36 protein-coding genes and 1 riboswitch (1 of these 37 running past the window's edge) are annotated in these 41338 nt (G+C 71.3%); of the genes, 10 read left to right on the top strand and 26 right to left on the bottom strand.

The genetic code is table 11. The annotated features are described in order from the left end of the window. The 9 genes from IEZ04_RS17710 to IEZ04_RS17670 form a co-directional block, all read right to left on the bottom strand. Window positions 1-1525: complex I subunit 4 family protein (locus tag IEZ04_RS17710; protein WP_229821097.1), on the bottom strand; the 1525-nt coding region annotated here is incomplete at its 3' end. Between the two features lie 6 nt (window positions 1526-1531). Continuing rightward, window positions 1532-3523: an NADH-quinone oxidoreductase subunit 5 family protein gene (locus IEZ04_RS17705; RefSeq protein ID WP_189217859.1), complete on the bottom strand. Its 1992-nt coding sequence runs from the start codon at window positions 3521-3523 to the stop codon at window positions 1532-1534. Then, window positions 3520-3960 (bottom strand): NADH-quinone oxidoreductase subunit NuoK, encoded by a 441-nt coding sequence (gene nuoK, locus IEZ04_RS17700; RefSeq protein ID WP_189217858.1) that lies wholly within the window; start codon window positions 3958-3960, stop codon window positions 3520-3522. The genes IEZ04_RS17705 and nuoK (IEZ04_RS17700) overlap by 4 nt, the downstream gene beginning before the upstream one ends. Further along, window positions 3960-4640 carry an NADH-quinone oxidoreductase subunit J family protein gene (locus IEZ04_RS17695; protein ID WP_189217857.1) on the bottom strand — a complete coding sequence of 227 codons (681 nt, stop codon included), beginning with the start codon at window positions 4638-4640 and terminating at the stop codon, window positions 3960-3962. The genes nuoK (IEZ04_RS17700) and IEZ04_RS17695 overlap by 1 nt, the downstream gene beginning before the upstream one ends. Then, window positions 4637-5323 (bottom strand): NuoI/complex I 23 kDa subunit family protein, encoded by a 687-nt coding sequence (locus IEZ04_RS17690; RefSeq protein WP_189217856.1) that lies wholly within the window; start codon window positions 5321-5323, stop codon window positions 4637-4639. Before IEZ04_RS17690 ends, IEZ04_RS17695 begins: the two co-directional genes overlap by 4 nt. Window positions 5324-5325: 2 nt before the next feature. Continuing rightward, window positions 5326-6294, bottom strand: a complete 969-nt coding sequence (locus tag IEZ04_RS17685) for a complex I subunit 1/NuoH family protein (RefSeq protein ID WP_189217855.1) — start codon at window positions 6292-6294, stop codon at window positions 5326-5328. Further along, window positions 6291-7661: an NADH-quinone oxidoreductase subunit C gene (locus tag IEZ04_RS17680; protein WP_189217854.1), complete on the bottom strand. Its 1371-nt coding sequence runs from the start codon at window positions 7659-7661 to the stop codon at window positions 6291-6293. Before IEZ04_RS17680 ends, IEZ04_RS17685 begins: the two co-directional genes overlap by 4 nt. Continuing rightward, window positions 7658-8338, bottom strand: a complete 681-nt coding sequence (locus tag IEZ04_RS17675; RefSeq protein ID WP_189217853.1) for an NADH-quinone oxidoreductase subunit B — start codon at window positions 8336-8338, stop codon at window positions 7658-7660. The genes IEZ04_RS17680 and IEZ04_RS17675 overlap by 4 nt, the downstream gene beginning before the upstream one ends. Continuing rightward, window positions 8329-8754, bottom strand: a complete 426-nt coding sequence (locus IEZ04_RS17670; RefSeq protein WP_189217852.1) for an NADH-quinone oxidoreductase subunit A — start codon at window positions 8752-8754, stop codon at window positions 8329-8331. Before IEZ04_RS17670 ends, IEZ04_RS17675 begins: the two co-directional genes overlap by 10 nt. Window positions 8755-9047: 293 nt before the next feature. On the opposite strand from IEZ04_RS17670, the gene IEZ04_RS17665 reads away from it, so the two are divergent. The 5 genes from IEZ04_RS17665 (at window position 9048) to IEZ04_RS17645 (ending at window position 16219) form a co-directional block, all read left to right on the top strand. Beyond that, window positions 9048-10310 (top strand): sensor histidine kinase, encoded by a 1263-nt coding sequence (locus IEZ04_RS17665; RefSeq protein WP_189217851.1) that lies wholly within the window; start codon window positions 9048-9050, stop codon window positions 10308-10310. A gap of 133 nt (window positions 10311-10443) precedes the next feature. Beyond that, entirely contained in the window at window positions 10444-11790 is a 1347-nt protein-coding gene (locus IEZ04_RS17660; RefSeq protein WP_189217850.1) for a sensor histidine kinase, read from the top strand. 365 nt (window positions 11791-12155) lie between these two features. After that, window positions 12156-12815 (top strand): response regulator transcription factor, encoded by a 660-nt coding sequence (locus tag IEZ04_RS17655; RefSeq protein ID WP_506004863.1) that lies wholly within the window; start codon window positions 12156-12158, stop codon window positions 12813-12815. Window positions 12816-13203: 388 nt separating this feature from the next. Next, window positions 13204-15147: a 2-oxoacid:acceptor oxidoreductase subunit alpha gene (locus tag IEZ04_RS17650; protein WP_189217848.1), complete on the top strand. Its 1944-nt coding sequence runs from the start codon at window positions 13204-13206 to the stop codon at window positions 15145-15147. Next, on the top strand, window positions 15140-16219 hold the full coding sequence (locus tag IEZ04_RS17645) for a 2-oxoacid:ferredoxin oxidoreductase subunit beta (protein ID WP_189217847.1): 1080 nt from the start codon (window positions 15140-15142) through the stop codon (window positions 16217-16219). Before IEZ04_RS17650 ends, IEZ04_RS17645 begins: the two co-directional genes overlap by 8 nt. 128 nt (window positions 16220-16347) lie before the next feature. On the opposite strand, the gene IEZ04_RS17640 is transcribed toward IEZ04_RS17645, so the two are convergent. Continuing rightward, window positions 16348-16752: a winged helix-turn-helix transcriptional regulator gene (locus IEZ04_RS17640; RefSeq protein WP_189217846.1), complete on the bottom strand. Its 405-nt coding sequence runs from the start codon at window positions 16750-16752 to the stop codon at window positions 16348-16350. 92 nt (window positions 16753-16844) lie between these two features. On the opposite strand from IEZ04_RS17640, the gene IEZ04_RS17635 reads away from it, so the two are divergent. Together IEZ04_RS17635 and rarD are read left to right on the top strand one after the other, a co-directional pair. After that, window positions 16845-17699, top strand: a complete 855-nt coding sequence (locus IEZ04_RS17635; RefSeq protein WP_189217845.1) for an SDR family oxidoreductase — start codon at window positions 16845-16847, stop codon at window positions 17697-17699. Between the two features lie 204 nt (window positions 17700-17903). Next, window positions 17904-19019, top strand: coding sequence for an EamA family transporter RarD (gene rarD / locus IEZ04_RS17630; RefSeq protein ID WP_189217844.1), 1116 nt, complete (start codon window positions 17904-17906; stop codon window positions 19017-19019). On the opposite strand, the gene IEZ04_RS17625 is transcribed toward rarD, so the two are convergent. From IEZ04_RS17625 to IEZ04_RS17605, 5 genes are all read right to left on the bottom strand, one after another. Next, window positions 19007-19750: a hypothetical protein gene (locus IEZ04_RS17625; protein ID WP_189217843.1), complete on the bottom strand. Its 744-nt coding sequence runs from the start codon at window positions 19748-19750 to the stop codon at window positions 19007-19009. The two genes, rarD and IEZ04_RS17625, sit on opposite strands and share 13 nt — an antisense overlap. Window positions 19751-19949: 199 nt before the next feature. After that, window positions 19950-20894, bottom strand: a complete 945-nt coding sequence (locus IEZ04_RS17620) for an ABC transporter permease (RefSeq protein ID WP_189217842.1) — start codon at window positions 20892-20894, stop codon at window positions 19950-19952. Next, window positions 20881-21867 (bottom strand): ABC transporter ATP-binding protein, encoded by a 987-nt coding sequence (locus tag IEZ04_RS17615; protein ID WP_189217990.1) that lies wholly within the window; start codon window positions 21865-21867, stop codon window positions 20881-20883. Before IEZ04_RS17615 ends, IEZ04_RS17620 begins: the two co-directional genes overlap by 14 nt. Window positions 21868-21955: 88 nt before the next feature. Beyond that, complete coding sequence (locus IEZ04_RS17610; RefSeq protein WP_189217841.1) at window positions 21956-23272, bottom strand: LolA family protein; 1317 nt, start codon at window positions 23270-23272, stop codon at window positions 21956-21958. Window positions 23273-23514: 242 nt separating this feature from the next. After that, a complete protein-coding gene (locus tag IEZ04_RS17605) occupies window positions 23515-24525 on the bottom strand; it encodes a polyprenyl synthetase family protein (protein WP_189217840.1) in 1011 nt (336 codons plus the stop codon). A 602-nt stretch (window positions 24526-25127) separates the two neighbouring features. Continuing rightward, a riboswitch (cyclic di-AMP (ydaO/yuaA leader) is annotated at window positions 25128-25317 on the top strand. 3 nt (window positions 25318-25320) lie between these two features. Here IEZ04_RS17605 and IEZ04_RS17600 point away from each other — a divergent pair. Continuing rightward, a complete protein-coding gene (locus IEZ04_RS17600; RefSeq protein ID WP_189217839.1) occupies window positions 25321-26034 on the top strand; it encodes a transglycosylase SLT domain-containing protein in 714 nt (237 codons plus the stop codon). A gap of 28 nt (window positions 26035-26062) precedes the next feature. Here IEZ04_RS17600 and IEZ04_RS17595 read toward each other — a convergent pair whose 3' ends face one another. From IEZ04_RS17595 to IEZ04_RS17585, 3 genes are all read right to left on the bottom strand, one after another. Further along, window positions 26063-26872, bottom strand: a complete 810-nt coding sequence (locus tag IEZ04_RS17595) for an HAD family hydrolase (protein ID WP_189217838.1) — start codon at window positions 26870-26872, stop codon at window positions 26063-26065. A gap of 128 nt (window positions 26873-27000) precedes the next feature. After that, window positions 27001-28236: an FAD-dependent oxidoreductase gene (locus IEZ04_RS17590; protein WP_189217837.1), complete on the bottom strand. Its 1236-nt coding sequence runs from the start codon at window positions 28234-28236 to the stop codon at window positions 27001-27003. 103 nt (window positions 28237-28339) lie between these two features. Further along, a complete protein-coding gene (locus IEZ04_RS17585; protein ID WP_189217836.1) occupies window positions 28340-29584 on the bottom strand; it encodes a carboxylate--amine ligase in 1245 nt (414 codons plus the stop codon). A gap of 256 nt (window positions 29585-29840) precedes the next feature. On the opposite strand from IEZ04_RS17585, the gene fahA reads away from it, so the two are divergent. Beyond that, on the top strand, window positions 29841-31061 hold the full coding sequence (fahA, locus tag IEZ04_RS17580; protein WP_189217835.1) for a fumarylacetoacetase: 1221 nt from the start codon (window positions 29841-29843) through the stop codon (window positions 31059-31061). Window positions 31062-31145: 84 nt separating this feature from the next. On the opposite strand, the gene recQ is transcribed toward fahA, so the two are convergent. Beyond that, window positions 31146-33212: a DNA helicase RecQ gene (gene recQ / locus IEZ04_RS17575; protein ID WP_189217834.1), complete on the bottom strand. Its 2067-nt coding sequence runs from the start codon at window positions 33210-33212 to the stop codon at window positions 31146-31148. Between the two features lie 222 nt (window positions 33213-33434). Here recQ and IEZ04_RS17570 point away from each other — a divergent pair, with 222 nt between their 5' ends. Further along, a complete protein-coding gene (locus tag IEZ04_RS17570) occupies window positions 33435-34037 on the top strand; it encodes a Uma2 family endonuclease (protein ID WP_189217833.1) in 603 nt (200 codons plus the stop codon). Window positions 34038-34111: 74 nt separating this feature from the next. Here IEZ04_RS17570 and nuoN read toward each other — a convergent pair whose 3' ends face one another. The 7 genes in view from nuoN to nuoH are tightly spaced (at most 15 nt apart) and all read right to left on the bottom strand, a layout consistent with a single transcriptional unit that may run on beyond the window. Then, the gene (gene nuoN / locus IEZ04_RS17565; RefSeq protein ID WP_189217832.1) at window positions 34112-35761 is read right to left on the bottom strand and encodes an NADH-quinone oxidoreductase subunit NuoN; all 1650 of its coding nucleotides are present in this window, start codon (window positions 35759-35761) and stop codon (window positions 34112-34114) included. Beyond that, on the bottom strand, window positions 35758-37329 hold the full coding sequence (locus IEZ04_RS17560) for an NADH-quinone oxidoreductase subunit M (protein ID WP_189217831.1): 1572 nt from the start codon (window positions 37327-37329) through the stop codon (window positions 35758-35760). The genes nuoN and IEZ04_RS17560 overlap by 4 nt, the downstream gene beginning before the upstream one ends. Before the next feature lie 5 nt (window positions 37330-37334). Then, the gene (nuoL, locus tag IEZ04_RS17555) at window positions 37335-39281 is read right to left on the bottom strand and encodes an NADH-quinone oxidoreductase subunit L (RefSeq protein ID WP_189217830.1); all 1947 of its coding nucleotides are present in this window, start codon (window positions 39279-39281) and stop codon (window positions 37335-37337) included. A 15-nt stretch (window positions 39282-39296) separates the two neighbouring features. Then, entirely contained in the window at window positions 39297-39596 is a 300-nt protein-coding gene (gene nuoK / locus IEZ04_RS17550; protein WP_033319573.1) for an NADH-quinone oxidoreductase subunit NuoK, read from the bottom strand. Next, complete coding sequence (locus tag IEZ04_RS17545) at window positions 39593-40408, bottom strand: NADH-quinone oxidoreductase subunit J (protein WP_189217829.1); 816 nt, start codon at window positions 40406-40408, stop codon at window positions 39593-39595. Before IEZ04_RS17545 ends, nuoK (IEZ04_RS17550) begins: the two co-directional genes overlap by 4 nt. Then, entirely contained in the window at window positions 40405-41046 is a 642-nt protein-coding gene (gene nuoI / locus IEZ04_RS17540; protein WP_189217828.1) for an NADH-quinone oxidoreductase subunit NuoI, read from the bottom strand. The genes IEZ04_RS17545 and nuoI overlap by 4 nt, the downstream gene beginning before the upstream one ends. Further along, on the bottom strand, window positions 41039-41338 hold the 3' portion of the coding sequence (nuoH, locus tag IEZ04_RS17535; protein ID WP_189217827.1) for an NADH-quinone oxidoreductase subunit NuoH. The gene runs 1053 nt beyond the window's last position; the window shows 300 of its 1353 coding nt (coding positions 1054-1353); its start codon lies off the right edge, out of view — the gene reads right to left on this strand; it ends in the stop codon at window positions 41039-41041. The genes nuoI and nuoH overlap by 8 nt, the downstream gene beginning before the upstream one ends.

Genomic DNA, 41338 nt, shown 5'->3' with positions numbered 1-41338 from the left:
CTTCCTGCGCTTCCTGCGCTTCCTGCGCTTCCTGCGCTTCCTGCGCTTCCTGCGCTTCCTGCGCTTCCTGCGCTTCCTGCGCTTCCTGCGCTTCCTGCGCTTCCTGCGGCGAGGCTCCCATGCAGACGCGCCGTACGACAATCAGCATGTACGCGGCGGTCAGCAAGGTGCCGAACGCGGCGATCACCATGAAGGTGAGGAAGGCGGGGCGGCTGAGGCCCTCCGCGGGCCGGAGGGCACCGAACAGCGCCAGCATCTCGCCCCAGAACCCGGCGAGTCCCGGCAGTCCGAGCGAGGCCACGGCCGCGAAGGCGAGGAGGCCGCCGAGGCGCGGCGCCCGGCCGTAGAGGGCGGCGCCGGTCCCCTGGGCGAGGGCGTCGAGGTCGGTCGTGCCCGTACGGTCCTTCACCGCGCCGACCAGGAAGAACAGCAGGCCGGTGATGAGGCCGTGGGCGATGTTCGCGAAGAGCGCGCCGTTCACGCCGGTCGGGGTCATGGTGGCGATGCCGAGCAGGACGAAGCCCATGTGGCCGACGGAGGAGTACGCGATGAGGCGCTTGAGGTCGCCCTTGGCGCCCTGCCGGGCGAGGGCGAGGCAGGCCAGCGAACCGTAGACGATGCCGACGACCGCGAAGGCCGCGAGGTAGGGCGCGAAGGTACGGAACCCGTCGGGTGCGATGGGCAGCACGACGCGGGTGAACCCGTACGTGCCCATCTTCAGCAGGACACCGGCCAGCAGGACCGAACCGACGGTCGGCGCGGCGGTGTGGGCGTCCGGGAGCCAGCTGTGCAGCGGCCACATCGGGGTTTTGACCGCGAGCCCGATCCCGATCGCCAGAACGGCGATGACCTGCACGGACGCGGTAAGTGACCGGCCGTTGTCAGTGGCGAGTGCCACCATGTCGAACGTGCCCGCACTGAGCCCGATCAGGAGCAGGCCCAGCAGCATGACCACGGAACCGAGCAGTGTGTAGAGGATGAACTTCCAGGCGGCCCGGGTCCGCTCCTCGCCGCCCCAGCGGGCGATGAGGAAGTACATCGGGATGAGCACCGTCTCGAAGGCGAGGAAGAACAGCAGCAGGTCGAGGACGGCGAAGGTCGCGAGGGTGCCGGACTCGAGGACGAGCAGCAGCGCGACGAAGGCCTTCGGGGACGGACCCGCGGGCGGCCTGAAGTACGAGTACAGCGCGCAGAGGAAGGTCAGCAGCGCGGTCAGGACCAGGAGGGGGAGGGAGATGCCGTCGACGCCCAGGTGGATGCGCACGTCGAGGGCGGGGATCCAGCTGATGTCCGTGCTGGCCTGCATCTTCGACGGCTGGTCGTGGTCGAGGCCGAGCGCCAGGACGATCGCCGCGACGAGGACCGCGCCGGTCACGGTGACACCGTGGCGGAGCACGGCCTGCTCGGGTGACTTCCCCTTCAGTCCGGGCGGGGCCGGCAGGAGGGCGGCGACGGCTCCGAGGAGCGGGCCGACGACGGTGAACGCCAGGAGGAACTGCATCACGGACTCGCTGATATCGATCACGCCTGCTCACGCTCCCGTGGCGACGAGGAGGACGGCGACCACCAGGACGGCGGTGCCGGCGAGCAGCGCGCTCACATAGGTCTGCACGTTGCCGGTCTGGGCGCGCCGTACGGCCGCGCCGAGCAGCCGGGGCACGGCGCCGGCGCCGCGTACGTAGGTGTCGACGACCTCACGGTCGAGGAAGCGGACGATCCGCGCCGCGCCCTCGACCGGGCGGACGAAGAGGGCCGCGTACACGGCGTCGAGGTGGAAGCCCGCGGCCGCGGGCCGGTGCAGCGGGCCCAGCAGCAGTCGGCCCGGGTCGGCCGGGTCGGGGGCGGAGGCCACGTTCCCGTACGCCGGCGTATGGCTCGCGATGGCTTCGGCCTCGACCTGGGCGGCGTCGGCCCGCGGGTGGGCGGCGACCGCGCCCAGCGGGACACCGGCCGCGAGCGCGGTGGTGTGCCGCCAGGTGCCGTAGGTGACGAGGCCGCCGACGAGGGCTAGGCCCGTGCCGAGGACGGCCGTGGTCAGGGTCGGGGTCAGGGCGCGGCCGTCGAACCAGTCGGGCAGCGCCCCGGTGGCCAGGCCGAAGGCGATGGACGGGAGCGCGAGGAGCCAGAGGACGGCGTTCATGGCGACCGGCTGCCTGCCGTGGTCCGGGGCTTCGGCGCCACGGCCCCGGAAGGCGAGCAGCCACAGCCGGGTGGCGTAGGCGGCGGTGAGGAGGGCCGTGATCAGGCCGGCGACGAGAACGGTCCAGCCGGCGGCGCCGGGGACGTGCTCGGCGTGGCCGGTGGCCGCGTGTTCGGCGGCGCCGAGGACGGCCTCCTTGGAGAAGAAGCCGCTGAAGGGCGGGATCGCGGCGAGGGCGAGGAGCGCCACGGTCATCGTCCAGTAGGCGTCGGGGACACGGGCGCGCAGGTCCTTCATACGGGACATGGCGGCCAGCGAGTTGGTGCCGGCGGCGTGGATGATCACGCCGGCGGCGAGGAACAGCAGTGCCTTGAAGGCGCCGTGCGACAGGAGGTGGAAGACGGCGGCACCGCGGTCTCCGACGGCGAGGGCGCCGGTCATGTAGCCGAGCTGGCCGATCGTCGAGTAGGCGAGGACGCGCTTGATGTCGTCCTGGGCGAGTGCGGCGAGCGCCGAGCCGGCCATCGTGACCGCGGCCATGACGGCGAGGACGATGAGGGCCGCCGAGGAGGCGGCGAAGACGGGAAGGAGCCGGGCGATGAAGTAGACGCCGGCGGCGACCATCGTCGCGGCGTGGATCAGCGCGGAGACGGGCGTGGGGCCCGCCATCGCGTCGGGGAGCCAGGTGTGGAGCGGGAACTGCGCCGATTTGCCCGCCACGCCTGCGAGGAGCAGCAGGGCGATGAGCGTCGGGTGGTCGACTCCGCCGTCCGCGACCGCGCCCAGGACGGTCGTGATGCGGAAGGACCCGGCGTCCGCGGCGAGGGCCAGCAGCCCGATGAGGAACGGGACGTCGCCGAGCTTGGTGACGAGGAAGGCCTTGAGCGAGGCGGCGCGGGCCTCGGGGGTCTCCCAGTAGTGGCCGACCAGGAAGTAGGAGCAGATGCCCATGACCTCCCAGCCGACCAGCAGCACCATCAGGTCGCCGGAGTAGACGACGAGCAGCATCGCGGAGGTGAAGAGGGAGACGAGAGCGGCGTACGAGGGGTAGCGCGGGTCGTCGCGCAGGTAGCCCGTCGAGTAGATCTGCACGCAGGTGGCGACCAGGCCGACCAGGACGGCGACGAGCGCGGCGAAGCCGTCGACGTGCAGGGCGAGCTCGACGGGAACCGAGCCGGTGGGGGTGAGTTCCGTGGCGGCGTCGACGGCCCGGCCACCGCCCTGGCGTACGGCGACCAGCGCGGCGAGGACGAGAGCCGCGAGGGTCGGCAGGACGGCGAGGGGGCGGGCGAAGCCGGGGGCCGTGCGGCCCAGGAGCAGGCCGGCGGCGGCGCCCAGGAACGGAAGGAGGGGGACGAGGACGGCGAGGGTGGTCGTGGTCACGCGGTGGCCTCGGTCTTCTCGGCGGCCGTCCCGGTCGCGGGGGTCGTCGGGGCGTCACTGGCGGAACCGTCGGCATCGGGGCCGCCGGGGCCGCCGGGTTCGTGGCCGTCGGGTTCGTGGCCCTCGGCGGTGTCGCGGAGCTTGTCGACGTCCGAGGTGCCGCGGTTGCGGTGGACGGCGAGGACGATCGCCAGGCCGATGCCGATCTCGGCGGCGGCGATGGCGATGGTGAACAGGGTGAGTGCCTGACCGGAGTGCAGCGTCTCCTCGGCGGCCTGGCTGAGCCAGACGTCGAAGGCGACGAGGTTCAGGTTGACGGCGTTGAGCATGAGCTCGACCGACATCAGGACCAGGATGGCGTTCCGGCGGGCGAGGACTCCGTACAGGCCCGTGCAGAAGAGGAGGGCGGAGAGCACGGCGGGATAGGCGAGGTGCATCAGCGGGCCCCTTCCTGGGAGGGGGGCCGCCGGTCGGATGCGGGCGTGGGCCGGTCGGACCCGGGCGATGTCCTGCGGGACAGGACGATCGCGCCGACGAGGGCGGCGAGGAGGAGAACCGAGAGGGCTTCGAAGGGAAGCACCCAGTTCCGGAAGAGGGCCTCTCCTGTCACCTGGGTGGATCCCCTGGCGCCCTCGGCACCCGCGACGGCACCGTCCAGGTCGATCCAGGTCGTACGGAACGCGTCGACGACGACCCAGACCAGCGCTGCGGCGGAGGCGACGGCCACGGCGAGGGCGGCCCGGCGGTTGCCCGAGTCGGCGTCCGGTGAGCGGCCGATCGGGGCCTTGGTGAGCATCAGGCCGAAGAGGAGGAGGACGACGACGGAACCGACGTAGATGAGGACCTGCACCCAGGCGATGAACTCCGCGGTGAGCAGGAGGTACTCGACGGCGAGGCCGCCGAGGGCCACCACGAGCCACAGGGCGGCGTGCACCAGCTGCCGGGTGGTGACGGTGACGACGGCGGCGCCGAAGGTGACCACACCGACGAGGAGGAAGGCGATCTCCACGCCGGTCGGTGAGAGGAAGCCCTGCGCCGGGGCCTGCGCCTGGACCTGGACGTGCGTGTGGGTCTGGGCCTGGGCGGCGAGCAGGACGGCGGTCGCTGCGGGGGTCATTCCCGGCCCTCCTGCCGTGGCTGGTCGGTCTGCTGCCGGGAGTCACCCATCGGGCGGGTCGGCCGTTCGGCCGCGCGGGCCTGTTCGTCCGCGTGCGGCACGGTGCCGGTGGGCGTCGTGGCCCGGGCGGGTGGCTCGGCCGCCGTGGTCTGTTGCCGGGCCGCGAGCTTGTCGGCGGTCTTGCGGGCGGCGGCGACTTCCTTGGGCTCCTCCGCGCCGGCGTCGAGGGCGGGCGGGGCCGGCACCGTCCACATCCACTCGCGGAGCTTGTCGCGCTCGTGGGTGAGGTCGCGGATGTCGGTCTCGGCGTACTCGAACTCCGGGGACCAGAAGAGGGCGTCGAAGGGGCAGACCTCGATGCAGATACCGCAGTACATGCAGAGGGAGAAGTCGATGGCGAAACGGTCGAGGACGTTACGGCTGCGCTCGCGCCCGCCAGGGGCGGCGGGAGGGACCGTCTCCTTGTGCGAGTCGATGTAGATGCACCAGTCGGGGCACTCACGGGCGCACAGCATGCAGACCGTGCAGTTCTCCTCGAAGAGGCCGATCACTCCGCGGGTGCGGGGCGGGAGGTGGGGCTGGGACTCCGGGTACTGCTCGGTGACGGTCTTCCTCGTCATCGTGCGCAGGGTGACGGCCAGGCCCTTGGCCAGGCCGGACCCGGGGACGGATCGGCGGGACATGGTCACTGGATCACCACCTTGACGACGCCGGTGAGGGCGATCTGGGCGAGGGCGAGCGGGACGAGGAGCGTCCAGGAGAACTTCTGCAACTGGTCCTCGCGGAGCCGGGGGTAGGTGACGCGCAGCCAGATGACGACGAAGGCGAGGACCGCGGTCTTCAGGAGGGTCCAGACCCAGCCGAGGCCGTCGGCGCCCCAGGGGCCGTGCCAGCCGCCCAGGAACAGGACGGTGGTCAGGCCGCACAGGACGACGATCCCGGCGTACTCGGCCAGGAGGAACAGCGCGAAACGCAGTCCGGTGTACTCGGTGTACGCGCCGAAGATGATCTCCGAGTCGGCGACCGGCATGTCGAACGGCGGGCGCTGCAGCTCGGCGAGACCGGCGACGAAGAAGACGAGCGCGCCGACGATCTGCCAGGGCAGCCACCACCACTGGAAGGCGTCGACGATGCCGGGGAGGGAGACCGTGCCGGCCGCCATGGCGACGGAGGCGGCGGCGAGCAGCATCGGGAGTTCGTAGGCGAGGAGCTGGGCGGCGGTGCGGAGACCGCCGAGGAGGGAGAACTTGTTGGCGGAGGCCCAGCCGGCCATGAGGGAGCCGAGGACGCCCACGCCCATGACGGCGAGCACGAAGAACACGCCCGCGTCGACGGCCTGACCGACGGCGCCCTCGCCCGGGCCGACGGGAATGGCCAGGAGGACCAGGAGGTACGGGAGGAGGGCGACGGCGGGGGCGAGCTGGAAGATACGGCGGTCGGCGCCCGCGGGGACGACGTCTTCCTTCTGCGCGAACTTGACGCCGTCGGCGACGAGCTGGGCCCAGCCGTGGAAGCCACCGGCGTGCATGGGGCCGAGACGGCCCTGCATGTGGGCCATGACCTTGTGCTCGGTCTGGCCCACGATCAGGGGGAGGGCTAGGAAGGCCACGAAGACGACGAGCAGCCGTAGGGCGACGTCGAGGGCGTCGTTCACCGCGTGCCTCCCGTCGTGGGGGTGTCGGGGTCCGGCGGGGCCTGGTCGGGGGTGGCGGAGTCGGAGGTCGAGTCGGGGGCGTCGGGGGTGGAGGAGTCGGAGGACAAGTCGGGGGCGTCGGAGGTCTCGGTCGGTTCGGCCGCCTCCGCTGCCGACTCCGCCGACTCCTCCACTTCCGTCGACTCCGTCGGTTCCGGCTTCGGCGGCTCGGGGTCGTCGAAGGCGGGGCGGGCGTGGTGCCAGGGCGCGTCCGCGCTGCGGGGTGCGGCGGGGGCCTTCGGAGCGTGGCGCTCGACTCGGGACGGCGAGTCGCCCGAGGCCGCGCCCGCGCCCGAGGCGGAGGCCGCGCGCTGGCTCGCCGAGCCGTCCGATGCGCTGCGGGTGCGGCGCGGCCCGGCGGGTGGCGCCGCCTCGGCCGACGATGCCGCTCCCGGCGCCGCCGCGTCCCGGGTGCGCTGGCTGGCCGAGCCCTCGCTCGCGCTGCGGGAACGCCGTGGGCCCCTGGAAGCTGCGGGAGGAGGCGGCGTCGGCTCGGAGGGAGCCGCCATCTGCGGCGCCTCCGCGTCCCCGGTGCGCTGGCTGGCCGAGCCCTCGCTCGCGCTGCGGGAACGCCGTACGGGGGCCGTGCCCGGTGCGGAACCGGTCTGGCTGGCCGATCCCTCGGCCGCCGTACGGGTGCGGCGGACCGGGCGGTCGCCGGCCGGGCGGGCGGAGCGGTCGCCGGCCGGGCGGGCGGAGCGGTCGCCGGCCGGGCGGGCAGAGCGGGCCGGGGCCGGGCGGGCAGAGCGGGCCGGGGCCGGCGGGAGCTGGCCCTTGAGGGGGCCCCACTCGTTGGGGTCCGGGACGCCGGGCGGCAGCATCTGGCGGCGCTTGGGACCGCCGTGGTCCGACTCGCCCGGTTCCTTGGCGCCCGGCCATGCCTTCGCGACCCGCGCCGCCAGGACGAAGTCCTTGCGCAGCGGGTGGCCCTCGAAGTTCTCGGGGAGGAGGAGCGGCTCGAGTCCGGGGTGGCCGTCGAAGACCACGCCGAACATCTCGTGGGTCTCGCGTTCGTGCCAGGCCGCGCCCGCGTAGATGTCGACCGCGGAGGACAGGGCCGGGTTCGCGTGCGGAACCGTCGTGCGCAGGAGCAGGCGGCGCACCGGGGCCAGGGCCACCACGTGCGCCGACACACGGAAGCCGGCCCCGGGTTCGTCGACCGCGCTGAGCCAGTCGAAGTACGTGCAGCCCAGCCGTGCGCGGGCCGTGCGCAGCGCCTCGGTCCAGGATGCGGGCGGGACGTCCACGGTGAGAACGCCGTAGGACTCGTCGGCCGCGGCGTCCGGGCCGAACAGTTCTTCGATGGGTGCGGGGAGCCAGCCGGTCACCGGTCGGCCTCCTCCGCGGCGGAGCCGTCGACCGCCGCTGCCGGAGCCGGCGGTTTCACCAGGCCGCTCCGGAGGGCGGTCGTCGAGGCGCGCGCGCCGGCCCCGTTGCCGTACCGCTCCCCCAGGGACTCGCGGGCGATCTTCTCCTGGAGCTTCAGGATGCCCTGCAGCAGGGCCTCCGGCCGGGGCGGGCAGCCGGGGACGTACACGTCGACGGGGATGATCTGGTCGACGCCCTTGGTGACGGAGTACGAGTCCCAGTAGGGGCCGCCGCAGTTGCTGCAGGCCCCGAACGAGATGACGTACTTCGGTTCCGGCATCTGCTCGTACAGGCGCTTCACGGCCGGTGCCATCTTGTCCGTGACCGTCCCGGAGACGACCATCAGGTCGGCCTGGCGCGGGCCGGGGGCGAACGGGATCACGCCGAGGCGGATGAAGTCGTGACGGGACATCGACGCGGCGATGAACTCGATGGCGCAGCAGGCGAGGCCGAAGTTGAAGACCCAGAGCGAGTAGCGGCGGCCCCAGTTCAGGACCACCTTCATCGGCTCGGGAGCGAGACGGGCGAGCGCGCCCAACCGCTTCGGCTCCGGCAGCGGAGTCGGCTCGGACTGCGCGATCGGCCGGGACAGCGGTGCGCGTTCGGAGGACGCGGTGGTCGAGGGGGTCACGTCCATGCCAGGACGCCCTTCTTGTATGCGTACAGCAGGCCCACGGTGAGGAAGCCCAGGAAGACGAACATCTCCACGAGGGTCGTCGCGCCATAGGCGGGATCGGCGAAGACCGTGGCCCAGGGGAACAGGAAGATCGAGTCGACGGCGAAGATCACGTACAGGAACGCGTAGACGTAGTAGCGGACCTGGGTGTGGGCCCAGCCCTCGCCGACGGGGTCGACCCCGCACTCGTACGTCATCAGTTTCTCGGGCGTGGGCACGACCGGGCGCAGCAGACGGCCCGCGCCGAAGGCCACGGAGACGAACAGCACGCCGATGACGGCGAGCAGTCCGACGACCGAATAGGACTGGAAGTAGTCCGCCGCGATCACGGTTCCGCGCTCCGGGACAGCGGTGACCACCGTCGTCGGTTCCGGCACGTCCGTCCCTCGCTCCCTGACCTGACAGGCCCCGTGTCCTGGTGTGTGCGGTGCGCCTGGTGCGGGTTCCGCACCCCGGTACGCCGCGTTCGACGATCTGTACGCACGGGAGTCTAGGCCCTGCTAAAGAGACGGTAAGCATCCCGTCACGGCCCGACATCCGGTTGCCGTCCCGATGTGCCTGGGCGCGCCCGCAAGGAAGCGGCGGTGCCGTCGGGGGTGGGGTTCTCCCCAGGACGGACGGGCGGCCCACCTCATGGCGCGACCGGGGGCGGGCAGGCACTCTGTGGGGCATGACCGCTCTCCCTGCCGGCCCCACCACCGACGTCGACGACGCGCCCACCCGTCCGCGGAGCCCCGCGCGCGGGCGGCCGGCGTCCGGCGGCCGTAGGACGGGCAGCCCGACGGCGTCCGCTCCGCTGCCGCCGGCCCGGTTCGCGTTCGAGGCGCGGACCTGGAAGGAGACAGCCCATCTCCTCGTCAATCTGCCGGTGACGCTGCTCGGGTTCACGTACGCGGTGACCGCGCTGTCCACCGGAGCTGCCCTGACGGTGACCGTGATCGGCTTCCCTCTGCTCGCGGCCGCGCTGATGGGTGCCCGGCTCCTGGGCAGGCTGGAGCGCGCGCGGGCGCGGGCGCTGCTCGGGGTACGGGTGGAAGAGCCGAGTCCGCTGCCGTTGCGCCGCGGCGGCGGGTTCTTCGCGTGGTTGCGGATGGCCGTGAAGGACCCGGTGGGCTGGCGCGCGATGCTCTACGAGCTGACGCGGCTGCCCTGGGGCGTCGTGACGTTCACCGTGACGCTCGTGTCGCTGTTCGTGCTGTGGCCGGTGCTGCCGTTCATCGTGCGCGGGCTGACGAACGTGGACCGGGCCATGGTGCGTGGCCTGCTGTCCCCCTCCGAGGCCCTGGAACGCCGTATCGCGGAACTGGAGTCCGACCGGGGGATCGTCGTCGACACCGCCGCCGCCGACCTGCGGCGCATCGAACGCGACCTGCACGACGGCGCGCAGGCCCGGCTGGTCAACCTCGCCATGGGGCTCGGGCTCGCCAAGGAGAAGCTGCTGGAGGACCCCGACTCGGCGGCGGCGATGGTCGAGGAGGCGCACGGCGAGGTGAAGCTGGCGCTCCAGGAGTTGCGTGACCTCGCGCGCGGGATCCATCCGGCGGTGCTGACCGACCGGGGGCTGGACGCGGCGCTGTCCTCGGTGGCGTCCCGTTGCACGGCGCCCGTGGAGGTCTCCGTCGACCTGGAGACGCGGCCTGCCGCCGCCATCGAGGGCATCGCGTACTTCACGGTCTCCGAGCTCCTGCAGAACGTCAGCAAGCACAGCGGGGCCCGCTCCGCCGCCGTGGACGTGTGGCGCGCCGACGACCGGCTGCTCATCCAGGTCCGGGACGACGGGAAGGGGGGCGCCGACCTGGACGGCGGCACGGGCCTGGCGGGGCTCGCGGAGCGGCTCGGCGCGGTGGACGGCCTGTTCGTCGTCGAGTCGCCGGAGGGCGGCCCGACCACGGTGACGGCGGAGCTGCCGTGGCGGGACCGGGACCGGAGGTAGGTAGGGAAAACCCCCGTTCCAAGACGCCGATGGCCTCCATAGTCCGTTCGTCGTGGCTCCAGCACTGTGGAACCGCATCACGGCAGCCCAGGCGAGATCCGAGTGCGGATCAGGGGAGAAACGGACGAGGACGATGGCCACGGAGTATGGAAGCGGATACGGGAACTGGCGCGACCCCGAGGTCTTGGAGGAGCGACCGCACCGGTTCCCGGCGGTATTGCGGGCACCGTTCGAGGCGCGCAGCCGGCTGGAGTTCTGCCATGTGCTGCTGAGCCTGCCGATCGCCGTCCTGATGTTCACGTACGCCGTGACCATGGTGTCGGTCGGCGCCGGCCTGCTGATCACCTTCCTCGGCGTGCCGGTGCTCGCCGCCGCTCTGGCGGGCTGCCGGGGGTTCGGCGCGCTGGAGCGCGCGCGGGCGCGCGGGCTGCTCGGCATGACGGTGACCGAGCCGGAGCCGTTGCGGGTCAAGGGCTCCGGGGCCATGGCGTGGACGGGCGCCGTCCTCAGGAGCGGCACCTCGTGGCGGCACGTGCTGTACGCGGTCCTGTTCCTGCCGTGGGCGGTGTTCTCGTTCTCGGTGGCGCTGCCCCTGTGGATCACCGGGTGGGCGCTGCTGACGTATCCGCTCTGGTTCTGGGTGTTCCCGACGTGGGCGGGGCAGGGCGGTATACAGCTGTACGGTGACGAGACGCACAGCGTGTATCTGGACAACCCTTTCGAGCTCACCGTGACGGCCGGTATCGGACTGCTGGTCACGCTGGCCACCCCGTGGATCGTGCGGGCGCTGACGATGGTGGACCGGCTGCTGGTGCACGGGTTGCTGGGGCCGTCCTGGCTGGCGACGCGCGTGGTGGAGCTGGAGTCGGACCGAGGGGTCGTCGTCGACACCGCCGCCGCCGACCTGCGGCGCATCGAACGCGACCTGCACGACGGCGCGCAGGCCCGGCTGGTGGCGCTGGCCATGGACCTGGGACTCGCGAAGGAGAAGCTGGCCGAGGACCCGGAGGCCGCGGCACGCATGGTGGACGAGGCCCACGGTGAGGTGAAGACCGCGCTACAGGAACTGCGTGACCTCGCGCGCGGGATCCATCCGGCGGTGCTGACCGACCGTGGACTGGACGCGGCACTGTCCTCGGTGGCGTCGCGGTGTGCGGTCCCGGTGGAGGTGGACGTGGACCTGCCGGTCCGGCCGTTGCCGGCGATCGAGGGCATCGCGTACTTCACGGTGTCGGAGCTGCTCCAGAACGTCAGCAAGCATGCGCGGGCCACTCGGGCGACCGTGGACGTGTGGAAGGTGGACGACCGGCTGCTGCTCCAGGTCATGGACGACGGGGTGGGCGGCGCCGAGGTGTCCGGCGGATCCGGCCTGGCGGGGCTGGCCGAGCGGTTGGACGCGGTCGACGGGGTCCTGGTGGTGGATTCGCCCCGGGGCGGGCCCACTCGGGTGACGGCGGAGCTGCCCTGGCGCAGGGGGTGAGATCGCACTCGTTCTGGGTCGAACTCGGTCTCGATCCCGGCCTCGGTCCCGGTCACGCTCGGTCCCGGTCACGCTCGGTCCCGGTCACGCTCGGTCCCGGCCTCGATCCCCGTCGACGACCTCGGCCTCGGTCCCGGTCCCGGCCTCGGCCTCGGCCTCGGCGCACAGCGTGCCCGGTTCGGTGCTCGTACGCGTCCTCCGTCCGTGCGGTTCGTGCGGACGGAGGACGTTTCGCTGTCCCCTTCGCGGCGGGAATCACGAGTTATCCACAGGCCCCGTGGGAAGCGGCGGATCGCGGGATACTGATGTGCCGGGGAGGCGTCGGACACACAGGGCTCGGGGGGCCGGAAATCGTGGAAAACAGGGTGCGCGTTGTCATCGCCGAGGATTCGGTGCTGCTCCGTGAGGGGCTGACCCGGCTGTTGACCGACCGCGGCCACGAGGTCGTGGCGGGTGTGGGCGACGGGGAGGCGCTGATCAAGACGATCACCGAACTGGCGGCGCAGGACGAGTTGCCGGATGTGGTGGTCGCGGACGTGCGGATGCCCCCGACGCACACGGACGAAGGCGTCAGAGCAGCGGTGCGGTTGCGTCGACGCCATCCCGGCCTGGGGGTGCTCGTGCTGTCGCAGTACGTGGAGGAGCAGTACGCCACCGAGTTGCTGGCCGGATCCAGTCGTGGGGTCGGCTATCTGCTGAAGGACCGGGTAGCCGAAGTGCGTGAGTTCGTCGACGCGGTGGCGCGGGTGGCCCGAGGAGGCACCGCGCTGGACCCGGAGGTGGTCGCGCAACTGCTCGGGCGCAGCCGGAAGCAGGACGTGCTCGCGGGACTCACCCCGAGAGAGCGGGAAGTGCTGGGCCTCATGGCCGAGGGGCGGACCAACTCGGCCATCGCCCGGCAGCTCGTGGTGAGCGACGGAGCCGTCGAGAAGCACGTCAGCAACATCTTCCTCAAGCTCGGCCTCTCGCCGAGCGACGGGGATCACCGGCGTGTCCTGGCAGTACTGACTTATCTGAACTCGTGACGGGCTGACACCGTGTCAGCGTTCGACGGTTCCCGGTCACCGGCCGACGCCGATCCGTCAACGGTGATCGCGGCCTTCCCGTCAGTGGCGGTCGGTGCCCTTCCGTCAGTGCCGGTCGTTGAACGTGTCAGCCGTCAGTGCCGGTCGTTGAACGTGTCAGCCGTCCGGGAGCCGTCGGACGAAGAACCGCAGGATGAGCGCGCAGCGTCTTCGGAGAAGCATCGGGGGGCGAGTAAATCGTGACAAGTCCGGGAGCCGAGCGGTCTCAGAGTTGTGTCCATTATGCGAGCATCCAGGGGAAGTCGACCCTTACAGACGTAGGGTTGACCGTGGGAAGGCCGGTGGGAGGGCCGCTCCCCGACAGCCGCCTCGAAGGAGGTCCAGTTCAGTGACCAGCCAGGTCAGCAGTCCAGAGGAGCAGCCAGGAGAGCAGGCCGACGAAGAAGTCGTCGTGGGGGAGCAGCGCGATCCGGCAGGCGTCAAGGACGTCCGCCGGCTGGACCGGGTGATCATTCGTTTCGCGGGTGATTCGGGTGACGGTATGCAGCTCACGGGCGACCGTTTCACCTCCGAGACCGCGTCCTTCGGCAATGACCTGTCGACGCTGCCGAACTTTCCCGCCGAGATCCGCGCCCCCGCCGGCACCCTGCCCGGCGTCTCGTCCTTCCAGCTCCATTTCGCCGACCACGACATCCTCACTCCGGGCGACGCGCCGGACGTGCTGGTCGCCATGAACCCGGCGGCCCTGAAGGCCAACCTCGCCGACCTGCCCCGCGGCGCGGAGATCATCGTCAACACCGACGAGTTCACCCGGCGGGCGTTGCAGAAGGTCGGATACACCGCCAGTCCCCTGGAGGACGGTTCCCTCGCCGGCTACAGCCTCCATCCGGTGCCGTTGACGACGCTGACCGTGGAGTCGCTGAAGGACTTCGCCCTCAGCCGCAAGGAGGCCGAGCGCAGCAAGAACATGTTCGCGCTGGGCCTGTTGTCGTGGATGTACCACCGTCCCACGGAGGGCACCGAGCGGTTCCTGCGGACCAAGTTCGCGAGGAAGCCGGACATCGCCGCCGCGAACATCGCCGCGTTCCGGGCGGGCTGGAACTTCGGTGAGACCACCGAGGACTTCGCCGTCTCCTACCAGGTGGCGCCGGCCGCGCAGGCGTTCCCGGTGGGCACCTACCGCAACATCTCCGGGAACCTGGCGCTGTCCTACGGGCTGATCGCCGCTTCCCGACAGGCGGATCTGCCGCTCTACCTGGGTTCCTACCCGATCACTCCGGCCTCCGACATTCTGCACGAGCTGAGCCGGCACAAGAACTTCGGCGTGCGCACCTTCCAGGCCGAGGACGAGATCGCCGGCATCGGTGCCGCGCTGGGTGCCGCCTTCGGCGGGTCGCTGGCGGTGACCACCACCTCCGGGCCCGGGGTGGCGCTCAAGAGCGAGACCATCGGGCTGGCGGTCTCCCTGGAGCTGCCGCTGCTGGTCGTGGACATCCAGCGCGGCGGTCCGTCCACCGGACTGCCGACCAAGACCGAGCAGGCCGACCTGCTGCAGGCGATGTTCGGTCGCAACGGCGAGGCCCCGGTGCCGGTGGTGGCCCCGCGCACTCCGGCCGACTGTTTCGACGCGGCGCTGGAGGCGGCCCGTATCGCGCTGGTCTACCGCACCCCGGTGTTCCTGCTGTCCGACGGCTACCTGGCCAACGGTTCCGAGCCGTGGCGCATCCCGGACCTGGACGAACTGCCGGATCTGCGGGTGCGGTTCGCGCAGGAGCCGAACCACACCCTGGAGGACGGCGGCACGGCCTTCTGGCCCTACAAACGCGATCCCGAGACCCTGGCCCGGCCCTGGGCCATTCCCGGCACCCCGGGTCTGGAGCACCGGATCGGCGGCATCGAGAAGCAGGACGGCACCGGCAACATCTCCTACGACCCGGCCAACCACGACTTCATGGTCCGCACCCGGCAGGCCAAGATCGACGGTATCGAGGTGCCCGACCTCACCGTCGACGACCCGCACCGGGCCGCCACGCTGGTGCTCGGCTGGGGCTCGACCTACGGGCCGATCACTGCGGCGGTACGGCGCCTGCGCGCGGCCGGGAAGCCCGTCGCCCAGGCACATCTGCGCCACCTCAACCCCTTCCCGAGGAATCTCGGCACGGTGCTGGAGCGTTACGACAAGGTAGTGATCCCCGAGATGAACCTCGGTCAGCTCGCCACGCTGATCCGGGCCAGGTACCTGGTGGACGCCCAGTCGTACACCCAGGTCAACGGCATGCCGTTCAAGGCCGAACAGCTCGCCACGGCTCTCAAGGAGGCCATCGATGGCTGAGACGTCCAGGGAAGGGACCGGCACGTTCGAGGCACTCGCGCTCGTGCCCAAGGCCGTGGCCAAGCAGTCCATGAAGGACTTCAAGTCCGATCAGGAGGTGCGCTGGTGCCCCGGTTGCGGTGACTACGCCGTCCTCGCGGCCGTCCAGGGCTTCATGCCCGAGCTGGGTCTGGCCAAGGAAAACATCGTCTTCGTCTCGGGCATCGGCTGCTCGTCCCGGTTCCCGTACTACATGAACACGTACGGCATGCACTCCATCCACGGCCGGGCCCCCGCCATCGCGACCGGCCTGGCCACCTCTCGCCGGGACCTGAGCGTGTGGGTGGTCACGGGCGACGGCGACGCGCTCTCCATCGGCGGCAACCACCTGATCCACGCCCTGCGGCGCAACGTCAACCTGAAGATCCTGCTGTTCAACAACCGGATCTACGGCCTCACCAAGGGGCAGTACTCGCCGACCTCGGAGGTCGGGAAGATCACGAAGTCGACACCGATGGGCTCGCTGGACGCGCCGTTCAACCCGGTGTCGCTGGCGATCGGGGCGGAGGCGTCGTTCGTGGCGCGAACGGTGGACTCCGACCGCAAGCACCTGACGGAGGTGCTGCGGCAGGCCGCGGCGCACCCCGGCACGGCGCTGGTGGAGATCTACCAGAACTGCAACATCTTCAACGACGGCGCCTTCGAGGTCCTCAAGGACAAGCAGCAGGCCGAGGAGGCCGTGATCCGCCTGGAGCACGGCCGGCCGATCCGCTTCGGCGGTGGGGGCGCCAAGGGCGTCGTACGGGATCCCGCGACCGGCGACCTGAAGGTGGTCACGGTGACCCCGCAGAACGAGGCGCAGGTACTGGTGCACGACGCGCACGCACCGTCCCCGACGACGGCGTTCGCCCTGTCCCGTCTGGCCGACCCGGACACACTGCACCACACACCGATCGGCGTCCTCCGCAATGTGGACCGGCCGGTGTACGACACCAGGATGGCCGACCAGCTGGACACCGCCATCGAGCAGAACGGCAAGGGCGACCTGGCCGCGCTGCTGGCGGGCGGGGACACCTGGACGGTCGTGGGCTAGCGCCGCACCGGTCGGTGCGCCGGGGGTGCGGAAGGGCGTCGATGCCGTACGGAAGGCCGGTCCGTACGGCACCCGGCTCCCGCACGCCCCGCCTCCCGCACGCCCCGCCTCTCCACGCCCCCTCCGCCCTACGCCCCGGCTCCCGACCTCGCGCGGAGCCGATCGCGCGTCGCGTCGTAGGCGTCCCGTGCCTTCTGCACCTCGCCCATCCGTTCCTGGGTCCAGTTCGCCAGGGCGCGGACCTGTTCGGCGGCCTCCCGGCCCAGGTCCGTGAGCGAGTAGTCGACCCGCGGGGGGATCACCGGCTTGGCGTCGCGGTGGACCAGGCCGTCGCGTTCCAGGGTCTGCAGCGTCTGCGTGAGCATCTTCTCGCTGACCCTGCCGATCGCCCGGCGCAGCTCGCTGAAGCGGTGCGGGCGGTCCAGGAGGGCCATCAGGACCAGCACGCCCCAGCGGCTCGTGACGTGTTCGAGGACGAGGCGGTGCGGGCACATCGCCTCGTCCGCGGCGACCGACTCTACACTTACCTTCATACCAGTACCTTACCTCGAAGTGGGTACTTTCGATTAGTTAGCGCTCCGCCTATGGTGAGTGGCAGAGCCACCCCACAAGGAGATGTCTGACCATGAGCATCGTCGTCACCGGAGCCACCGGGAACCTCGGCCGTTTCGTCGTCGAAGGACTGCTGGAGAAGGTCCCGGCCGAGCAGATCACCGCCGTCGTACGGAACCGGGAGAAGGCCGCCGACCTCGCCGCCCGCGGCGTCCGGATCGCGGTCGCGGACTACAACGACCCCGCGTCCCTGGACGGCGTCTTCTCGGCCGGTGACAAGGTGCTGCTCATCTCGGGCAGCGAGGTCGACAGGGACCGCGTGGGCCAGCACAGGACCGTGATCGACGCCGCCGGGACGGCGGGGGTCGCGCTCCTCGCCTACACCAGCGCGCCCGGCAGCCTCAAGGCCGCGCTCGCCGACGCCCACCGCGGCACCGAGGAGATCCTCCTGTCGTCGGGGCTGCCGTACGTCCTGCTGCGCAACGGCTGGTACAACGAGAACTACACCGAGCGGCTCGCCCCCGTCCTGGAGCACGGCGCCGTCGTCCAGGCCGCCGGCGAGGGCCGCGTCGCCTCCGCCTCGCGCGCCGACTACGCGGCCGCCGCCGTCGCCGTCCTGACCGGCGAGGGGCACGAGGGCAGGACGTACGAGCTGAGCGGTGACGTCGCCTGGAGCTTCGGCGAGTACGCCGCCGAGCTGAGCAGGCAGACCGGCCGGGAGATCACCTACAACCCGGTGTCCGAGGAGGACTACGTCGGCATCCTGACCGGCGCGGGGCTGCCCGAGCCGGTCGCCGGGGTCCTGGCGGGCGTGGAGGTCTCCATCGCGAAGGGTGAGCTGGCCGGTACCAGCGGCGACCTGTCCCGGCTGACCGGCCGCCCGACCACGCCGATCTCCGAGTCCATCGCCGCGGCGCTCAAGAGCTGACCTTCCGGCACCGGGTCCGAAGGGGGCCCCGCCGGGCAGGGGGCGGACCGTCCCCTCCGCCTCGCACCTCCTGGCCCCCGCCTCCTGACTCCCCGGCCCCCGCCTGTCACGACCGTATGGCGATACGGACATGACAGGCGGGGGCTCCCGGCGTTACCTTCGTCCCGGCCGTGCGTGACCGCCGGCCGTGAGAAGGAGGAACCGTTGACCGGGCAGTCGAAGCGTGAGCACCGAGCGGGTCTGCTGAACGGTTTCGCCGCGTACGGGATGTGGGGGCTCGTGCCCCTCTTCTGGCCGCTCCTGAAGCCGTCCGGCGCCATCGAGATCCTGGCCCACCGTATGGTCTGGTCCCTCGTTCTCGTCGGCGTCGCCCTGCTGGTGCTGCGCCGCTGGGCCTGGGCCGGCGAACTGCTGCGGCAACCGCGCCGGCTGGGCCTGGTGGCGATCGCGGCCGTGGTCATCACGGTCAACTGGGGCGTCTACATCTGGGCCGTCAACGCCGGACACGTGGTCGAGGCGTCACTCGGGTACTTCATCAATCCGCTCGTCACCATCGCCCTCGGTGTGCTGGTGCTCAAGGAACGGCTGAGGCCCGTGCAGTGGGCGGCGGTCGGTGTCGGTCTCGCCGCCGTCCTGGTCCTCGCCCTCGGTTACGGCAGGCCGCCGTGGATCTCCCTCTGCCTCGCCTTCTCCTTCGCCGCGTACGGCCTGGTGAAGAAGAAGGTCAACCTCGGCGGGGTCGAGTCGCTGGCCGCCGAGACCGCCGTCCAGTTCCTGCCCGCGCTGGCCTACCTGCTGTGGCTGGGCGCGCAGGGCCGGTCCACCTTCGGCACCGAGGGCGCGGGGCACGCCGCGCTGCTCGCCGCGACCGGTGTCGTGACCGCGCTGCCGCTCGTCTGCTTCGGCGCGGCCGCGATCCGGGTGCCGCTGTCCACGCTGGGGCTGCTGCAGTACCTGGCGCCCGTCTTCCAGTTCCTGCTGGGCGTCCTGTACTTCCACGAGGCCATGCCGCCGGAGCGCTGGGCGGGCTTCTCGCTGGTCTGGCTGGCACTGGTCCTGCTGACCTGGGACGCGTTGCGCACGGCGCGGCGCGCGGCCCGGAACCTCAGCGCGGCCGCGGACGCGGCGCAGGGGGCCGGTGGTGCTGAGGGTGTGGGCGCGGTCTCCCCGGACGCGGGCGCCCCAAGCGCGGCGTCTGGTGTGACTTCCGGTGTGACCTCCAGTGTGGCGTCTGGTGCGCCCTCCGTAGGCCCGGCCGTGGGCCCGGCCGTCGGTCCGGCCGTCGGTCCGGCCGCGGGGACATGCCGTCAGGAGTCGTGAAGGTGGCGCCGCGGCGCGCCACCGGCGGCACGGGCCCGTTCGGTGAGGCGGCCCATGCGGGCGCGCGCCGACAGGAGTTGCTCGATGTCGTCGGCCGCGGGACCCGTGCCGGCCGCGAGCTCCGTCCATACGCCGATGAGCTCACCGCCCAGCAGCAGCCCGGTCGACGGATCGCGGACGGCGCGCCAGGCCGCGGCCGCGCTCTGCACGTGCCCGTAGGCGGCGCGAGGGTCGTCAAGGCGGTGGCGGATCCGCGCGAGGTCCAGTGAGAGGCGGAAGGATCTGAGCGGGTCGCCGGCCAGGTAGGCGACGTAAGCGGTCAGCTCGCTCAGCCGCAGCGCCTCGGGATGCTCCTGACCGGCCGTTCGCACCGCCCGGTCCAGCGTCGTCTCGGCCAGCTCGAGGGCCTCCGCTATGCGCCCTGTCCTGACGGCCTCGTTGATGCGGCCGATCCGAGCCGCGAGCGGTGAGGGCGCAGTCGCACCGCTACCGCCCGTCTCGGCGCCGTCCACCCCGCAGCCGTTCACCACCGCCTCGGCGACCGCGAACTCCCGTATCGGCGCGGGCCTGCGCCCCGGGTCGGTCTCCCGTTCCGGCTCCGGGAACATACCGAGCCCGAGCCCGAGCCCGAGCCCGGGCCCTGACCCCGGCCCCGGTCCTGGCCCCGGTCCCGGGGGCAGGCGGCCCGCCCGGTCGCGCTCTTGTCCCTGTTCGCGGCCGGGTCGGTTCATCGTTCCCACCCTCAGCGTCGGTTTCGGTGTCGGCGTCGTGTGTCGAGTGGCGTCGTGTCGCCTACGACAGTCGAGTCTCTCCGCTCACCTCCACTGCGTGCGTCACCATGACGTCACAAGCTCGTCCCAAAGCCCCAGGTGTCGCATACTGGCGCCGTGCCGAGAACGGCCCCCACATCGTCGTTCCCGTCGGCGCCTGTCACGCCGTCACGTCCCGTGAAGTGAACCGCGCCCATGCCGCCGAACCGAAGACCGCCGCGTAGACCACCTGGAGTCCCAGGTTGCGCAGCAGGTCGTCCCAGTGGACGGGGTCCCGCAGCAGATCCGCGAACGACAGCCAGTAGTGCGAGAAGAAGTACGGCTGGAGAGCGTCCAGCTGCGGGAGCTGGTCGAGGATCTGCACCGTGATCAGCAGCCCGACCGTGGTGGCCATCGCGGCGATGCCGCTGTTGGTCATGGTCGACACGAACAGCCCGAGGGCGGCCACTCCGAGCAGCGACGCGGCCACCACCAAGGCGATCAACAACGCCCGGCCGAGCCCTTCCGCCAGTCCTATGCGCGTTCCGGAGATCGTCGTGACGTCGCCGAGCGGGAAGAGCAGGGCGCCCACGGCGAGCGCCGAGGCCGCCACCACCAGCGTCGCCACCAGGCAGAACACCGCCGTGGTCGCGTACTTGACGAGCAGCAGCCGGGCCCGGCCGGCCGGGGCGACCAGCAGGTAGCGCAGCGTCCCCGCGTTCGCCTCGCCCGCGATCGCGTCCCCGGCGATCACCCCGATCGCCATCGGGAGGAAGAACGGCAGCGTCGCGGCGAGGGCCGTGAAGACCAGGAACAGTCCGTTGTTGGTGATCTGCGCGATGAACGCCGGACCCTCGCCCCCCGCGCCGCCGGCCGACGAGCCGTCCCCCGTCTCGATCTTCACGGCCACGCCCACCAGAACCGGTACGGCCGCGAGCACGCCCAGCAGCGCGAGCGTGCGCCAGCGTCGGAAGGTGGTGACGAGTTCGCTGCGCAGCAGCCCGAGGCTCCACCAGGGACTCGGCGTACGGGCGGGGGCCGGGTGAACACCGCCGGTCGGTCCGACCGGACCGACCGGACCGACCGGACCGACCGTTCCCGTGCTCCCGGTCTCAGCGCTCGACATCGAAGCCCTCTCCCGTCAGCGCCACGAACGCGTCTTCCAGGGAGGCCCGTTCCACCCCGAAGCCGCGTACACGCACCCCGGCCGCCACCAGCGCGGCGGTGAGGTCGGCCGGCTCGCCGTCCGGCGGCTCACCCGTCACCCTGCCCTCCTCCACCACGATGTCGCCGATCCCCCGCTCCTTGAGCACCCGGGCCGCGTCCCCGGCGTCCGGTGTCGTCACGACCAGCCGCCCGCGCGCCCCGGCCGCGAGGTCGGCCACCGGGCCCTGGACGATCAGCCGCCCCTGCGCCATCACGGCGGCGTGGGTGCACACCTGCTCGATCTCGTCCAGCAGGTGGGAGGAGAGGAAGACGGTCGTCCCGTCGGACGCCAGCTCCCTGATCAGGGCCCGGATCTCCCGCATGCCCTGCGGGTCGAGCCCGTTGGTCGGCTCGTCGAGGACGAGGAGCCGGCGCGGCTGGAGCAGTGCCGCCGCGAGGCCGAGGCGCTGCTTCATGCCCAGCGAGTACGCCTTCGCCTTCTTGCCCGCGGCGGCCGACAGGCCCACGCGGTCCAGCGCCGCCGCGACGCGCGTGCGCCGGGTCCGCGGGTCGGCGGTGGGGTCGGCCGCGTCGTACCGGGTCAGGTTGTCCCGCCCGGACAGGAAGCCGTACAGGGCAGGACCCTCGATGAGGGCGCCCACGTGCGGCAGTACGGCCCGGGAGGCGCCCGGCATCGGGCGGCCGAGTACCCGGGCCGTTCCCGAGGTGGGCTCGATCAGGCCCATCAGCATGCGGATGGTGGTCGTCTTGCCGGAGCCGTTCGGCCCGAGGAAGCCGAAGACGCTGCCCGCCGGAACGGCGAGGTCGAGCCGGTCGACGGCGAGCTGCCCGCCGCGGTAGCGCTTGGTGAGCGCGGTGGTGGCGATGACGGTCCCGTCCGGGCCCGTCTCGCCCGTGCTCGTTCCGCTCGCGTCCGTCCTGTCCGGAGCCACCGGGACCGGTGCTCGGACCGGGTCCGCGGCGGGCAGCTCCTCCACTTACGACCTCATTCCGCTCTCGGCCTGGACCGTCGGCCCGGCCTCACCGGTCCTCGTTCGCCACCTTCACCAGCGCGTCCTTGGTGACCGCACCGGCGTACGCCTTGCCGTCGTCCGTGACCAGCACGTTCACCAGACGCGTCGAGAAGACCGTGCCGGAGCCGAACTCGCCGCTGACCTCGTCGCCGAGGGAGTTCACGATGCCGTCGAGGTCGCCGTTGCCGGACGACTTCTCCGACAGCCCCTCGCCACCGGTGTCGAACGCGGCGACGGAGCTCCAGCCCTCGCCGATGACCTTCATGCCCTCCGGCCCCCCGGCGGCGGACTTCCCGCCCTGCCTCTGGTCCGGCTTCGGCAGCTGCCCGCTGTCCCGCGCCCCGGCGCCCTCCGGCGCGATGTCCTCCGCCTCGGTCACCTTGGCGCCCTTCGGCGGGGTGAAGTCGAAGGTGGCCGCGCTGGGCGCGGAGAAGTCGACCTTGGTGAAGCCCGCGTCGACGACGGCCGCCCCGCCGCTCGCCGGGGTGAGCGTGAACTTCAGCGGCAGCCCCGTCTCCGCGTCGACGGCGACGGATATCGCGCCGACCGTCGAGCCGGCCTGCTTCGGCTCGATGAGCAGCTTGTACGCGTCGCGGCCGGCGACCTGCGCGGTCCCGTCCACGCTGACGGACGTCGTGTCGTCGGCCGCCTTCAGCGCCTCCTCGGCCAGTTCCCTGGGCGTGGTGGGTACGTCCTCGGGCACGCTTCCGGACTTCCCGTGCGGCACGCCGTCGTCCGTACCGCCCTCCGTACCACTGTCCCCGCCGGTCGTGGTGCCGGCCGCCGCGCCGGTCGCGTGGTACACCTCGTTCGACCCGCTGTCGTACGCCCACACGTCGTCGCCGTTGTGGATCACGCTGTACTCGGCGGCCTCGTCCAGCAGCGACAGCTTCTGCTTGCCGGCCCCGTCGGCGGCCACGCGCACGGTGTGGGTGCCGGTGACGAGTTCCGTCAGCCGGGCGGACGGGTCGGCGGTGGACCCGCCCTCGGACCCGGCACGGCCGCCCGCGCCGAGGCTGCTCTCCAGTCCGCCCAGGTCGGGCAGTCCCAGATCGGTGCTGATCTTCACGGTGCCGGACAGCTGCTGCACGTCCGATGCGGCGATCTTCTCGATGAGCTCCTGGGCGGTGACCTCCGGGAGGTCGGGGTCGCCCGAGCCGGCGAAGGCGGGGACGAGGCCGATGGTCGCGGCCGCCACGCCCACCACCGTGACCGGAACGACGTACCGCGCGGCCCTGCGCCGTCCGCCGCGCACGTTCCCGGCCTCCGCGGTCCGCCCGGTCTCCCCGGTCGTCGCGCTGTCGTCGGATTTGAACGGTGCCATATGTGCCTTACCTCCGTAGTAGGCGGCGGCCAGGTCCTCGCACTGCGTCACATCGTCGTCCACCCCGAGCCGCCATTCTCACCCGAACCGGTGAGGAGTGGTGTTACCCATCCGACCAAATCGGCCAGCTGAATACGTCAGACCGCGGAATCAATTCCACGTACTGCTGAGGGATGACACAGGAAGGCGGCGCCCCCACCGCCCCGTAGGGGTCGTGGGGACGCCGCCCGGCTCCCGGCCGCTCAGCCGGCGCGGTGCACCACCGCGTCGCACAGTTCCACGAGCGCGCTCTTGGCGTCGCACTCCGGCAGCGGCGCCAGCGTCGCGTGCGCCTCCTCCGCGTACCGCACCGTGTCCCGCCGGGCCTGCTCCAGCGCCGGGTGCTCGCGCAGCCGGGTGAGCGCCTCGGCGTGGCGGTCGTCGTCGGACAGGTCGCCGTCCAGCAGCTCGCACAGCTCGACGTCCTCGGCCAGCCCCAGCCGTGCGGCCCGCTCCCGCAGCCGCAGCACCGGCATCGTGGGGACGCCCTCGCGCAGGTCGGTGCCCGGCGTCTTCCCCGACTCGCGCGACTCCGAGGCGATGTCCAGTACGTCGTCCGCCAGCTGGAAGGCGATGCCCAGCCGCTCCCCGTACTGCGTCAGCACGTCCACGACCGTCTCGTCGGCGCCGGACATCATCGCCCCGAACCGTCCGGAGACGGCCACCAGCGAGCCGGTCTTGCCGCCGAGGACGTCCAGGTAGTGCTCGATGGGGTCCCGTCCGTCACGCGGCCCGGCGGTCTCCAGGATCTGCCCGGTGACCAGCCGCTCGAACGCCTCGGCCTGGACGCGGACCGCCTCGGGCCCCAGGTCGGCCAGGACGTGCGAGGCACGGGCGAACAGGAAGTCCCCGGTCAGTACGGCGACGGAGTTGCCCCAGCGGGCGTTCGCGCTGGGCACGCCGCGGCGCACGTCCGCCTCGTCCATCACGTCGTCGTGGTACAGCGTGGCCAGATGCGTCAGCTCGACGACGACGGCGGAGGGCACGACTCCCGGCGCGTGCGGGTCCCCGAACTGCGCCGCGAGCATCACCAGCAGCGGCCGGAACCTTTTCCCGCCCGCGCGGAGGAGGTGCTGCGCGGCCTCCTGGATGAAGGGGACCTCGCTCTTCGTGGCCTCGAGCAAACCTTCCTCGACGGCCGTCAATCCGGCCTGGACATCGGCTTCCAGAGCCTGGTCCCGCACGCTCAGCCCGAACGGCTCGACGACGGTCACGAGGGGTCTCCTGTCTGCTGACGTCTGCTGACGGTCACACGGTCGGTCACGGTCTCAAGTTCGATGACACAGTTTGTCGATCTGTCGCTGTCATCACCCGAGTCAGCGTATCCGGTCACCTTTCGATCACCACGAGCGCCCACCGGTCCACCCCGGGCGGTATCGGCGCAGACCTGCCATGTTCTTGATCAGCTGATACGTACGGACATTGCACGACTTGTGCAGCTGCACCAGGTATGGGCAGGCATCGAATGATCACCTCCGGTGAACGCCGAACCCGTCCCGGGCGGCCGGTCCGGCTCGCGAGGCACACCTCCCCCAGGAAGCACCCCCGACTTGCCCATGCCCTTTTTCATGCCACCCGCTCCGTGAGTTGAGTCACACAGGAGCCACTTCGGCCGTACCCTTCGCCCTGCTCGTTTTTCCTTTGCAGAACGCAAGTTGAAATGGCCCGACCGGGCAGGAAGAAGCTGTTTCCCCTTGTGATCACCTACTCAAAGAAGCGCCCGTCACCCATTCAGTCTTGTTTTGTACGTGTGCTCTCGCATACGTTCGCGTCCGTTCGGGCGGATCGCCGAATCCTGCCACCGCCCGGGAACCGATCAACCGACTCACTCACGCAGGGCAGGAGCGGGGGACCCAGGCAAGCCGCCGGTCCGTGCCACGGACCGGCTAGGGGTGAAGCCGCGCACCGCACTCGTCGCTCGTCGTTCTCGCGCAGTGCCGTGCACGGCCGGGCACCTTTCCGCCCGAACCCGACAGCTCACCTCGCAGGCGCCGGAGAGGAAACGCGCCATGCCCGCACGAGGCAAGCACCGCCGCCACAGAACCAACCGGCTCACCCGAGGCATTCTCACCGTCACCGGAATCGGTACGGCCGCCGTCGCCCTCCCGCTCATGGGCGCGACGAGCGCGAGTGCCGCACAGCCGGCCCAGGCCCGGACCGCACCCCAGGCCGCCTCGCCGGCCTCCCCGACGTACACCGTGCTCGCGGGCGACACGCTCACCAGGATCGCGGACGAGCACGCCGTCGACGGCGGCTGGCGACAGCTGTACGAGGACAACCGCGCGGCCGTCGGTGACGACCCGGGGCTCATCCGCCCGGGCCTGGAGCTCACGGTCGGTGCGGCCGGGAAGTCCGGCACGGACACGGCGGCCGCGGTCACCCCCGCCTCCGTCCCGGCCTACGCCGACAACCTCGACGGCTGGATCCGCGAGGCGCTGGACGTCATGGCGCGGAACGGGATCCCGGGGACGTACGACGGCATCCACCGCAACATCATGCGCGAGTCGTCCGGCAACCCGCAGGCGATCAACAACTGGGACTCGAACGCCGCGGCGGGCACCCCTTCCAAGGGCCTGCTCCAGGTCATCGACCCGACGTTCGCCGCGTACCACGTCTCCGGCACGGTCTACGACCCGTACGACCCGGTCGCGAACATCGTGGCGGCCTGCAACTACGCCGCCGCTCGGTACGGCTCGATCGACAACGTCTTCGGCCCGTACTGATCCCGGCCGTCCGCACGGCTTCGGGCGCTCACCCCGGGAACAGGCGTTCCAGGACCACGGCGACCCCGTCCTCCTCATTGGACAGGGTCACCTCGTCCGCGACGGCCTTGAGCTCGGGGTGGGCGTCGGCCATGGCCACCCCGCGCGCGGCCCAGGCGAACATCGGGATGTCGTTCGGCATGTCGCCGAAGGCGACGGCCCGCGACGGACTCACCCCGAGCCGCCGGGCGGCCCGGTCCAGGCCCGTCGCCTTGGTGACGCCACATGGCTGAAGTTCGACGGTGCCGGGTCCCGACATGGTGACCGTCGCCAGGGAACCGACCACCGTGCGGGCCGCCGCCGTCAACTCGTCGTCACTCAGCGTGGGGTGGCGGAGCAGCACCTTGCTGATGGGCCGGCGCCAGAGCTCCGCACGCCGCCGCACCCGCACGGCGGGCAGCGACGGGTGGGACATCCGGTAGCCCGGCTCTATGAGGGTGAGCCCCTCCGCCCCGTCCTGGTCGACGGCCGCGTACACCTCCCCGACCTCGGCCTCGATCTTCTCCAGCGCGGTCTCCGCGAGATCCCTGTCCAGGGTGACGGACCACAGCAGCCGGTCCGTCCCGGCGTCGTACAACTGCGCGCCCTGCCCGCACACCGCAAGCCCTCTGCTGCCGAGTTCCCGCAGCAGAGGGCGGACGAGCGGTGCGGGCCGCCCCGTCGCGACCAGATGTCGCGCACCGGCGGCCGCGGCTCTGGCGAGGGCGGCACGCGATCTGCCGGAGAGTGTGTGGTCGCCGCGGAGCAGCGTCCCGTCCAGGTCCGTGGCGATGAGGGCGTATGCGGGGCGCGGCGTCATGATCAGAGAATACGGACCGGCGGGGCCCGTCCGTCCGGCGTGAACCGGACGTCGTCCCGTCCCGCCGCGCCCTCAACCTCCCGTCCGCGCCCGGCACTTCGCGCCCGCGTGCGCCGCACTCACGACGATCACCCGTGGGCAGCCGCCAGGTGCCCGGCCAGCCGCCGCGAGGCGAACTCCGTGCCGCACACGAAGCGCATCACCGGCCCGTACGAGGCCGCCGCCGGGAGCCCGGTGAAGTACAGCCCGGGCACCGACGAGCGGTATCCGGCCCCGAGCCTCGGCGTGCCACGGCTCACCGCCAGCTCCGTACGCAGCTCATGGCCGAGGAAGCCCATCGCCGCCAGGTCCACCCGGTACCCCGTGGCGGCGATCACGTGGTCGGCCGACATCTCCTCCGTACGCCCCTCATGGGTGCGCACCGCCAGCGTGGGCCGTCCGTCGATGCCGCCCGCGCGCACGATCCGCTCCACCTCCCTCACCTGTACCGCGCCCTCGAAGCGCTCGCGCAGCCACCATGCGCCCAGGGGTCCGAGCACCCGGCGCACGAGAAGGTGACGGGCGCCGGCGGGCAGTCGGCGGTAGGGGTGCGGGTAGTAGCTGAGCGCCCACAGGGACCAGGCCCGGCCGAACGGCGACTCGGGCCGGAACCTGGGCTGCCGCCAGGGCGGATCGCCGAAGGCCACCTTGCCGCGCCCGCGCGCGACCACCCGTACCCGCGCCCCGGCCTCCGCCGCCAGCACCGCCGTCTCCAGCGCGGACTGCCCGGCGCCGACCACGAGCAGTTCCCTGCCCGCGAACCGGGTCAGGTCGTGGTGCTGGGAACTGTGCGAGAGGGGCCCGGTGGGGGTCGGACCGTCGGGCGCGGCGCCCGCGAGTTCGGGCGGCAGGTGGGCGAGGCCGGACAGGCCGGTCGCCACCACGACGGCCCGCGCGGTGAACGACTCCCCCGAGTCCAGCTTGAGTTCGAACCCCCTGCCGTCCACCCCCGTGGCGGGCGTCCTCCTGCCGCCCGCGCGCCGGTCCACGGACACGACCCGCACCTGCTCCAGATCGGGCACCAGCCGCTGCTGGAACCACTCCCCGTAGGCGATGAACGTCTCCACGGGGATGACGTCCTCGTCCCTGGCCAGTCGCGGTATGCCCGCCGCGTCGCAGTAGTCGACGAGGGTGTGGCCGCTCTGCGGCGCGTCGATGGACGAGGCGGCCGGGGTGGACTTCAGGAGCATTCCCGCGGGCATGTGGTCCCGCCAGCTCACCATGGGCTCGCCGAAGACGCGTGTCGGGATGCCGCGTCCCCGCAGATGGGCGGCGGTGGACAGGCCGAACGGCCCGGCGCCGATCACTGCAACCGGATGAATCACGAAGTTCCCTCCCCGGAACCGAACGCGATGAACACGATGGACGTGACGAACGGGCGAACGTGACGAACGCGATGGACACGGACACGATGAACGCGCGATGTGCCTACTTCGCGGCGGCGCCCGAGCCGCGGCGGCTGGTCCGCCAGAGCTGGTACAGATGCTTCGCACCCGGCCGCACCAAGCGGGCGAGCATCACGAGGGACGGCCGCAGGTCGTCCCTCGCGAACCAGGCCAGCTCGGTACCGCTGGCGCGGGCCGGGACGTGCGGTGTCGTGTAGCCGCTGCGCCGGTAGGCGAGCAGCGCGGGCAGGTCGATGTTCTCCACGACGTAGCGGCGGCCGACGAGCTGTTCCCCCTCCGGAACCGGCCGCCCGGTCAGATCGAGGTGCAGGGCGCGTACGACGTCGACCCCCGGCTCGTTCTCGAACAGCCGGAACTGCGCGCCCATGCGCGGATTGAAGTCGAGGAGCTTGTACCGCCCGTCCCTGCGGTCGAACCGCAGATCCAGGTCGACGATGCCGCTGAAGCCGATCTCCTTGACGAACCGTGCCGCGAGATCCGCGAGCTCCGGGTTGTCGACGATGTACGCGTGGGCGGTCATTCCCGCGTGCGGCGGCCACGACCGCACCTTCACCCCGGTGAACATGGCCAGCGGCGCCGACTCCGCGTCGAAGTACGCGTGCACGATCCAGTCCTCGGCGTCCTCCCGTGGCAGGTACTCCTGGAGGATCACGCCGGGCCGCTCCCCCCATTCCCGCGCCAGCCGCAGCAGTCCCTCCCGGGAGGCGATCCGGGTGGTGCCGTTCACCGCGGGGCGCGCGCGCCGCACGAAGGCCTCCCGGTTCTTGGCGACCACCGGGAAGCGCGCGGTCGTGGCGAACCGCTCGACGTCCTCGTACGATCTGGGGAAATGGGCCGCGGGGCTGGCGATCCCGTGCTGTGCGCACAGTTCGTGCAGTCCTTGCTTGCTGGCGAGGCGGCGCGGCAGTCCGGGCTCCACCCGCGGGAAGAGGAACCGCCCCGCCAGTTCCGCCTGGTGCTCGGCGACGAGCACGGCGGCCTCCTCGTCGGTCGGGACGAGCACCGTCGGCCGCCCGATTCTCCGTCCGATCCGCAGCAGTCCCGCCACGAGCCGCTCCGGCTCCTCCGTCCCCGTGGTCGGCCAGACGAAGGCCCGCTCCAGGTAGCGGGAGACGGCCGCGGGCGTGCAACGGTCCTCCGTGACGGCGTACATCGGCACGCCGAGCCGCCCCAGACTGCGGATCGCGCCCACGCCGCCGTGGTGCAGCGGATAGTTCCCGAACTTCACGATCAGCCCGGGCACGCCCCGGTCGACGTCCAACGACACACTCGAGCCACCCCCACGCACGGGTCCCCCCTACCTGTCCCCCCCCTGACGAACCCGGACCCGCCCCGTCCGCGTCCGTGCCCCCAAAGGACGCTAAGCCGGAATTACCTGTTCCGACCGAGCCGTATCAGGACATTGCGAACTCTTTAGACAATGCCGCCCCTGCCTGAATCCGTCGTGTCGCCGTAACGTGTGCCGCGGCCATCCCGATCACCTCCCGACCGCACGGACAGCACGGAAAGTGAGGCACCACCCGATGCCCTCCTTCGATGTCCCCGAAGGCGACCCCTTCGGCCCGCACAACCTCCCGTACGGCGTGTTCTCCCGGTCCGGCTCCGACTCCGGCGCTCGGACGGTCGGTGTACGTCTGGGCGACCAGGTCCTGGACGCGGGCGCCGCGGCCCGGGCCCTCGCCTCCCCGTACGCATCGCTCCTGTCCCGGCCCACGCTCGGCCCCCTCCTCGCCGCCGGCCGCACCACCTGGTCCGATGTCCGCCGCGCCCTCACGACCTGGGTGACGGTCCCCTCCCACCGGGAGACGATCGCCCCCTTCCTGCACCCCCTGTCCTCGGTGGCCCTCCACCTCCCCTTCGAGGTCGCGGATTACGTCGACTTCTACGCGTCCGAGAACCATGCCCGGAACGTCGGCCGGATCTTCCGCCCCGACGCCACCGAGCCCCTCACCCCCAACTGGAAGCACCTGCCGATCGGTTACCACGGCCGGTCCGGCACCGTGGTGGTCTCCGGTACGGACGTCGCGCGCCCCTCGGGCCAGCGCAAGTCCCCCACCGACCCGGCTCCGGTCTTCGGCCCCTCCGTCCGGCTGGACATCGAGGCGGAGGTCGGCTTCGTGGTCGGCGTACCCTCCCCCATGGGCAGCCCGGTTCCCCTCTCCTCCTTCCGGGAGCACGTCTTCGGCCTGTGCCTGCTGAACGACTGGTCGGCCCGTGACCTGCAGTCCTGGGAGTACGTCCCCCTCGGCCCGTTCCTCGGCAAGTCCTTCGCCACGTCCGTCTCGGCGTGGATCACCCCGCTGGACGCCCTGGACGAGGCCCGCGTGAGCCCGCCGGAGCGCACACATCCCCTGCTTCCCTACCTGGACGACTCGGCCGAGGACCCGTACGGCTACGACCTCCGTATCTCGGTCGCCGTCAACGGCCACGTGGTGTCCGAGCCACCGTTCTCCACGATGTACTGGACGGCCGCCCAGCAGCTCGCCCACCTGACGGTCAACGGCGCGTCCCTCCGCACCGGTGACCTGTACGCCTCCGGCACGGTCAGCGGGCCCGCGCCCGACCAGCGGGGCTCCCTCCTGGAACTCACCTGGAACGGCCGCGACCCGCTGGCCCTCCCCACCGGCGAGCGCGCCTTCCTTGAGGACGGCGACGAGGTGACGCTGACGGCCTGGGCACCCGGCCCGCACGGCACGCGGGTGGGGCTGGGCGAGGTCAGGGGGCGGGTGCGGCCGGCCGGCTGACCGCCCCCGGCCGGTCCTGGCCACCTCCGGCCGGTTCTGGCCACCCCCGGCCGGCCCCGTGTCCGGTCGTACGGCCGGCCCGGCTCAGGCCCAGTCGTCCGGCTCGGGTTCCGGTTCCGTGTCCGGCCAGTCGAAGGGGTCGTCCGCGTCGCTCACCGTGCCCGTCGCGCTCCCCGCGCCCACCGGAGCCGGGCGGTCGTCCGAAGCCGGGCGGTCGTCCGAAGCCGGGCGGTCGTCCGGGGAGCCGCCCAGGGAGGCAAGCACTCCGAGCACTCCCTCCCCGTACGTCGCCAGCTTCTTCTCGCCGACCCCGCCGACGGTCCCGAGCTCGGCCACATTCGTGGGCCGCACGGTCGCGATCTCGCGGAGCGTGGCGTCGTGGAAGATGACGTACGCGGGAACGCCCTGCTCCCGCGCCTGCTCGGCGCGCCAGGCGCGCAGCGCCTCGAACACCGGCACCAGCTCCGGCGCCAGCTCGGCCGCCGCCGCACCCTTCGGCCTGCGCTCACCGCTCCGGCCGCCCGAGGACGCCTTCGCCGCGGCGGCCCGCTTGACCTGCTCCTTCCGCAGCGGCACCTCGCGCTCCCGCCGCAGCACCGACCCGCTCGCCTCGGTGAGCACCAGCGTCCCGTACTCGCCCTCGACCGCGAGCAGCCCCTGAGCCAGCAGCTGCCGGGCCACGCCCCGCCACTCGGCCTCCGAGAGGTCCTCGCCGATGCCGAACACGGAGAGCTGGTCGTGGTCGAACTGGATCACCTTGGCGGTGCGCCGCCCGAGCAGGATGTCGACTATCTGCCCGGCACCGAACTTCTGGCCCCGCTCCCGCTTCAGCCGCACGATCGTGGACAGCAGCTTCTGCGCGGCGACGGTGCCGTCCCAGGTCTCCGGCGGGGTCAGGCAGGTGTCGCAGTTACCGCAGGTCCCCGTACCGGGCTCCTGGCCGAAGTAGGCGAGGAGCTGTGCGCGCCGGCACCGGGCGGTCTCGCACAGGGCCAGCATCGCGTCCAGGTGTGCGGCGGCCCGACGGCGGAAGGTCTCGTCGCCCTCGCCCGTCTGGATCATCTTGCGCTGCTGGACCACGTCCTGCAGCCCGTACGCCATCCACGCCGTCGACGGCAGCCCGTCCCGGCCCGCACGCCCCGTCTCCTGGTAGTAGCCCTCGACCGACTTCGGCAGGTCGAGGTGGGCGACGAACCGTACGTCCGGCTTGTCGATGCCCATGCCGAAGGCGATGGTCGCCACGACGACCAGGCCCTCCTCGCGCAGGAACCGCGCCTGGTGGGCGGCGCGCGTCCCCGCGTCCAGGCCCGCGTGGTACGGCACCGCCTCGATGCCGTTGCGGGTGAGGAACTCGGCGGTCTTCTCCACCGAGTTCCGCGACAGGCAGTACACGATGCCCGCGTCGCCCTCGTGCTCCTCGCGCAGGAAGGAGAGCAGCTGCTTCTTGGGGTCGGCCTTCGGGACTATGCGGTACTGGATGTTCGGCCGGTCGAAGCTCGCCTCGAAGTGGCGGGCCTGAGGCATGGCCAGCCGCTCGGTGATCTCGCGGTGGGTGGCGCGGGTGGCGGTGGCGGTGAGCGCGATCCGCGGCACGTCCGGCCAGCGCTCGCCCAGCAGCGACAGCGCCAGGTAGTCGGGGCGGAAGTCGTGGCCCCACTGCGACACGCAGTGCGCCTCGTCGATGGCGAAGACGGAGATCTTGCCGCGGGAGAGCAGGTCGAGCGTGCCCTCCAGGCGCAGCCGCTCCGGCGCCAGGTACAGCAGGTCCAGCTCGCCCGCCAGGAACTGGGCCTCCACCACGCGCCGCTCGTCGAAGTCCTGCGTGGAGTTGATGAAGCCGGCCTGCACGCCGAGCGCCCGCAGCGCGTCCACCTGGTCCTGCATGAGGGCGATGAGCGGGGAGACCACGATGCCCGTGCCGGGTCTGACCAGGGCCGGGATCTGGTAGCAGAGCGACTTGCCGCCGCCGGTCGGCATGAGCACGACGGCGTCGCCGCCGGTGACCACGTGCTCGATGATCGCTTCCTGCTGCCCGCGGAAGGCGTCGTAGCCGAAGACGCGGTGCAGCGTGGCGAGCGCCTCGCTGTCGCCTCCGGCCGGTCCCGCGGTCGCGGTCGCCTCGATTCCGGTCATCACACCTGTTCCGCTCATAGTCCCGTCCCCCGTACGTCGTGGTCGTCCGTGGTTCCTCGACCACTGCGTCCACGATAGGGGCCCGGACCGACAGGCACGGAGTTATCCACAGGCCGGGTGCCTCGGGACCGGAGCGCCTCGTCAAAGACACGGCGCTCGTTCACACGTACGCGGGAGACCTGCCCGTTTCCGGCCGATAGTCTGAAGTGACCGGCGAGACTCCGTCCCATGGGAGCACTCATGAGCGTCGAACCCAAGACGTCCACACCTGCTTGGCCGATGCCGCCGGAGGGCGGCTGGACCGCCGACGACCTCGATCAGCTTCCGAATCTGCCTCCTCACACGGAACTGATCGACGGGAGCTTGGTCTTCGTGCGTCCGCACACTGCCTGTCACGAACGCGCTGTTGACTTCTTCAAGTGGCATCTCCAGTCCGTAGCCCCCAGCGATTTCGAGGTCTACCGCGAGTTCACCATTGACATCGACTCCCAGAACCGGCCCGAGCCCGACGTGATCGTGGTGCGCGGTGACGTGGTGGGTGATCCGGATACGACCCGCTATCCAGCCGGAGCCGTCCTGCTGGCTGTCGAGGTAGTTTCGCCGGACTCTGTTTCGCGGGACCAGCAGACCAAGCCGCTCAAGTACGCCCGAGCAGGCATTTCGCACTACTGGCGGGTCGAGAACGAGAAGGGTCTCGCCGTAGTGCACGCCTTTGAACTGGAACCGACCACAGGTGCCTACACCAGCGTCGGCATCTTCCGTGAGCGCATGAAGATGGATGCTCCTTTCCCGGTGGATCTCGACCTGACCGGTATCAGGACACGACGCGAACGCAGTCAGTAGTCCTAACAGCCGACGGCCCGGCCCCCTCTCCCAAGGGACCGGGCCGTCGCTCACCCCACAGACACAGGGGTGCGTCAGCGGACGAAAACGCCCGCCTGGCTCGCGAGGTCCAGGAAGTACTGGGGCGCCACGCCCAGCACCACCGTGACCGCGACACCGACCGCGATCGCCGTCATGGTCAGCGGTGACGGCACCGCGACCGTCGGGCCCTCGGGGCGCGGCTCGCTGAAGAACATGAGCACGATCACACGGATGTAGAAGAACGCGGCGATGGCCGACGAGATCACACCGATCACGACGATCGCGCCCGCCCCGCCCTCGGCCGCCGCCTTGAACACGGCGAACTTCCCCGCGAACCCGGAGGTCAGCGGAATGCCCGCGAAGGCCAGCAGGAAGACCGCGAACACCGCCGCGACCAGGGGCGAGCGGCGCCCGAGCCCCGCCCACTTCGACAGGTGCGTCGCCTCGCCGCCCGCGTCCCGTACCAGCGTGACCACCGCGAAGGCGCCGATCGTCACGAACGAGTACGCGGCCAGGTAGAACAGCACCGAGGAGATGCCGTCCGGCGAGGCCGCGATCACACCGGCGAGGATGAAGCCCGCGTGCGCGATCGACGAGTACGCCAGCAGCCGCTTGATGTCGGTCTGGGTGATCGCGACGATCGCGCCGCCCAGCATGGTGACGATCGCGACGGCCCACATCACCGGCCGCCAGTCCCAGCGCAGGCCGGGCAGGACCACGTACAGCACGCGCAGCAGCGCGCCGAACGCCGCCACCTTCGTCGCCGCCGCCATGAAGCCGGTGACCGGGGTGGGCGCGCCCTGGTACACGTCCGGCGTCCACATGTGGAACGGCACCGCGCCCACCTTGAACAGCAGGCCCATCACCAGCATCGCGGTGCCGACGAGCAGCAGCGCGTCGTTGCCCATGGTCTCGGCGAGCGCGGGGGTCACGTTCTGCACGGTGCCGTCGACGACCTGGGCGATCGTCGCGTACGACACGGAACCCGCGTACCCGTACAGCAGCGCGATGCCGAACAGGGTGAACGCGGAGGCGAAGGCGCCCAGCAGGAAGTACTTGACCGCGGCCTCCTGCGACACCAGCCGCTTGCGGCGGGCCAGGGCGCACAGCAGGTACAGCGGCAGCGAGAAGACCTCCAGCGCGATGAACAGGGTCAGCAGGTCGTTGGCCGCCGGAAAGATCAGCATGCCGCCGACCGCGAAGAGCAGCAGCGGGAACACCTCGGTGGTGGTGAACCCGGCCCTGACCGCGGCCTTCTCGCCCTCGCTGCCCGGTACGGAGGCGGCCTGCGCGGCGAACGAGTCGACCCGGTTGCCGTGCGCCACCGGGTCGAGCCGCCGCTCGGCGAAGGTGAACACGCCGAGCAGTCCGGCGAGCAGGATGGTGCCCTGCAGGAAGAGGGCCGGTCCGTCGACGGCGATCGCGCCCATCGCCACGATGCCCGCCTTGGTGGTGGCGTGACCGCCGGCCGCCAGGGCGACGACCGCGGCGAAGGCGGCTGCCAGGGCGACGACGGACAGGAAGACCTGGGCGTGGTAACGGGACCTGCGCGGCACCAGGGCCTCGATCAGGATGCCGAGGATCGCCGCCCCGATCACGATCAGGGTGGGCGCCAGCTGCCCGTACTCGATCTTCGGCGCGTCGATCTTCTCGATCGGGTCGGCCGCCATTGTCCACAGGCTGTGGACGGCTGATGCGCTCACTTGGCCGCCTCCACCTCGGGCTGGGGATCCTGCTTCTGGACGTCGGACATGGTCTGCTTCACCGCGGGGTTGACGATGTCGGTGACCGGCTTCGGGTAGACGCCCAGCAGGAGCAGCAGGGCGATCAGCGGGGCGACGACGACGAGCTCCCGGACGCGCAGGTCCGGCATCTTCGCGACCTCCGGCTTCACCGGGCCCGTCATGGTCCTCTGGTAGAGGACGAGGACGTACAGCGCGGCGAGGACGATGCCGAAGGTGGCGATGATTCCGGCCGCCGGGTAGCGCGCGAACGTGCCGACCAGGACCAGGAACTCACTGACGAACGGCGCCAGCCCCGGCAGCGACAGCGTCGCCAGGCCGCCGATCAGGAAGGTGCCGGCGAGCACCGGGGCCACCTTCTGCACGCCCCCGTAGTCGGCGATGAGCCGGGAGCCGCGCCGCGAGATCAGGAAGCCCGCCACCAGCATCAGCGCGGCGGTCGAGATCCCGTGGTTGACCATGTAGAGCGTGGCGCCCGACTGGCCCTGGCTGGTCATCGCGAAGATGCCGAGGATGATGAAGCCGAAGTGCGAGATCGACGCGTACGCCACCAGCCGCTTGATGTCGCGCTGGCCGACGGCGAGCAGCGCCCCGTAGATGATGCTGATCAGGGCGAGGACGAGGATGGCGGGCGTCGCCCACTTCGACGCCTCCGGGAACAGCCCGAGGCAGAAGCGCAGCATGGCGAAGGTGCCCACCTTGTCGACGACCGCCGTGATCAGCACGGCGACCGGGGCGGTGGCCTCCCCCATCGCGTTGGGCAGCCAGGTGTGCAGCGGCCACAGGGGCGCCTTCACCGCGAAGGCGAAGAAGAAGCCGAGGAACAGCCACCGCTCGGTGCTGGTCGCCATCTCCAGCGAGCCGTTGGCGCGGGCCTCGGCGATCTCGGTGAGGGAGAAGTTCCCGGCGACCACGTACAGGCCGATGACCGCGGCCAGCATGATCAGGCCGCCGGCGAGGTTGTAGAGGAGGAACTTCACGGCCGCGTACGACCGCTGGGTGGCCGCCGTCTCCTCGCCGTGCTCGTGGGCCCGGTCCCCGAAGCCGCCGATGAGGAAGTACATCGGGATGAGCATGGCCTCGAAGAAGATGTAGAAGAGGAAGACGTCCGTGGCCTCGAAGGAGATGATCACCATCGCCTCGACGGCCAGGATCAGGGCAAAGAAGCCCTGAGTGGGCCGCCAGCGCTTGTTCCCGGTCTCGTGGGGGTCGGCGTCGTGCCAGCCCGCGAGGATGATGAACGGGATGAGCAGGGCGGTGAGCGTGATCAGCGCCACCGCGATGCCGTCGACGCCGAGCTCGTACCGCACCCCGAAGTCCGCGATCCAGGCGTGGGACTCGGTGAGCTGGTAGCGGGCGCCGTCCGGGTCGAAGCGCACCAGCACGGTGACGGCGAGCGCCAGCGTGCCCAGTGAGACGAGCAGCGCCAGCCACTTGGCGGCGGTGCGCTTCGCGGCCGGTACGGCGGCCGTGGCGATCGCCCCGAGGGCAGGGAGCACCGCCGTCGCTGTCAGGAGGGGAAAGGACATCGGTATCAGACCGCCCTCATCAGCAGGGTCGCGGCGATGAGGACCGCCGCACCGCCGAACATCGAGACCGCGTAGCTGCGCGCGTAACCGTTCTGGAGCCTGCGCAGCCGTCCGGAGAGGCCGCCGACCGAGGCCGCCGTGCCGTTGACGACGCCGTCGACCAGGGTGTGGTCGACGTACACCAGGGAGCGCGTCAGGTGCTCGCCGCCGCGGACCAGGACCACGTGGTTGAAGTCGTCCTGGAGGAGGTCGCGCCGGGCGGCCCGGGTGAGCAGCGATCCGCGCGGGGCGACGACGGGCACGGGACGGCGCCCGTAGTGGAGGTACGCCAGTCCGGCGCCGAGGAGGAGGACGACCACCGTGGAGAGGGTCACCGTCAGCGCGCTGACCGGGGGGTGCCCGTGCTCATGGCCGGTGACGGGCTCCAGCCAGTGCACGAACCGGTCGCCGATGCCGAAGAACGCGCCCGCGAAGACGGAACCGAAGGCCAGCACGATCATGGGGATCGTCATCGACTTGGGTGACTCGTGCGGATGGGGTTCCGCATGGGCCCCCTGGTGCTCGGCGGCGGGCTCCACGTCCGGCTGGTCCGGTGAGGCGGTGGCCCGGTGCCGCCAGCGCTCCTCGCCGAAGAAGGTCATCAGCATCACGCGCGTCATGTAGTACGCCGTGAGGGCCGCGCCCAGCAGGGCCGCGCCGCCGACGATCCAGCCCTCGGCGCCGCCCTTGGCGAAGGCCGCCTCGATGATCTTGTCCTTGGAGAAGAAGCCGGACAGGCCCGGGAAGCCGATGATGGCGAGGTAGCCGAGGCCAAAGGTGACGAAGGTGACCGGCATGTACTTCCGCAGGCCGCCGTACTTGCGCATGTCGACCTCGTCGTTCATGCCGTGCATGACCGAGCCGGCGCCGAGGAACAGCCCGGCCTTGAAGAAGCCGTGCGTCACCAGGTGCATGATCGCGAAGACGTAGCCGATGGGGCCGAGGCCCGCGGCGAGCACCATGTAGCCGATCTGCGACATGGTCGAACCGGCCAGCGCCTTCTTGATGTCGTCCTTCGCGCAACCGACGATCGCACCGAACAGCAGCGTGACCGCGCCGACCACGGTGACGACCAGCTGGGCGTTCGGCGCGGCGTTGAAGATGTCGGCGGAGCGGACGATCAGGTAGACGCCCGCGGTCACCATGGTCGCGGCGTGGATGAGGGCCGAGACCGGGGTCGGGCCCTCCATCGCGTCGCCGAGCCAGGACTGCAGCGGCACCTGGGCCGACTTGCCGCAGGCGGCGAGCAGCAGCATCAGGGCGATCGCGGTCAGCGTGCCCTCGCCGGTCTCCCCCACGCGTCCCAGCACCGGCCCGAAGGCGAAGGTGCCGAAGGTGGTGAACATCAGCATGATCGCGATCGACAGGCCCATGTCGCCGACGCGGTTGACCAGGAAGGCCTTCTTCGCGGCGGTCGCGGCGCTGGGCTTGTGCTGCCAGAAGCCGATGAGCAGGTACGAGGCGAGACCGACGCCCTCCCAGCCGACGTACAGCAGCAGGTAGTTGTCGGCGAGGACGAGCAGCAGCATCGCCGCGAGGAACAGGTTGAGGTAGCCGAAGAAGCGGCGGCGGCGCTCGTCGTGCTCCATGTACCCGATCGAGTACACGTGGATGAGCGTGCCGACGCCGGTGATCAGCAGCACGAACGTCATCGACAGCTGGTCGAGCTGGAAGGCGATGTCCGCCTGGAAGTCCCCGACCGGGATCCAGCTGAACAGGTGCTGCCCGATCTCGCGGGCCTCCGCGTCCTTGCCGAGCATGTCGGCGAAGAGGAGGGCGCCGATGACGAAGGAGGCGGCCGCGAGGACCGTGCCGATCCAGTGCCCGACGGCGTCGAGGCGCCGGCCGCCGCACAGCAGGACGGCCGCTCCGAGCAGGGGCGCCGCCACCAGCAGCGCAATCAGGTTCTCCACGATTCTTCCGACCCCTTACAGCTTCATCAGGCTGGCGTCGTCGACCGAGGCCGAGTGGCGGGAACGGAACAGCGACACGATGATCGCGAGCCCGACCACGACCTCCGCCGCGGCGACGACCATCGTGAAGAAGGCGATGATCTGGCCGTCGAGGTTGCCGTGCATGCGGGAGAAGGCGACGAGCGCGAGGTTGCAGGCGTTGAGCATCAGCTCGACGCACATGAACACCACGATCGCGTTCCGCCTGATCAGCACGCCGGAGGCGCCGATCGTGAACAACAGGGCGGCGAGGTAGAGGTAGTTGACGGGATTCACTTCGACGCCTCCCCGCTCCTGGTGCGCTCCAGGCGGGCTTCGGAACGCTGCTCCAGGGCCTTGAGGTCCTTCAGCGCCTCGGCCGACACGTCCCGGATCTGACCGCGCTCCCGCAGCGTCCGGTTGACGGTGAGCTCGGACGGGGTGCCGTCCGGCAGCAGGCCCGCGATGTCCACCGCGTTGTGCCGGGCGTACACACCGGGGGCGGGCAGCGGCGGCAGGTGCTTGCCCTCCCGGACGCGCTGCTCGGCCAGCTCGCGCTGGGTCTTCGCCCGCTCGGTGCGCTCGCGGTGGGTGAGCACCATGGCGCCGACCGAGGCCGTGATGAGCAGGGCACCGGTGAGCTCGAAGGCGAACACGTACTTGGTGAAGAGGAGCTGCGCGAGGCCCTCGACGTTGCCGCCGGCGTTGGCCTGGGCGAGGCCGTCGAACTGGGTCAGCGAGGCGTTGCCGATGCCGGCGATCAGCAGGATGCCGAAGCCGAGGCCGCACAGCAGGGCCAGCCAGCGCTGTCCCTTGATGGTCTCCTTCAGGGAGTCCGCCGCGGTGACGCCGACGAGCATCACCACGAACAGGAACAGCATCATGATCGCGCCGGTGTAGACGACGATCTGCACGATGCCCAGGAAGTAGGCGCCGTTGGCGAGGTAGAAGACCGCCAGGATGATCATGGTGCCGGCGAGGCAGAGCGCGCTGTGCACGGCCCTCTTCATGAAGACGGTGCACAGCGCGCCGATCACGGCGACGGTGCCCAGCACCCAGAACTGCACGGCCTCACCGGTGGAGGTGGAGTACGCGGCGAGCTGCGTCATCGGCGGATCACCTGCTCCGACGCCGGCTCGTCCTCGCCGAAGGTCGAGGCGCCCTCCTGCGGGACCTCGCCCTTGGAGCGGGCCACCTGGCGCTCCGTGCCCGGCGCCGCCTCCGTGACCAGTCCCCGGTAGTAGTCCTGCTCGTCCGTGCCGGGGTAGATCGCGTGCGGTGAGTCGACCATGCCGTCCTCGAGGCCGGCGAGCAGCTGTTCCTTGGTGTAGATGAGGTTGGCGCGGCTGGAGTCGGCCAGCTCGAACTCGTTGGTCATCGTCAGCGCGCGCGTGGGGCACGCCTCGATGCACAGGCCGCACAGGATGCAGCGGGCGTAGTTGATCTGGTAGACGCGGCCGTACCGCTCGCCCGGCGAGTAGCGCTCCTCGTCGGTGTTGTCCGCGCCCTCCACGTAGATGGCGTCCGCGGGGCACGCCCAGGCGCACAGCTCGCAGCCGACGCACTTCTCCAGTCCGTCCGGATGGCGGTTGAGCTGGTGCCGGCCGTGGAACCGCGGAGCGGTGACCTTCTTCTGCTCGGGGTACTGCTCGGTCAGCCGCTTCTTGAACATGGCCTTGAAGGTCACGCCGAAACCGGCGACGGGGTTCTGGAAACCCGGCTCGGTCTCCTTCGGCTCATCAGCCATCGGACGCCTCCCTCCCACTCGATTTTCCGTCACTGTCAGTATCCGCCCCACCACTGACAATCAGCTCCCGCTCCCGGCGTGACCGCCTGCGCGGCACCGGTGGCAGGGTCTGGCCGGGCAGCGGCGGTACGGGGAAACCACCGGCCATGGGATCGAAAGCGGGGGGTTCGGCGGGCTCCTCCGCCACCTCGCGCCGGTCGCGGAACATGTCCGCCACGAACGAGAGCACGAGCACGATGAGGATCGCCGCGGCGACGTACAGGGCGATCTCGGTGAAGTCGTAGTTCTCGTT

The organism is Streptomyces ruber, assembly GCF_014648075.1.
Taxonomy (GTDB): Bacteria; Actinomycetota; Actinomycetes; order Streptomycetales; family Streptomycetaceae; genus Streptomyces; species Streptomyces ruber.
This window is presented reverse-complemented; position numbering and strand designations above follow the sequence as displayed.

Excerpts from the sequence above, each read along its gene's own strand:
- IEZ04_RS17640 (WP_189217846.1), bottom strand. The coding sequence starts at position 16,752 with ATGAAGGTAAGTGTAGAGTCGGTCGCCGCGGACGAGGCGATGTGCCCG.
- IEZ04_RS17635 (WP_189217845.1), top strand. The coding sequence starts at position 16,845 with ATGAGCATCGTCGTCACCGGAGCCACCGGGAACCTCGGCCGTTTCGTC.
- nuoK (WP_189217858.1), bottom strand. The coding sequence starts at position 3,960 with ATGCACCTCGCCTATCCCGCCGTGCTCTCCGCCCTCCTCTTCTGCACG.
- nuoI (WP_189217828.1), bottom strand. The coding sequence starts at position 41,046 with ATGGCTGATGAGCCGAAGGAGACCGAGCCGGGTTTCCAGAACCCCGTC.
- IEZ04_RS17660 (WP_189217850.1), top strand. The coding sequence starts at position 10,444 with ATGGCCACGGAGTATGGAAGCGGATACGGGAACTGGCGCGACCCCGAG.
- recQ (WP_189217834.1), bottom strand. The coding sequence starts at position 33,212 with ATGAGCGGAACAGGTGTGATGACCGGAATCGAGGCGACCGCGACCGCG.
- IEZ04_RS17665 (WP_189217851.1), top strand. The coding sequence starts at position 9,048 with ATGACCGCTCTCCCTGCCGGCCCCACCACCGACGTCGACGACGCGCCC.
- IEZ04_RS17690 (WP_189217856.1), bottom strand. The coding sequence starts at position 5,323 with ATGTCCCGCCGATCCGTCCCCGGGTCCGGCCTGGCCAAGGGCCTGGCC.
- IEZ04_RS17600 (WP_189217839.1), top strand. The coding sequence starts at position 25,321 with ATGCCCGCACGAGGCAAGCACCGCCGCCACAGAACCAACCGGCTCACC.
- IEZ04_RS17610 (WP_189217841.1), bottom strand. The coding sequence starts at position 23,272 with ATGGCACCGTTCAAATCCGACGACAGCGCGACGACCGGGGAGACCGGG.
- IEZ04_RS17570 (WP_189217833.1), top strand. The coding sequence starts at position 33,435 with ATGAGCGTCGAACCCAAGACGTCCACACCTGCTTGGCCGATGCCGCCG.
- IEZ04_RS17560 (WP_189217831.1), bottom strand. The coding sequence starts at position 37,329 with ATGTCCTTTCCCCTCCTGACAGCGACGGCGGTGCTCCCTGCCCTCGGG.
- IEZ04_RS17620 (WP_189217842.1), bottom strand. The coding sequence starts at position 20,894 with ATGTCGAGCGCTGAGACCGGGAGCACGGGAACGGTCGGTCCGGTCGGT.
- IEZ04_RS17675 (WP_189217853.1), bottom strand. The coding sequence starts at position 8,338 with ATGGACGTGACCCCCTCGACCACCGCGTCCTCCGAACGCGCACCGCTG.
- IEZ04_RS17595 (WP_189217838.1), bottom strand. The coding sequence starts at position 26,872 with ATGACGCCGCGCCCCGCATACGCCCTCATCGCCACGGACCTGGACGGG.
- IEZ04_RS17625 (WP_189217843.1), bottom strand. The coding sequence starts at position 19,750 with ATGAACCGACCCGGCCGCGAACAGGGACAAGAGCGCGACCGGGCGGGC.
- fahA (WP_189217835.1), top strand. The coding sequence starts at position 29,841 with ATGCCCTCCTTCGATGTCCCCGAAGGCGACCCCTTCGGCCCGCACAAC.
- IEZ04_RS17695 (WP_189217857.1), bottom strand. The coding sequence starts at position 4,640 with ATGACCCCCGCAGCGACCGCCGTCCTGCTCGCCGCCCAGGCCCAGACC.
- IEZ04_RS17645 (WP_189217847.1), top strand. The coding sequence starts at position 15,140 with ATGGCTGAGACGTCCAGGGAAGGGACCGGCACGTTCGAGGCACTCGCG.
- IEZ04_RS17545 (WP_189217829.1), bottom strand. The coding sequence starts at position 40,408 with ATGACGCAGCTCGCCGCGTACTCCACCTCCACCGGTGAGGCCGTGCAG.